General features: G+C 40.5%; 60 protein-coding genes and 2 other annotated features. All 60 genes read left to right on the forward strand.

Annotated elements, in window-relative coordinates; translation table 11 throughout:
- Positions 1–194: hypothetical protein (locus BR30_RS37860; RefSeq protein ID WP_035445556.1), on the forward strand; the 194-nt coding region annotated here is incomplete at its 5' end.
- A 457-nt stretch (positions 195–651) separates the two neighbouring features.
- The gene (locus tag BR30_RS0113575) at positions 652–1,113 is read left to right on the forward strand and encodes a CtsR family transcriptional regulator (RefSeq protein WP_026565491.1); all 462 of its coding nucleotides are present in this window, start codon (positions 652–654) and stop codon (positions 1,111–1,113) included.
- Between the two features lie 25 nt (positions 1,114–1,138).
- Positions 1,139–1,687, forward strand: coding sequence for a protein-arginine kinase activator protein McsA (locus tag BR30_RS0113580; RefSeq protein ID WP_026565492.1), 549 nt, complete (start codon positions 1,139–1,141; stop codon positions 1,685–1,687).
- A gap of 1 nt (position 1,688) precedes the next feature.
- Positions 1,689–2,759 (forward strand): protein-arginine kinase McsB, encoded by a 1,071-nt coding sequence (locus tag BR30_RS0113585; RefSeq protein WP_026565493.1) that lies wholly within the window; start codon positions 1,689–1,691, stop codon positions 2,757–2,759.
- 17 nt (positions 2,760–2,776) lie between these two features.
- Positions 2,777–5,218 carry an ATP-dependent protease ATP-binding subunit ClpC gene (clpC, locus tag BR30_RS0113590; protein WP_026565494.1) on the forward strand — a complete coding sequence of 814 codons (2,442 nt, stop codon included), beginning with the start codon at positions 2,777–2,779 and terminating at the stop codon, positions 5,216–5,218.
- Positions 5,219–5,602: 384 nt separating this feature from the next.
- The gene (radA, locus tag BR30_RS0113595) at positions 5,603–6,985 is read left to right on the forward strand and encodes a DNA repair protein RadA (RefSeq protein WP_026565495.1); all 1,383 of its coding nucleotides are present in this window, start codon (positions 5,603–5,605) and stop codon (positions 6,983–6,985) included.
- A gap of 3 nt (positions 6,986–6,988) precedes the next feature.
- Positions 6,989–8,062, forward strand: coding sequence for a DNA integrity scanning diadenylate cyclase DisA (gene disA / locus BR30_RS0113600; RefSeq protein WP_026565496.1), 1,074 nt, complete (start codon positions 6,989–6,991; stop codon positions 8,060–8,062).
- 191 nt (positions 8,063–8,253) lie between these two features.
- Positions 8,254–9,342 carry a PIN/TRAM domain-containing protein gene (locus tag BR30_RS0113605; RefSeq protein WP_026565497.1) on the forward strand — a complete coding sequence of 363 codons (1,089 nt, stop codon included), beginning with the start codon at positions 8,254–8,256 and terminating at the stop codon, positions 9,340–9,342.
- A 25-nt stretch (positions 9,343–9,367) separates the two neighbouring features.
- Entirely contained in the window at positions 9,368–10,054 is a 687-nt protein-coding gene (ispD, locus tag BR30_RS0113610) for a 2-C-methyl-D-erythritol 4-phosphate cytidylyltransferase (RefSeq protein WP_026565498.1), read from the forward strand.
- Entirely contained in the window at positions 10,054–10,536 is a 483-nt protein-coding gene (ispF, locus tag BR30_RS0113615) for a 2-C-methyl-D-erythritol 2,4-cyclodiphosphate synthase (protein ID WP_026565499.1), read from the forward strand. The genes ispD and ispF overlap by 1 nt, the downstream gene beginning before the upstream one ends.
- A 76-nt stretch (positions 10,537–10,612) precedes the next feature.
- Positions 10,613–12,070, forward strand: coding sequence for a glutamate--tRNA ligase (gltX, locus tag BR30_RS0113620; protein ID WP_026565500.1), 1,458 nt, complete (start codon positions 10,613–10,615; stop codon positions 12,068–12,070).
- Positions 12,071–12,116: 46 nt separating this feature from the next.
- Positions 12,117–12,366 (forward strand) — a binding site (T-box leader).
- Positions 12,367–12,428: 62 nt separating this feature from the next.
- Complete coding sequence (gene cysE, locus BR30_RS0113625) at positions 12,429–13,097, forward strand: serine O-acetyltransferase (RefSeq protein WP_026565501.1); 669 nt, start codon at positions 12,429–12,431, stop codon at positions 13,095–13,097.
- Positions 13,078–14,475, forward strand: coding sequence for a cysteine--tRNA ligase (cysS, locus tag BR30_RS0113630; RefSeq protein WP_026565502.1), 1,398 nt, complete (start codon positions 13,078–13,080; stop codon positions 14,473–14,475). The genes cysE and cysS overlap by 20 nt, the downstream gene beginning before the upstream one ends.
- Before the next feature lie 3 nt (positions 14,476–14,478).
- The gene (locus tag BR30_RS0113635) at positions 14,479–14,898 is read left to right on the forward strand and encodes a Mini-ribonuclease 3 (protein WP_026565503.1); all 420 of its coding nucleotides are present in this window, start codon (positions 14,479–14,481) and stop codon (positions 14,896–14,898) included.
- A 1-nt stretch (position 14,899) separates the two neighbouring features.
- On the forward strand, positions 14,900–15,643 hold the full coding sequence (rlmB, locus tag BR30_RS0113640; protein ID WP_026565504.1) for a 23S rRNA (guanosine(2251)-2'-O)-methyltransferase RlmB: 744 nt from the start codon (positions 14,900–14,902) through the stop codon (positions 15,641–15,643).
- Positions 15,644–15,646: 3 nt separating this feature from the next.
- Positions 15,647–16,156, forward strand: a complete 510-nt coding sequence (locus BR30_RS0113645; protein ID WP_026565505.1) for an NYN domain-containing protein — start codon at positions 15,647–15,649, stop codon at positions 16,154–16,156.
- A gap of 42 nt (positions 16,157–16,198) precedes the next feature.
- On the forward strand, positions 16,199–16,876 hold the full coding sequence (gene sigH, locus BR30_RS0113650; protein WP_197032333.1) for an RNA polymerase sporulation sigma factor SigH: 678 nt from the start codon (positions 16,199–16,201) through the stop codon (positions 16,874–16,876).
- 112 nt (positions 16,877–16,988) lie between these two features.
- Positions 16,989–17,135, forward strand: a complete 147-nt coding sequence (gene rpmG, locus BR30_RS35900; protein WP_081825446.1) for a 50S ribosomal protein L33 — start codon at positions 16,989–16,991, stop codon at positions 17,133–17,135.
- Positions 17,136–17,180: 45 nt separating this feature from the next.
- Positions 17,181–17,363, forward strand: a complete 183-nt coding sequence (gene secE, locus BR30_RS0113655) for a preprotein translocase subunit SecE (protein ID WP_026565507.1) — start codon at positions 17,181–17,183, stop codon at positions 17,361–17,363.
- Between the two features lie 136 nt (positions 17,364–17,499).
- Positions 17,500–18,033: a transcription termination/antitermination protein NusG gene (gene nusG / locus BR30_RS0113660; protein ID WP_026565508.1), complete on the forward strand. Its 534-nt coding sequence runs from the start codon at positions 17,500–17,502 to the stop codon at positions 18,031–18,033.
- A gap of 179 nt (positions 18,034–18,212) precedes the next feature.
- Entirely contained in the window at positions 18,213–18,638 is a 426-nt protein-coding gene (gene rplK / locus BR30_RS0113665) for a 50S ribosomal protein L11 (protein WP_026565509.1), read from the forward strand.
- Between the two features lie 159 nt (positions 18,639–18,797).
- Entirely contained in the window at positions 18,798–19,496 is a 699-nt protein-coding gene (gene rplA, locus BR30_RS0113670; RefSeq protein WP_026565510.1) for a 50S ribosomal protein L1, read from the forward strand.
- A gap of 53 nt (positions 19,497–19,549) precedes the next feature.
- Positions 19,550–19,694 (forward strand) — a sequence feature (ribosomal protein L10 leader region).
- A gap of 33 nt (positions 19,695–19,727) precedes the next feature.
- Entirely contained in the window at positions 19,728–20,228 is a 501-nt protein-coding gene (rplJ, locus tag BR30_RS0113675) for a 50S ribosomal protein L10 (RefSeq protein WP_026565511.1), read from the forward strand.
- Between the two features lie 78 nt (positions 20,229–20,306).
- Positions 20,307–20,669, forward strand: a complete 363-nt coding sequence (rplL, locus tag BR30_RS0113680) for a 50S ribosomal protein L7/L12 (RefSeq protein WP_026565512.1) — start codon at positions 20,307–20,309, stop codon at positions 20,667–20,669.
- A gap of 118 nt (positions 20,670–20,787) precedes the next feature.
- A complete protein-coding gene (locus BR30_RS0113685) occupies positions 20,788–21,390 on the forward strand; it encodes a class I SAM-dependent methyltransferase (RefSeq protein WP_026565513.1) in 603 nt (200 codons plus the stop codon).
- Between the two features lie 253 nt (positions 21,391–21,643).
- Complete coding sequence (gene rpoB / locus BR30_RS0113690) at positions 21,644–25,201, forward strand: DNA-directed RNA polymerase subunit beta (protein WP_026565514.1); 3,558 nt, start codon at positions 21,644–21,646, stop codon at positions 25,199–25,201.
- 91 nt (positions 25,202–25,292) lie between these two features.
- Positions 25,293–28,892, forward strand: a complete 3,600-nt coding sequence (gene rpoC, locus BR30_RS0113695; RefSeq protein WP_026565515.1) for a DNA-directed RNA polymerase subunit beta' — start codon at positions 25,293–25,295, stop codon at positions 28,890–28,892.
- A 133-nt stretch (positions 28,893–29,025) separates the two neighbouring features.
- Positions 29,026–29,274, forward strand: coding sequence for a 50S ribosomal protein L7ae-like protein (locus BR30_RS0113700; protein ID WP_026565516.1), 249 nt, complete (start codon positions 29,026–29,028; stop codon positions 29,272–29,274).
- A gap of 101 nt (positions 29,275–29,375) precedes the next feature.
- The gene (gene rpsL / locus BR30_RS0113705) at positions 29,376–29,798 is read left to right on the forward strand and encodes a 30S ribosomal protein S12 (RefSeq protein ID WP_026565517.1); all 423 of its coding nucleotides are present in this window, start codon (positions 29,376–29,378) and stop codon (positions 29,796–29,798) included.
- Positions 29,799–29,839: 41 nt separating this feature from the next.
- Positions 29,840–30,310, forward strand: a complete 471-nt coding sequence (rpsG, locus tag BR30_RS0113710) for a 30S ribosomal protein S7 (protein WP_026565518.1) — start codon at positions 29,840–29,842, stop codon at positions 30,308–30,310.
- Between the two features lie 48 nt (positions 30,311–30,358).
- Complete coding sequence (fusA, locus tag BR30_RS0113715) at positions 30,359–32,440, forward strand: elongation factor G (protein WP_026565519.1); 2,082 nt, start codon at positions 30,359–30,361, stop codon at positions 32,438–32,440.
- Positions 32,441–32,571: 131 nt separating this feature from the next.
- Positions 32,572–33,759: an elongation factor Tu gene (tuf, locus tag BR30_RS0113720; protein ID WP_026565520.1), complete on the forward strand. Its 1,188-nt coding sequence runs from the start codon at positions 32,572–32,574 to the stop codon at positions 33,757–33,759.
- 28 nt (positions 33,760–33,787) lie between these two features.
- Positions 33,788–33,937, forward strand: a complete 150-nt coding sequence (locus BR30_RS37865; RefSeq protein ID WP_155928603.1) for a hypothetical protein — start codon at positions 33,788–33,790, stop codon at positions 33,935–33,937.
- A 493-nt stretch (positions 33,938–34,430) separates the two neighbouring features.
- Complete coding sequence (gene rpsJ / locus BR30_RS0113725) at positions 34,431–34,739, forward strand: 30S ribosomal protein S10 (protein WP_026565521.1); 309 nt, start codon at positions 34,431–34,433, stop codon at positions 34,737–34,739.
- Between the two features lie 39 nt (positions 34,740–34,778).
- Positions 34,779–35,405 (forward strand): 50S ribosomal protein L3, encoded by a 627-nt coding sequence (gene rplC / locus BR30_RS0113730; RefSeq protein WP_026565522.1) that lies wholly within the window; start codon positions 34,779–34,781, stop codon positions 35,403–35,405.
- A gap of 28 nt (positions 35,406–35,433) precedes the next feature.
- On the forward strand, positions 35,434–36,057 hold the full coding sequence (gene rplD / locus BR30_RS0113735) for a 50S ribosomal protein L4 (RefSeq protein WP_026565523.1): 624 nt from the start codon (positions 35,434–35,436) through the stop codon (positions 36,055–36,057).
- The gene (gene rplW / locus BR30_RS0113740; protein ID WP_026565524.1) at positions 36,054–36,341 is read left to right on the forward strand and encodes a 50S ribosomal protein L23; all 288 of its coding nucleotides are present in this window, start codon (positions 36,054–36,056) and stop codon (positions 36,339–36,341) included. The genes rplD and rplW overlap by 4 nt, the downstream gene beginning before the upstream one ends.
- A 29-nt stretch (positions 36,342–36,370) precedes the next feature.
- Positions 36,371–37,201, forward strand: a complete 831-nt coding sequence (gene rplB, locus BR30_RS0113745; protein WP_026565525.1) for a 50S ribosomal protein L2 — start codon at positions 36,371–36,373, stop codon at positions 37,199–37,201.
- A 60-nt stretch (positions 37,202–37,261) separates the two neighbouring features.
- Positions 37,262–37,540, forward strand: coding sequence for a 30S ribosomal protein S19 (gene rpsS / locus BR30_RS0113750; RefSeq protein ID WP_026565526.1), 279 nt, complete (start codon positions 37,262–37,264; stop codon positions 37,538–37,540).
- Between the two features lie 17 nt (positions 37,541–37,557).
- On the forward strand, positions 37,558–37,899 hold the full coding sequence (gene rplV, locus BR30_RS0113755; RefSeq protein WP_026565527.1) for a 50S ribosomal protein L22: 342 nt from the start codon (positions 37,558–37,560) through the stop codon (positions 37,897–37,899).
- Between the two features lie 3 nt (positions 37,900–37,902).
- Positions 37,903–38,559: a 30S ribosomal protein S3 gene (gene rpsC, locus BR30_RS0113760; protein WP_026565528.1), complete on the forward strand. Its 657-nt coding sequence runs from the start codon at positions 37,903–37,905 to the stop codon at positions 38,557–38,559.
- A gap of 1 nt (position 38,560) precedes the next feature.
- Positions 38,561–38,995, forward strand: a complete 435-nt coding sequence (gene rplP, locus BR30_RS0113765) for a 50S ribosomal protein L16 (RefSeq protein ID WP_026565529.1) — start codon at positions 38,561–38,563, stop codon at positions 38,993–38,995.
- Positions 38,985–39,185, forward strand: coding sequence for a 50S ribosomal protein L29 (gene rpmC / locus BR30_RS0113770; RefSeq protein ID WP_026565530.1), 201 nt, complete (start codon positions 38,985–38,987; stop codon positions 39,183–39,185). The genes rplP and rpmC overlap by 11 nt, the downstream gene beginning before the upstream one ends.
- Positions 39,186–39,207: 22 nt before the next feature.
- Positions 39,208–39,471 (forward strand): 30S ribosomal protein S17, encoded by a 264-nt coding sequence (gene rpsQ, locus BR30_RS0113775; RefSeq protein WP_026565531.1) that lies wholly within the window; start codon positions 39,208–39,210, stop codon positions 39,469–39,471.
- Between the two features lie 40 nt (positions 39,472–39,511).
- Complete coding sequence (gene rplN / locus BR30_RS0113780) at positions 39,512–39,880, forward strand: 50S ribosomal protein L14 (RefSeq protein WP_026565532.1); 369 nt, start codon at positions 39,512–39,514, stop codon at positions 39,878–39,880.
- Positions 39,881–39,916: 36 nt separating this feature from the next.
- Positions 39,917–40,225 (forward strand): 50S ribosomal protein L24, encoded by a 309-nt coding sequence (gene rplX, locus BR30_RS0113785; protein WP_026565533.1) that lies wholly within the window; start codon positions 39,917–39,919, stop codon positions 40,223–40,225.
- Positions 40,226–40,253: 28 nt separating this feature from the next.
- Positions 40,254–40,793 carry a 50S ribosomal protein L5 gene (rplE, locus tag BR30_RS0113790; RefSeq protein WP_026565534.1) on the forward strand — a complete coding sequence of 180 codons (540 nt, stop codon included), beginning with the start codon at positions 40,254–40,256 and terminating at the stop codon, positions 40,791–40,793.
- A gap of 24 nt (positions 40,794–40,817) precedes the next feature.
- The gene (rpsN, locus tag BR30_RS0113795) at positions 40,818–41,003 is read left to right on the forward strand and encodes a 30S ribosomal protein S14 (RefSeq protein ID WP_007085277.1); all 186 of its coding nucleotides are present in this window, start codon (positions 40,818–40,820) and stop codon (positions 41,001–41,003) included.
- Between the two features lie 30 nt (positions 41,004–41,033).
- A complete protein-coding gene (gene rpsH / locus BR30_RS0113800) occupies positions 41,034–41,432 on the forward strand; it encodes a 30S ribosomal protein S8 (protein WP_026565535.1) in 399 nt (132 codons plus the stop codon).
- Positions 41,433–41,463: 31 nt separating this feature from the next.
- Positions 41,464–42,000: a 50S ribosomal protein L6 gene (gene rplF / locus BR30_RS0113805; RefSeq protein WP_026565536.1), complete on the forward strand. Its 537-nt coding sequence runs from the start codon at positions 41,464–41,466 to the stop codon at positions 41,998–42,000.
- Positions 42,001–42,032: 32 nt separating this feature from the next.
- Entirely contained in the window at positions 42,033–42,395 is a 363-nt protein-coding gene (gene rplR, locus BR30_RS0113810; RefSeq protein WP_026565537.1) for a 50S ribosomal protein L18, read from the forward strand.
- 24 nt (positions 42,396–42,419) lie between these two features.
- The gene (gene rpsE, locus BR30_RS0113815; RefSeq protein ID WP_026565538.1) at positions 42,420–42,932 is read left to right on the forward strand and encodes a 30S ribosomal protein S5; all 513 of its coding nucleotides are present in this window, start codon (positions 42,420–42,422) and stop codon (positions 42,930–42,932) included.
- 1 nt (position 42,933) lies between these two features.
- Positions 42,934–43,116 (forward strand): 50S ribosomal protein L30, encoded by a 183-nt coding sequence (gene rpmD / locus BR30_RS0113820; protein ID WP_026565539.1) that lies wholly within the window; start codon positions 42,934–42,936, stop codon positions 43,114–43,116.
- 32 nt (positions 43,117–43,148) lie between these two features.
- Entirely contained in the window at positions 43,149–43,589 is a 441-nt protein-coding gene (rplO, locus tag BR30_RS0113825; RefSeq protein WP_026565540.1) for a 50S ribosomal protein L15, read from the forward strand.
- Entirely contained in the window at positions 43,589–44,884 is a 1,296-nt protein-coding gene (gene secY, locus BR30_RS0113830; protein ID WP_026565541.1) for a preprotein translocase subunit SecY, read from the forward strand. The genes rplO and secY overlap by 1 nt, the downstream gene beginning before the upstream one ends.
- 57 nt (positions 44,885–44,941) lie before the next feature.
- Complete coding sequence (locus BR30_RS0113835) at positions 44,942–45,592, forward strand: adenylate kinase (protein ID WP_026565542.1); 651 nt, start codon at positions 44,942–44,944, stop codon at positions 45,590–45,592.
- A gap of 275 nt (positions 45,593–45,867) precedes the next feature.
- Complete coding sequence (gene infA, locus BR30_RS0113840) at positions 45,868–46,086, forward strand: translation initiation factor IF-1 (protein WP_007085268.1); 219 nt, start codon at positions 45,868–45,870, stop codon at positions 46,084–46,086.
- Between the two features lie 38 nt (positions 46,087–46,124).
- A complete protein-coding gene (gene rpmJ / locus BR30_RS0113845) occupies positions 46,125–46,238 on the forward strand; it encodes a 50S ribosomal protein L36 (protein ID WP_000868344.1) in 114 nt (37 codons plus the stop codon).
- Positions 46,239–46,262: 24 nt separating this feature from the next.
- Positions 46,263–46,628, forward strand: coding sequence for a 30S ribosomal protein S13 (gene rpsM / locus BR30_RS0113850; RefSeq protein WP_026565543.1), 366 nt, complete (start codon positions 46,263–46,265; stop codon positions 46,626–46,628).
- 21 nt (positions 46,629–46,649) lie between these two features.
- Complete coding sequence (gene rpsK / locus BR30_RS0113855) at positions 46,650–47,039, forward strand: 30S ribosomal protein S11 (RefSeq protein WP_024027886.1); 390 nt, start codon at positions 46,650–46,652, stop codon at positions 47,037–47,039.
- Positions 47,040–47,196 lie beyond the last annotated feature (157 nt).

The following is a 47,196-nucleotide window of genomic DNA, read 5'->3' on the forward strand; positions in this document are numbered from 1 at the left end:
CTATCGGAGGGGTTCCGAAGGACAAAACACTCCAAGTGAGCACGCAAAATGTCTATCGGAGGCACTCCGAAGGACAAAACTCTCCAAATGAACAGGCAAATGTCTATCGGAAGGGTTCTGAAGGACAAAACTCTCCAAATGAACAGCCAAAATGTCTATCGGAGGGGTTCCGAAGGACAAAACTCTCCAAATGAACAGGCAAAATGTCTATCGGAAGGGCTCCGAAGGACAAAAAGGATCGAGGGGTAACTAAAGAACATCCGTTTTTACCGAAATTGAAATCGTAGAAAACCTATGGAGAGTCACTATGGTTTATTTTTGGAGTTTTGGTACATCAAGAATCTCGGAAACATGAAGAGGCTCCCCTCAATCCCCGCCAGCTGTAAAATTCACCGATATCTGCCTAATTTATCAAGACGTTCAACTCCTGCCCCTAGTACCGTATAACGTGAATTAAGGACAACCTAAATAGGTTGTTTTCCTATATTCACAATTATCTACTCCCCATCACCACAATACTTTTTAACGAAACCTACGTTTCACAATGGCGAGATTTGGAGAAAATCATTAGTAGTGAATCGTTGCATCTACATAAAAAATTCAGTATAATTTAGTCAAATATAGTCAAAGTCAGAGAATGGGGGTGGGAAGATGAGAAACATCTCTGATATTATCGAAAAATATCTCAAACAAGTATTGGAATTAAGTGAAAGAGACCTTGTTGAAATCAAACGAAGTGAAATCGCAGACAAATTTCAATGTGTTCCATCACAAATCAATTATGTAATCAATACTCGTTTTACCATCGAAAGAGGATACATTGTAGAAAGTAAACGGGGCGGAGGTGGGTATATACGGATCATGAAGGTCCAGTCCCATGATCTTGCTCATTTAATTGAACAGTCCCTCGCGCTTATTCAAAGCAGGATTAGTCAAACCAGTGCCGAGGATGTCATTTTCAGACTCGTTCAAGAAGAAATTGTCTCACAGCGGGAAGCGAAAATTATGCTCAGTGTAATTGACCGATCCGTCCTTTATATTGATCTTCCATACCGAGACGAATTAAGAGCGAGAATGCTAAAAGCAATGCTTACATCTTTAAAATATAAATAAATTTTTTCGCTTGAGAGGTGAAAGTATGATTTGCCAGGAATGCAACCAAAGACCTGCAGCCCTTCACTTTACGAAAATCATTAATGGGGAAAAGACGGAAGTCAATCTGTGTGAAAAATGTGCGCAGGAAAAGGGAGAAATGTTTATTTTTAATGGGGAATCAGGATTCGCTTTTAATAATTTGTTAGCAGGATTATTAAATATAGACCCTGCTTTTCAAAAACCAAGTCAAAGCCCGTTTCATCAGGAGGAAATACTGCAATGTGATTCTTGTTCAATGACATTTCCGCAGTTTTTAAAAGTGGGCCGCTTTGGATGTTCCCATTGTTATGAAGTATTTAAAGAACAATTGAAACCCGTATTACGGCGACTTCATAGTGGAAACTGGACACATAATGGAAAAATACCAAAGAGAATTGGCGGCGGTATCCATCTCCGTAAGCAAATAGATGAATTAAAAGGGACTCTAAAAGAATCCATTGCCAATGAAGAATTTGAAAAGGCTGCTGAGATTCGGGATGAAATACGTCAGTTAGAGAGAAAACTTGTAGCCAGCCAAGAGGGAGGGGAATAACATGTCGCTTGAACGGTTTTTAAATCAAGCTGTCAGCTCCTGGATGAGTGAGGAAGGACCTGATTCAGATATTGTCCTCAGTTCCCGCATTCGTTTGGCTCGTAACTTTGATGCATATAAATTTCCAACACTTTTTTCACACGAAGAAGCAAAGATAATTATTGAAAAAATGGAGGAAATATTAAATCAGTCAGACATTCAAAAGTTTGGCCAAATGGAATTGTTGAAAATTAATGAACTTCAGCCTCTGCAAAAAAGGGTTTTGGTAGAAAAACATTTAATCAGTCCAAATCTAGCAGAGGATTCACCACATGGTGCTGTTTTATTAACCGAAAATGAAGAAGTTAGTATTATGATTAATGAAGAGGATCATATTCGTATTCAATGCTTGTTTCCTGGATTGCAATTATCTGAAGCTTTAGATGCTGCTGATGAAATTGATGATTGGCTAGAAAGTAATATTCAATATGCATTTGATGAGAAGCATGGTTATTTAACCAGTTGTCCTACAAATGTTGGAACAGGTCTTCGTGCTTCGGTCATGATGCATTTGCCAGGATTAATCTTAACACAGCAAATTAATCGAATTATTCCCGCAATCAATCAATTAGGTCTAGTTGTTAGAGGAATTTATGGTGAAGGTAGCGAAGCATTAGGTAATATATTTCAAATTTCTAATCAAATTACCCTTGGAAAATCGGAAGAGGACATTTGCCGGGATCTCAAGGGAGTTGTTAGCCAGTTAATTTCACAAGAAAGGTCAGCACGTGAAGCATTACGGAAAACTTCAAACATACAATTAGAAGACAGGGTGTTCCGTTCACTGGGTGTGTTATCTAATAGCCGAATCATTGAATCAAAAGAAGCAGCAAGATGTTTATCCGATGTTCGGCTTGGAATAGATATGGGTTTTATTGAAAAAATGCCAAAGACGATATTAAATGAATTAATGATCCTGACCCAGCCAGGTTTCCTGCAACAATATGCTGGCGGTTCATTAAGACCACATGAAAGAGATATCCGACGGGCAGCATTAATTAGGGAACGAATAAAAATGGAGCAAGAAAAATAGGTGAGGAGGAAGAGAATATGATGTTCGGCCGTTTTACTGAAAGAGCGCAGAAAGTTCTAGCACTAGCACAGGAGGAAGCGATTCGTCTTGGACATAACAATATTGGAACAGAGCACATTTTATTAGGTTTAACTCGTGAAGGAGAAGGGATTGCAGCAAAAGCTCTTTATGGGCTTGGCTTAGGTTCTGAAAAAATCCAAAAAGAAGTAGAAAACTTAATTGGCAAAGGACAGGAAGCTTCTCAAACTATTCACTATACTCCAAGGGCTAAAAAGGTCATCGAATTATCGATGGATGAGGCACGCAAGTTAGGACATTCCTATGTAGGCACTGAGCATATTCTTCTTGGCTTAATCCGTGAAGGGGAAGGGGTTGCCGCACGAGTCCTTAATAATCTTGGTGTAAGCCTAAATAAGGCAAGACAGCAAGTACTTCAACTATTAGGAAGCAATGAGTCAGGCGGGCATCAAGGCGGTGCATCTGCCAGTGCGAACACACCAACACTTGACAGCCTTGCACGCGATTTAACTTCGATCGCACGTGAGGGCAGTCTAGACCCGGTAATTGGACGCGGAAAAGAAATTCAACGTGTTATTGAGGTTTTAAGCCGTCGGACAAAAAACAACCCTGTATTAATTGGGGAGCCGGGTGTCGGTAAAACTGCGATTGCAGAAGGTCTTGCCCAGCAAATTGTAAATAACGAAGTGCCTGAAATCCTTCGTGATAAACGGGTAATGACTCTCGATATGGGAACAGTGGTAGCTGGAACGAAATATCGAGGAGAATTCGAAGATCGTTTGAAAAAGGTTATGGATGAAATTCGCCAAGCAGGGAATATTATTCTTTTCATTGATGAGTTGCATACCTTAATTGGTGCTGGCGGCGCGGAAGGGGCGATTGATGCGTCTAATATCTTAAAGCCATCTCTTGCGCGCGGTGAACTCCAATGTATTGGAGCAACTACCCTTGATGAATATCGTAAATATATCGAAAAAGATGCTGCGTTAGAACGACGCTTCCAGCCAATTCGTGTCGATGAACCGACACTTGAAGAATCAATTCAAATCTTAGAAGGGCTGCGCGACCGTTATGAGGCACATCACCGTGTTTCGATTACAGATGAAGCGATTCAAGCGGCAGTAAAACTTTCGGACCGCTATATCTCAGACCGCTTCCTGCCGGATAAAGCGATTGATTTAATCGATGAAGCGGGTTCTAAGGTACGTCTTCGTTCCTTTACCACTCCTCCAAATTTAAAAGAATTAGAAGTGAAATTGGAAGAAGTGCGAAAGGAAAAAGATTCTGCTGTTCAGAGTCAAGAGTTTGAAAAGGCTGCTTCTTTAAGAGATACAGAACAGCGGTTACGTGAACAACTTGAAGAGACAAAGAAGAATTGGAAAGAAAAACAAGGGAAAGAAAATAATGAAGTAACCGTCGAAGATATCGCAAGTGTTGTTTCTAGTTGGACCGGGGTTCCTGTTTCCAAACTGGCGGAAACAGAGATGGCGAAGTTGCTAAATTTAGAAGAAATTCTTCATTCTCGTGTAATTGGTCAGGAAGAAGCGGTAAAAGCCGTATCGAAGGCTGTCCGTCGTGCTCGTGCAGGATTAAAGGATCCAAAACGACCAATTGGTTCTTTTGTCTTCCTTGGACCAACAGGTGTAGGGAAAACCGAATTAGCACGAGCACTTGCTGAAGCGATGTTTGGTGACGAGGATGCGATGATTCGGATTGATATGTCCGAGTATATGGAGAAACACTCGACCTCTCGTCTGGTTGGATCACCGCCGGGATATGTGGGCTATGAGGAAGGCGGCCAATTAACAGAAAAGGTTCGCAGAAAGCCGTATTCCGTTGTGTTATTAGATGAAATTGAAAAGGCACATCCAGATGTATTTAATATCCTGCTGCAAGTCCTTGAGGACGGCCGATTAACTGATTCTAAAGGCAGAACAGTTGACTTCCGTAATACTGTCCTCATTATGACATCCAATGTTGGTGCTGAAGCACTTAAACGGAACAAGTATGTCGGCTTTAATATTCAGGATGGCGAACAAGACTATAAAGATATGAAAGGGAAAGTGATGGGAGAATTAAAGAAAGCTTTCCGTCCTGAATTCCTTAACCGTATTGATGAGATTATTGTTTTCCATGCGTTAGAGCGGAAGCATCTTGAAGAAATTGTGACTTTATTATCAGAGCAGTTAATTAAACGCTTAAAAGAGCAGCATATTTCTTTAGAATTAACAGCTGCGGCAAAGGAGAAAATTTCTCAGGAAGGCTATGATCCTGAATATGGCGCGCGACCATTACGCCGTGCGATTCAAAAGCATATTGAAGACAGACTTTCGGAAGAACTATTAAAGGGGACATTATTAACAGGGCAGCTTGCGATTATTGATGTTGATAATGGAGAATTTATTGTTCGAATGGCTGAGAAAACCAGTTTAGTAAAATAGAGCTAGGTCGTAATATCTATGAAGAGGTACACGTAAATAAAGTTAAATCGTGTACCTCTTTTTCTATCAATTTTTTCAAATGAAAAAATAAAAAAGGTGTGGTAACCTGTAAATAGTTAGCAAAATCTGGCTCCTGCACCCAGCGTATTTCGCTATCTGGTGCGTGTGCCTTTTTTCAGAGTTAAATTAGTATAACTTTTTGAACTTAGATAACTGTCCGGCTCCAGCGCCCAGCGGCTAGTGTACTTCGCCATTTTCCCTACGATAAGTCAACATCGGATCACTTACGCTCTCCGTGTTTCCTTTATCTCGGTCAAAGGGCTCCAGTCCATACGCCGCTAAACGGGCGCTTGCGCCTTTTTATGTAGAAAGGGTAGAAGGATAATGGCAAAACGAAAGACGAAGTTTATGTGTCAGGCGTGTGGATATGAATCGCCCAAGTGGATGGGAAAATGTCCTGGCTGCGGTGAATGGAATAAGATGGTGGAAGAAGTTGAAGTAACTGGTACCGCGAGAAGGGGGGCATTTGCCCATTCTCAAGGCGGATCAGGCCTGTTATCCAAACCTATGCCGATCAATTCAATTGAAATGGAAAATGAACCACGGATTCTAACGGATTTAAACGAATTAAACCGTGTCCTTGGCGGTGGCGTGGTTAAGGGCTCTTTAGTGCTGATAGGCGGAGACCCTGGAATTGGGAAGTCAACGCTTCTTTTGCAGGTTTCTTCACAACTTGCGAATAAAGGAAATCAGGTTTTATACATATCTGGTGAGGAATCGTTACGACAAACTAAGCTTCGTGCGGAACGATTAGGTATATCTTCTGAAAATCTCCTCGTTTATTCTGAAACGAATCTTGAAGAAATCAACCGGACCATCGATAGTACCAATCCTAGCTTTGTCATCATTGATTCGATCCAGACGGTCTTTCACCCAGATGTAACAAGTGCACCGGGAAGTGTCTCACAGGTTCGTGAGTGTACCTCGGAATTAATGAGAATTGGGAAAACGAAGGGGATTGCGATCTTTATTGTTGGACACGTAACAAAAGAAGGGTCAATTGCTGGTCCAAGGCTGTTAGAGCATATGGTGGATACGGTTCTCTATTTTGAAGGAGAAAGACACCATACCTATCGGATTCTGCGTGCAGTCAAAAACCGCTTTGGTTCAACTAATGAAATGGGTATTTTTGAAATGAAGGAATTGGGCCTCGAAGAAGTAGCCAATCCTTCTGAGATATTTTTAGAAGAGCGCTCACGGGGCGCAGCTGGCTCTACGGTGGTTGCATCGATGGAAGGGACAAGACCAGTTCTTGTGGAGATTCAGGCCTTAATTTCCCCTACCAGTTTTGGGAATCCAAGAAGAATGGCCACTGGAATTGACCATAACCGTGTGCCGCTTCTGATGGCGGTATTAGAAAAGCGAGTTGGGATGCTTCTCCAGAACCAAGATGCCTATTTAAAAGTTGCTGGTGGTGTGAAATTGGATGAGCCTGCTATTGATTTGGCTGTTGCTGTCAGTATTGCTTCGAGCTTTAGGGATAAACCGACAAGGCCGACGGACTGCGTAATTGGGGAAGTGGGTTTAACAGGGGAAGTAAGAAGAGTATCAAGAATTGAACAGCGTGTTCAAGAAGCGGCCAAGCTTGGTTTTGAACGAGTCATTCTGCCGGCTAATAATCTTGGCGGCTGGAAGGGACCTAAAGGAGTCGAACTCATTGGGGTATCGAATGTAAGTGAAGCATTGAAAGCAGCGTTGGGAGGGTAGCAGATGGAGAATAAAAAGTTAGGTGAGCATACCGTAAGTGAGATATTACAGTTCCTTGCCCCTGGTACACCCATTCGTGAGGGAATCGACAATGTCCTCCGCGCCAATACAGGAGGCCTTATTGTCATTGGTTTTAACGAAAAAGTAAAAAGTATCGTTGATGGCGGCTTTGAAATTAATTGTTCTTTTTCGCCAAGCTTTTTATATGAATTGGCCAAAATGGACGGTGCAATTATCCTTAATGAATTAGGAAATAAAATTCTGTTTGCCAATGCCCAGCTGGCTCCTGACTCCGATATTCCCTCTACAGAAACAGGAATGCGGCACCGGACAGCTGAAAGGACGGCGAAACAAACAAAAGCTTTAGTCATTGCCATCTCCCAAAGGAGAAATGTAATTACTCTGTATCAAGGGAACTTCCGCTATGCCTTAAAAGATATTGCGGTTATTTTAACAAAGGCCAACCAAGCCATTCAGACGCTTGAAAAGTATAAGACAGTCCTAGAACAAAGTATTACCAATTTGAGTATTCTAGAGTTTGAAGAGTCGGTCACCTATAACGACTTTTTACTGGTTTTGCACCGGTTTGAAATGGTCTTAAAGATTAAAAACGAACTGTTAACCTATTTACATGAATTAGGGACTGAAGGGCGTCTTATTCGTTTACAACTGAATGAAATCTTAACCGACCTGGAAGAGGAAACGATGCTCATTATCAAAGATTATGCCTTTGATAGAGACATCAAAGCCAGAGATGTTTTAGGACGGATGCAATCTATGACTTCAAATGGAACGATAGAAGATATGGCGTTATTAAAATTAATGGGATATCTGGGCTATGTCCATCTTGAGGAAAATAAAAGTCCACGCGGCTATCGGATTCTAAATAAAATTCCAAGACTTCCATCGATCATAATTGAAAATCTAATTAGCAGTTTTGGGGAACTTGCCAAGATCATCGCAGCATCTGTAGAGGAACTCGATGAAGTAGAAGGAATTGGGGAAGTTCGTGCTAAAAAGATTAAGGAAGGCTTTAAATTAATTAAAGAACGGTTATACACCGATCGTCACCTTTAAAACCATTAAATAAAAGTAAAAAAAATCCAATTGTTTGACATGAGAATTTTCCAATGCTACCCTATGGAGAAATCATCTATCAATAATTCACGGTAACTACTCTTTAACAAGAATCTTTAAGTGAAAAATAATCAGTAAATTAAGGTTTCATTTTTATGAATATGTTTATAATGAGTAGAGGAGGTGAAGGAATGTTAAAACGTATTGTTCAGGCTTGCTTCCTCATTATAGGTGGTACGCTTGGTATTTTGTTATTACCGGAATTGTTCAATTTACTTCATATCAATGACATTCCCTTAATTAACAACTCGTATATCACTGCTGTTTTAGGTGCTATTATTTTTTATCTTATTACCTTTTGGGCAGTAGATTATGTTTTTAACTTTGTTAAATGGACTGAAGATTCATTAGTCAAAATCCCTGTAACCGATGTCCTTTTTGGTAGTGTAGGTCTAATATTCGGGTTGTTGGTGGCCTTTTTAATTGGCTTTGCTTTAAATGCGGTACAGGTGCCAATTTTAAATGCTGTCGTGCCCATCATACTGACCATTTTATTTGGTTATCTTGGCTTTCAGGTGGGTTTTAAGAAAAGGGATGAGCTCCTAGGTTTATTTGGAAACCGCAGTAATAAGAAAAAATCAAGTGATGATGAGAGTGAAAAGGAAGCGAAACAATCTTTAAAAATACTAGATACTAGTGTGATCATTGATGGACGTATTGCAGATATTTGTCAGACAGGATTTTTAGAGGGTACGATTGTTATTCCACAGTTTGTCCTCGAGGAATTGCAGCATATTGCTGATTCATCCGATGTATTAAAACGAAATCGCGGCCGCAGAGGTCTAGATATTTTAAATCGAATTCAAAAGGAACTTGCCATTAAAGTCGAAATCTATGAAGGTGATTTTGAGGAAATTAGTGAAGTGGATTCAAAACTTGTTAAACTGGCAAAAATCACAAATGGAATCTTAGTCACAAATGATTTTAATCTGAATAAAGTCTGCGAATTGCAGAATGTTTCGGTGTTAAACATCAATGATTTAGCGAATGCCGTCAAACCTGTTGTTCTTCCAGGTGAAGAATTAACGGTACAGGTGATTAAGGATGGCAAGGAATATCATCAGGGCGTTGCTTACTTAGATGACGGAACTATGATCGTTGTCGAGGAAGGAAGAGAATATATTGGGAAACGAATTGAGGTTCTCGTCACAAGTGTTCTCCAAACATCGGCCGGAAGAATGATATTTGCCAAACCAAAGCTATTAGAAAAGGCACTTTAGATAATGAATAGAGTGGGGTTTTCATATGACTTACCAAGTCATTCTCCCGGCAGCGGGCCAGGGAAAAAGAATGGGAGCAGGGAAAAATAAGCTTCTATTAGAGCTTAATAGTGTACCTGTACTAATCCATACATTAAAGGTGTTTGAACAGGATAATGCCTGCAGCAAAATTATTGTAGCAATTCATCCGCAAGATGAAGGGGAATTTAAAGCCTTATTTACCAAGTATAATGTTGCCAAGTCAATCCACTTAGTGCCTGGTGGTAAGGAACGACAGGATAGTATTTTTAATGCGCTGAAAACAGTGGAAACAGACGGGATCATTCTTGTTCATGATGCGGCACGTCCTTTTATCAGTAAAGAACATATTTACCGTTTGGCAAAAATGGCTGAGGATACAGGGGCCGCCATTTTAGGAATACCGGCAAAGGACACCATCAAAAAGGTTCAAGATGGTTTGGTGGTTGAAACTGTCGAACGTTCAAGCTTGTGGGCGGTCCAAACCCCACAAGCTTTTCGCATTTCTCTTCTGAAGGAGGCCTATGAGAAAGCAGAAAAGGATTCTTACCTAGGAACAGATGATGCTAGTCTAGTGGAGAGACTCGGCCATCCTATTGCGATGGTAGAAGGCGACTACGATAATATCAAATTAACAACACCAGAAGATATTTATTTTGCGGAAGCGATACTGGAAAAAAGGAGTTTTTCATAATGTTTCGAATTGGTCAAGGGTTTGATGTGCATCAACTAACGGAAGGGCGTCCGTTGATTATAGGTGGAATTAACATACCTTATGAAATGGGATTATTGGGTCATTCAGATGCTGATGTTTTATTACATACGGTTTCTGATGCTTGCCTTGGTGCGATTGGGGAAGGGGATATTGGCAAACACTTTCCTGATACCGATCCCAATTTTAAAGATGCAGACTCCGCAAAGTTAATGGAGCATGTGTGGCAATTGGTGAAAAATAAGGGGTACGAGCTGGTTAATGCTGATTGTACAATCATAGCTCAGAAGCCGAAAATGGCACCCTATATTGAGCAAATGCGCGTGAGAATTGCTGAGTTACTAGAGGCAGCACCTGAGCAAATCAATGTGAAGGCAACCACCACAGAGAAGTTGGGCTTCACAGGCAGAGGGGAAGGAATCGCCTCTCAAGCCGTTGTTTTATTAAGAAAGGTTCATGAATAGTCTTTCTTGTAATCATAGACAATGATAAAATAATCAGTTGAAACCATTAATTATTAACCATGGAGGCATTATAGTTATGTCAAATGAAGTTCGTGTAAGATATGCTCCAAGTCCAACGGGGCATTTACATATTGGAAACGCCCGTACGGCATTATTTAATTACTTATTTGCACGTAATCAGGGCGGTAAATTTATCATTCGTATTGAAGATACGGATAAAAAACGGAATATTGCTGGTGGAGAAGAAAGCCAGTTAAAATATTTAAAATGGCTTGGCATGGATTGGGATGAAAGTGTGGATGTCGGCGGCGAATACGGCCCATACCGCCAATCCGAACGAAATGATATTTATGAAACATACTATAACCAATTATTAGCTGAAGGCCATGCTTATAAGTGTTATTGTACAGAAGCCGAAATTGAAGCAGAGCGGGAAGCTCAGACCGAAAGGGGCGAAACGCCGCATTATTCGGGTAAATGCCGCCATTTAACCGATGAACAACGCCGTGAATTAGAAAGCGAAGGCCGTCAGCCAAGCATTCGGATTATCGTACCTGAAGGGAAAACCTTTACGTTTGATGATATGGTAAAGGGCAGCGTTTCCTTTGAATCCGAAGGGATGGGCGACTGGGTCATTATTAAAAAAGATGGCACCCCAACCTATAACTTTGCGGTTACGATTGATGATTATTTAATGAAAATCTCTCACGTGCTCCGTGGCGATGATCATATTTCTAACACACCTAAACAACTCATGGTCTATGAAGCATTAGGCTGGGAGCCGCCAATTTTTGGCCATATGACATTGATTGTCAATGAAAGCCGTAAAAAGTTAAGTAAGCGCGATGAATCAATCATCCAGTTTATTGAACAATATGAAGAGTTAGGGTATCTCCCAGAAGCGTTATTTAACTTTATTACGCTCCTCGGCTGGTCGCCGGCAGGTGAAGAAGAAATGTACTCTAAGAACGAGTTTATTGATATATTTGATGCGAATCGCTTATCTAAATCCCCCGCATTATTTGATAAGCAGAAACTGCTGTGGATGAATAACCAATACATGAAAAAGATTGAGATTGATCGTGCAGTTGAACTGACTTTACCGCACTTAGTGAAAGCTGGCCGCTTAAGTGAAAGTCAAACGGATGAACAGTATCAATGGGTTCAAGGGCTTATCGAACTCCTGCAGGAAAAAATGAGCTTTGGTGCCGAAATCGTGGAATTATCGGACATGTTCTTTAAAGAGGAAGTAGACTTCGAAGAAGATGCGAAGGAAATTCTAGCAGGCGAAACAGTTCCGGAAGTGTTAAAGGCATTTTCACATGAACTGGATCAGTTAGAACATTTCCGGGCTGACGGAATAAAGGCTGCAATGAAGGCAGTCCAAAAGTCGACCGGTCAAAAGGGGAAAAACCTATTTATGCCAATTCGTGCTGCAGTAACAGGCCAAACACACGGGCCAGACCTGCCACAGGCAATTGAACTTTTAGGTAAAAATAAAGTTCAAACAAGAATTAATAAAATTATTAGTTAACATTAAAGACGAAATGTAATATAGTAGAATAAACAATTAGATAGTTACTAAAGTGTAGAAGAGGATAAGTAAAAAAAGGATGCTTCAAAGAGAAAACCACCACCGGCTGAAAGTGGTTTAAGCCTCTCGTTTTTTGAAATGCACCTCTGAGCCCTGTTTCGAAAAGAGTCAACTCTAAGTAGAGATGGGCGGAACCGATCCGTTAACAGGTAGAGTGAGACCAAGTTTTGAGCTATTGTTACCATCCGAGCTTTCCGGTCTAATCAGAGTGGAACCGCGCGTTAAGCGCCTCTGTCGTGTTGACAGAGGCGTTTTTTATTTAGTTTTTTATTTACCAAACAATAGGGGGAAAATGGTAATGTTCAGAAAGTTGAGGGAGGATGTAGAGGTTGTTTTCGAACAAGATCCAGCGGCAAGGAGCCATTTAGAAGTCATCTTAACCTATTCAGGCTTGCATGCCATTTGGTCACATCGACTCGCACATGCACTCTTTAATCGGAAATTATTTTTTCTAGCCAGGGTTATTTCGCAAATAAGCCGATTCTTTACCGGTATTGAGATCCATCCCGGAGCAAAAATAGGCAGAAAATTTTTTATTGACCATGGTATGGGTGTTGTTATTGGGGAAACATGTGAAATTGGGGATAATGTAACTATATATCAAGGAGTAACACTTGGTGGAACGGGGAAAGAAAAAGGGAAACGGCATCCGACGATTAAGGACAATGTCCTGATTTCTACGGGGGCTAAGGTACTTGGATCAATCACAGTTGGAGAAAATTCCAAAATTGGCGGCGGCTCGGTAGTATTGAAAGAGGTTCCTCCTAACTCAACAGTAGTAGGAATTCCAGGAAGAGTAGTCATGCAGGATGGAAGAAAAATTACAAAAGACTTAGACCATTGTGACTTGCCAGACCCTGTTGCCGACCGCTTAAGAGAAATGCAAAACGACTTGGATAAGTTAATGTATGAACTCGAAGAATTAAAAGGAGAAAGGATAAAAGTCAATGGCCATTCAACTTTATAATACACTTACACGTAAAAAAGAAACTTTCGTACCCCTTGAAGAGGGAAAGGTCAAAATGTATGTTTGCGGTCCGACTGTCTATAATTATATTCATATTGGTAATGCCCGTCCGGCCATCGTTTTTGATACGGTCCGACGCTATTTAGAATACCGCGGCTATGATGTTAAATATGTTTCAAATTTTACCGATGTAGATGATAAATTAATCCGAGCAGCCAATCAATTAGGAGAAGACGTGCCAGCTATTGCTGACCGATTTATCAATGCCTATTTTGAAGATGTGTCTGCATTAGGCTGCCAAAAAGCGGATGTTCATCCACGGGTAATGGAAAACATGGACATCATCATTGAATTTATTAGTGAATTAATTGAAAAAGGTTTCGCTTATGAATCAGCTGGAGATGTGTATTTCCGGACAAGAAAATTCGATGGCTATGGTAAACTGTCGCATCAATCGATTGATGATCTTCAGGTAGGAGCAAGAATTGAAGTCGGTGATAGGAAACAAGATGACCTAGATTTTGCCCTTTGGAAAGCGGCGAAGGAAGGGGAAATCTTCTGGGAAAGCCCATGGGGACTTGGTCGTCCGGGATGGCATATTGAGTGCTCGGCAATGGCGAAAAAGTATCTGGGGGAAACGATTGATATTCATGCGGGTGGTCAGGATTTAACTTTCCCGCATCATGAAAATGAAATTGCCCAGTCAGAAGCACTATCAGGAAAATTATTTTCCCGCTACTGGATGCACAACGGCTATATCAATATTGACAATGAAAAAATGTCGAAGTCGCTAGGAAATTTTGTATTAGTTCATGACATTATCAAGAAACACAATCCACAAGTGTTACGCTTTTTCATGTTATCGGTTCATTATCGCAATCCGATTAATTACAGTGAAGAATTACTGGAAAGTACGAAAGCAGCATTTGAACGCTTGATTACCTCCTATCAAAATTTAAAGCATCGTAAAGAAGCAAGCACGGATTTAACCGATAATAATCAAGAATGGCTTGAAAAAATTGCTAACTCACAAGAACAGTTTATTGAAGCAATGGATGATGATTTCAACACAGCGAAAGCTATTTCTATCTTATTTGACCTCTCGAAACTGGCGAATTATTATCTATTAGAAAAAAATACAGCAGTATCGGTAATCGATGCTTTTACCAAACAGTTTGAAGACTTATTCCATGTATTAGGACTGACGATTGAAAAAGAAGAAATGCTGGATGAAGAAATTGATGCATTAATTGAAAAGCGAATTCAGGCTCGAAAGGACCGCAATTTCCAATTGTCTGACCAAATTAGAGATCAGCTTAAAGAAATGAATATTATATTAGAAGATACCCCGCAAGGTACAAGGTGGAAAAGAGGCTAATTCATGCTTGAATATGAAAATACCGTCGATGCCAAACAATTGAATAGTCTCGCCCTGGCCTATATGGGTGACGCCATTTATGAAACGTATGTACGGCGCCACCTCCTATATAGCGGGAAGGTAAGACCCAATCATTTACACCGGACGGGAACAACTTACGTTTCAGCAAAGGCACAGTGCAAAATTCTTTTTCAAATGATGGATGATCATCTTCTCGACGAGGAAGAATTAGCGGTGATTATGCGCGGTCGAAATGCAAAGTCAGGCTCTGTTCCTAAAAATACAGATGTCCAAACCTATCATTACAGTACAGCGTTCGAAGCGTTGATGGGTTATTTATATTTATCGGGTAAAATAGAGCGAATGGAAGAGTTGATTAATCTGGCATTTAAATATGTGGATGAAAGAAAGGAGGAACGCTAGGATGGAACAAGAATATATTGTTGGCAAAAATCCAGTTATTGAAGCGCTGAAATCAGAAAGGGATATTAATAAAATCTTAATTGCTGAAGGATCACAGCGCGGCCAAATGCAGCAAATTACGCAGTTAGCAAAGGAAGCACATGTAATTGTTCAGTTTGTGCCAAAGAAAAAAATTGACCAAATTTCCGGTGAAAACCATCAAGGAGTTCTGGCCTATGTTGCCGCATATCAATATGCGGAAATCGATGACTTGTTTGCTGCTGCCGAGAAGAAAAATGAAACACCTTTCTTTTTATTGCTTGATGAGATTGAAGATCCTCATAATCTCGGTTCGATCATGAGAACGGCGGATTCTGTGGGGGCACATGGCATCATTATTCCGAAACGACGGGCCGTGGGTTTAACCGCAACAGTAGCCAAAGCCTCAACAGGTGCAATTGAGTATATTCCAGTCGTACGTGTGACAAATATGGCGAGAACAATCGATGAATTAAAGGAACGGGGCATTTGGATTGCTGGAACAGATGCCAAAGGAAAAGATGACTACCGCAGGTTAGATGGGACCCTGCCGCTCGGCTTGGTCATTGGCAGTGAAGGAAAAGGAATGGGTAGACTAATCCGCGATAAGTGTGATTTTCTTATTCACCTGCCAATGGTCGGAAAAGTTACTTCGTTAAATGCTTCTGTTGCAGCATCTTTACTCATGTATGAGGTATATCGAAAACGAAACCCGCTTGAGGGGTAACATATGGATATCCTGCTTGTCGACGGATATAACATTATTGGAGCCTGGCCGGAACTAAGGGCGTTAAAAGATCGGGATCTGCCAGCAGCAAGGGATCGTCTTGTTGAGAGAATGGCGGAATATCAAGCCTATTCCGGATATCGTGTGATTGTTGTCTTTGATGCCTATTATGTGCAAGGAACAGAGAAGAAATATAAAAACCATCAAGTAGAAGTCATCTTTACTAAAGAAAATGAAACAGCAGATGAGCGGATAGAAAAAATGGCAATTAGTCTAAGTAATCGGAGAACGCAAATACATGTCGCCACCTCCGATTTTACAGAGCAATGGGCTATCTTTGGACAAGGGGCATTAAGGAAATCCGCTCGGGAGCTGCTCATTGAAATGTCCTCCATTGAAAGGGGCATCGAACAGAAAGTGAAGAAGATTCAAGAAAAAAAACCTGTCTCGAAAATAAACATGAGTGATGAAATGGCTGAAATTTTTGAAAAGTGGCGCCGGGGTCAAAAGTGAGCGTGGACACTGAAAAAAATGTCATGTATACTATTACTAACTATGCTTGTTCGGTGGAGGGGATCTACTTTGAGTACGGACTTCGGAACAAAGGTCAACCAGCAGTTTCTCATAATGGAAGATGAAGAAATTGTTTATTTGGTACACCACGGAGATAGTGAAGCATTGGATTATTTAATCCACAAGTATCGTAATTTTGTACGTGCAAAAGCAAGGTCCTATTTTTTAATTGGCGCTGATAAAGAAGATATTGTCCAAGAAGGGATGATTGGACTGTACAAAGCCATTCGTGACTTCAGAGAGGACAAACTGACCTCCTTTAAGGCATTTGCCGAGCTGTGCATTACTCGTCAAATTATAACAGCCATTAAAACCGCAACTCGTCAAAAGCATATTCCGTTAAATTCTTATGTTTCTTTGGACAAGCCGATTTATGATGAGGAGTCCGATCGAACATTAATGGATGTTTTGTCAGGGGCAAAGGTACTTGACCCTGAAGAGCTAATCATTAATCAAGAAGAATTTGACCATATTGAATTTAAAATGACTGAATTATTAAGCGACTTAGAAAGAAAAGTATTAGCCCTCTACTTAGATGGTCAATCCTATCAAGAAATTTCAGAAGAACTGAATCGACATGTGAAATCCATTGATAATGCCCTGCAGCGAGTGAAAAGAAAGTTGGAACGATATCTCGAACTTCGCGAATTTTCACTGTAATAACCTACCTTTATGGCATAAATTTGAACCGTTTTCAAGGGATATTGACAATAATTAGGGTACATGTTACATTTTTAAGGATATAATAGAAAATTGGGTAAAGGTGTCGAAGATGAGTAAAAAAGTTATCCTTGCATGTGCAGTTTGTGGTTCTCGAAACTATTCGACGATCAGCAAGCAGATACAAACAGAGCGATTAGAATTAAAAAAATTCTGCAAAACGTGCACCACCCATACCATTCATCGAGAAACAAAATAGTCATCCTATATTCTTATAGTTATTTTATTTTGGGGGTTACTTAACATGCAGCGCATTACGAAGTTCTTCAGTGATATATTCCGTGAGATGAGGAAAGTTAGCTGGCCAAAACGCGGAGAACTAACACGCTCGACGGTCACTGTATTAACGACCGTTGTATTTTTCGCAGCGTTCTTTGCAGTTCTTGATTTAGGGATTTCAAAATTGATTCGTTTAATTCTTGAATAATAAATCATCTTTCATGGTATAATGGTGATTAATAAAGGAATTTTTATCTAAAAGCCCGTATAACGGGTTTTTTATTTGTTTAAAAAATAGTCTATGACTAATAAATAGGGAGGGACGGACGTTCTAGTCCTCTTAAATGGAAAAAAATTGGTATGTATTACATACTTACTCGGGTTATGAAAACAAAGTAAAAGCAAATTTAGAAAAACGGGTCGAATCAATGGGGATGCAAGATAAGATTTTCCGAGTAGTTGTCCCTGAAGAAGAAGAGACCGAGCTAAAAAACGGCAAGAAAAAAGTAGTTAAGCGCAAAGTGTTCCCTGGTTATGTACTAGTGGAAATTGTTATGACAGATGATTCTTGGTATGTAGTGCGGAATACTCCTGGAGTAACAGGTTTTGTTGGTTCCTCAGGATCAGGTTCTAAACCGACTCCATTACTTCCAGAAGAAGTGGTCGTTATATTAAAACGAATGGGTGTTACCGAAACTCGTGTCGATGCTGATTATGAAATTGGCGAAACGGTTCGCGTCAAAGAAGGTCCATTTGCTAACTTCACAGGATCAGTGGAAGAGATGGATAAAGACAAGGCGAAGCTGAAAGTTCTTGTTAATATGTTCGGCCGTGATACCCCTGTAGAACTTGATTTTACTCAGATTGAAAAACTTTAATGTAAAAAAACTTGAAATCATTTTGAAAAAGTGGTAATATTTCATAGGTCAGTATGTCTCCATGTGAGACAAGACTTATGTCAAGTTCTTTATGATCAATAGATAAAGACAGATGCCTGAGTGGGAGGGTTCCTAAAAAACCCTATTACCACATCACGGACTTTAAGGAGGTGTGTCTCGTGGCTAAAAAAGTAATTAAAGTCGTTAAATTACAAATTCCTGCTGGGAAAGCAAACCCTGCGCCACCAGTTGGTCCTGCACTAGGTCAAGCCGGTGTTAACATCATGGGATTCTGTAAAGAATTTAACGCTCGTACAGCAGATCAAGCTGGTTTGATCATCCCTGTTGAAATCACGGTATTTGAAGACCGTTCATTTACATTTATTACGAAAACTCCTCCTGCTGCCGTTCTTTTGAAAGTAGCAGCTGGAATTCAGTCAGGTTCTGGTGAACCTAACCGTAATAAGGTAGCAACAGTTAAGCGTAATACAGTACGCGAGATTGCGGAACAGAAAATGCCTGACCTAAACGCAGCTAGCGTTGAAGCAGCAATGCGCATGGTTGAAGGTACTGCTCGCAGCATGGGTATCGTCATCGAAGACTAATCCATGTAACTGATTGTTTTTGTAAAATGAAGGGGTTGCGACGTTATAAACACTCGCAACCTTTTTCGTGGGCTAGCTGTGGCGCCTGTGCAAGGCGCCTCCGCTTTTGGCCGTGGGAGTTATTCAACGTTAAAACCACAATTCTAGGAGGAAATTAAAATGGCTAAAAAAGGTAAGAAGTATTTAGAAGCTTCCAAGCTTGTAGATCGCCTAAATGCATATCCAATTGCAGAAGCAATTGATCTTGCAAAAAAAACAAACTTCGCTAAATTTGATGCAACTCTTGAAGTAGCATTCCGTTTAGGTGTTGACCCTAAGAAAGCTGACCAACAAATCCGTGGTGCAGTAGTTCTTCCAAACGGAACTGGTAAAACGCAACGCGTTCTAGTTTTCGCTAAAGGGGAAAAAGTAAAAGAAGCAGAAGCAGCTGGCGCTGATTATGTAGGTGATTCTGAGTACATCAACAAAATCCAACAAGGTTGGTTTGAGTTTGATGTAATCGTAGCAACTCCTGACATGATGGGTGAAGTTGGTAAATTAGGTCGTGTATTAGGACCTAAAGGCTTAATGCCAAACCCTAAAACAGGTACAGTTACATTTGATGTAACTCGTGCGATCAATGAAATTAAAGCAGGTAAAGTTGAATACCGCGTTGACAAGTCTGGTAACATCCACGTGCCAATCGGTAAAGCTTCTTTCGAAAACGAAAAGCTTGTTGAAAACTTCAACACTATCTTTGAAACTATGCTAAAAGTGAAGCCTTCTGCTGCGAAAGGTACTTACATGAAGAACGTAACTGTTGCTTCTACAATGGGACCTGGCGTTAAAGTTGATCCTTCGTCAGTAGCTGTTAAATAAATTTTACCAATTGACAACTTAAAATAGATTTTATATAATCTATTTTGTTGTTTAAAATAATAACATTTGTACTGTAGACAGCAGGTGTGCTAAGTGCACTTAATTCCCTGCCGAGGTAATGCGATATAAATAGCTGAGTAATCAGTTGTTATCCTGCCTCCATGTCAACGTTCGATATGGAGGCGTTTATTTGCCTGGTATAAATGTAGAAATTCTACAGGAGGTGTAAAGATGAGCAGTGCAATCGAATTAAAGCAACAAATCGTTAGCGAAATTTCTGATAAATTAAAGAACAGCGTATCAACTGTTGTTGTTGATTACCGTGGTCTTTCTGTTTCAGAAGTAACTGAACTTCGTAAACAGCTTCGTGAAGCTGGTGTGGAATTCAAAGTTTACAAAAACTCAATGACACGCCGTGCGGCTGAAGCAGCTGGTCTTGCTGATTTAAACGCTGCATTAACAGGTCCAAACGCAATTGCGTTCAGTACTGAAGATGTAGTAGCACCAGCTAAAATCTTGAACGACTTTGCGAAAAAGCATGAAGCACTTGAACTTAAAGCAGGTGTAATTGAAGGAAACGTTGCAACAGCTGAAGAAATTAAAGCTCTTGCTGACCTACCGTCACGCGAAGGTTTACTATCTATGTTACTCAGCGTACTACAAGCTCCAATCCGCAACCTTGCTCTTGTTACAAAAGCAGTTGCAGAACAAAAAGAAGAACAAGGCGCATAAGTTAGTAGCCCAGCTAAGCTGGACAATCTAAAGCGTTAAACTAATAAATTCGAACGAAAACTAAGGAGGAAATTAATCATGACTAAAGAACAAATCATTGAAGCAGTTAAAACTATGACTGTTTTAGAACTTAACGATCTAGTAAAAGCAATCGAAGAAGAATTCGGCGTAACTGCTGCTGCTCCAGTAGCAATGGTTGGCGGCGCTGGTGCTGCTGCTGTTGAAGAGCAAACTGAATTTGATGTAATCCTAGCTAGCGCTGGCGATCAAAAAATCAAAGTTATCAAAGTTGTTCGTGAAATCACTGGTCTTGGACTTAAAGAAGCAAAAGATCTTGTTGACAACACTCCAAAAGCTGTTAAAGAAGGCGTTTCTAAAGAAGATGCTGAAGCAATCAAAGCTAAGCTTGATGAAGTTGGAGCAAACGTTGAAGTTAAGTAATAATCACAAAAACGAGCTCGCTGTATAAGCGGGCTTTTTTTGGCTTAATAGAATTCGGATTTTTAGTTTCTTTTCCTCGTCTATCTTCAATTATTAATCTTCCTCGGAGGTGAGTCAGTTGTCTGAACACTACTATTCTCGAACACAAAAGGTCGAAAGTGACCCGAAATTTTGGGACTTCACTTTAAAAAATAACCCTTTTCGTTTTAAAACGGACAACGGTGTGTTTTCAAAAAGAGAAGTAGATTTCGGCTCACGTTTATTAATTGAGTCTTTTGAAATGCCAAATACAGACGGATTCCTCCTGGATGTTGGCTGCGGCTATGGTCCAATTGGTTTGTCGCTTGCGAAATATTATCATGAACGTATGATACATATGGTTGATGTTAATGAGCGGGCTATTGAATTGGCAAAGGAAAATGCAGAAATAAATCGGATCCAGAATGTTAAAATCTATGAAAGTGATCGGCTGTTGAATGTGAATGAAAACACATTTGCAGCTATTTTAACAAATCCGCCAATCAGAGCAGGAAAGAAAACAGTTCATGACATTTTTGAACAAAGCTTTGATCATCTCGTGTCACAAGGGGAGCTCTGGGTTGTCATTCAAAAGAAACAAGGTGCATCATCCGCAATTGAAAAATTAAATAATTTATTTAACCACGTCGAAACTATTGACAAATCCAAAGGTTATTTTGTCATAAGAGCACAAAAAAGTTGACTTGAAAATGTCACTATGATAGCATTATAAAATGCCATCATAATAATTTCCGAATTATTCCTATAAATACTTGATTATCTTGTATAAAAAAGGGATATTAAGGAAATGATGACAAAATAATAGTCTAAATGTGAAAATGTGGTTTTTAACTAAAAAACCCTTTTTCTTTTTGTTTACTGGAAAAGAAGTAATTTTCTGTTCCATAAACGTTAATAGATTTTCATAATAACGCTTGATTTGAGGGGTGAATCAGTTGACAGGTCAACTAGTTCAGTATGGACGACACCGCCAACGAAGAAGTTACGCACGAATCAGTGAAGTTTTAGAATTACCAAATCTTATTGAAATCCAAACCTCTTCTTATCAATGGTTTCTTGATGAGGGATTGCGTGAAATGTTCCAGGATATTTCACCAATCGAGGACTTTACTGGTAACCTATCACTAGAATTTATTGATTACAGTCTTGGCGATCCAAAGTATTCAGTAGAGGAATCAAAAGAACGGGACGTTACATATTCTGCTCCATTGCGTGTAAAAGTACGTCTTGTTAACAAAGAAACAGGCGAAGTAAAAGATCAAGATGTATTTATGGGTGATTTTCCACTTATGACTGAAACAGGGACGTTTGTCATTAACGGGGCAGAACGTGTTATTGTTTCACAATTAGTACGCTCCCCGAGTGTTTACTATAGTGGGAAGTTCGATAAAAATGGAAAGAGGGGCTTTTCAGCTACCGTCATTCCGAACCGCGGCGCTTGGCTCGAATATGAAACAGACGCTAAAGATGTTGTTTATGTGAGAATAGATCGTACTCGGAAACTGCCCGTTACGGTTCTTTTGCGTGCACTTGGTTTCGGCTCTGATCAAGAAATCATTGAATTGATTGGGGATAACGAGTACATCCGTAATACACTTGAGAAAGACAATACGGAAGGTGTCGATAAGGCCCTTTTAGAGATTTATGAGCGCCTGCGTCCAGGTGAACCACCTACTGTTGAAAACGCAAAGAGCTTATTAGTGTCACGTTTCTTTGACCCTAAGCGCTATGACCTTGCCAATGTAGGCCGCTATAAAATTAATAAAAAGCTTCATATTAAAAATCGTTTATTCAACCAACGCTTAGCAGAGTCCCTTGCGGATCCTGAAACAGGTGAAATTATTGCCGAAAAAGGATTAATTCTAGATAGAAGAAACCTAGATAGAATTATCCCTGCTCTTGAAAAGAATATTAATTTCAAAGGCTTTAATCCTTATGGCGGTGTTGTAGCAGACGAAATCACACTTCAGGATATTAAGATATATGCTCCTGGTGATGAAAATGAAAAAGTAATTAATGTCTTAGGTAATGCCTATGTGGCAGAGCCAATTAAAAATATTACACCGGCTGATATCATTGCATCGATTAGCTACTTCTTCAATTTATTGCATGGAGTAGGCGATACGGATGATATCGATCACTTAGGTAACAGACGTCTTCGTTCTGTTGGTGAATTGCTTCAGAATCAATTCCGTATTGGATTATCCCGTATGGAGCGTGTCGTTCGTGAAAGGATGTCAATCCAAGACACAGCAACGATCACACCGCAGCAATTAATCAACATTCGTCCGGTGATTGCGTCTATTAAAGAGTTCTTTGGCAGTTCGCAATTATCACAGTTCATGGACCAAACCAACCCGCTTGCTGAATTAACGCACAAGCGTCGTCTCTCTGCATTAGGACCTGGTGGTTTAACTCGTGAACGTGCTGGGATGGAAGTTCGTGACGTTCACTATTCCCACTATGGCCGGATGTGTCCAATTGAAACACCTGAGGGTCCGAACATTGGTTTGATTAACTCTCTGTCATCATATGCGAAAGTTAACCGATTTGGCTTTATCGAAACACCATATCGTCGGGTTGACCCTGAAACTGGTAAGGTAACAGCTCGTATCGATTACTTAACTGCTGACGAAGAAGATAATTATGTAGTAGCCCAAGCAAACTCTCGCTTAGATGACGACGGTTCCTTCTTGGATGAGGAAATTGTTGCTCGTTTCCGTGGTGAGAATACAGTTGTTAATCGTGAACGCATTGACTATATGGATGTATCACCAAAGCAGGTTGTGTCTGCGGCCACAGCATGTATCCCGTTCCTTGAGAATGATGACTCCAACCGTGCCCTAATGGGTGCGAACATGCAGCGTCAAGCCGTTCCGCTTATGCAGCCAGAATCTCCACGAGTTGGAACAGGTATGGAATATGTATCTGGTAAAGACTCAGGTGCAGCGGTTATCTGTAAGCACGAAGGTATTGTTGAACACGTGGAAGCACGTGAGGTATGGGTGCGTCGTATTAATTTGGTGGATGGTCAAGAGGTTAAAGGAAATCTTGATAAATACCGCATGTTAAAATTCATCCGTTCCAACCAAGGAACATGTTATAACCAACGTCCAATTGTTGCAGTGGGTAACCGTGTAACCAGAGGTGAAATTCTTGCTGATGGTCCATCAATGGAATTAGGAGAATTAGCCCTAGGCCGTAACGTCCTTGTTGCCTTTATGACATGGGATGGTTATAACTATGAAGATGCGATTATTATGAATCAACGTCTTGTAAAAGACGATGTATACACATCGATTCATATTGAGGAATATGAGTCAGAATCCCGTGATACCAAACTAGGGCCTGAAGAAATTACACGTGATATTCCAAACGTTGGGGAAGATGCTCTTCGTAACTTGGATGAGCGCGGTATCATTCGTACTGGTGCTGAGGTGAAAGATGGGGACCTGTTAGTTGGTAAAGTAACTCCAAAAGGGGTTACAGAATTAACGGCAGAAGAACGTCTTTTACATGCAATCTTCGGTGAAAAAGCTCGTGAAGTTCGTGATACTTCCCTTCGTGTGCCACATGGCGGCGGCGGGATTGTCCTTGATGTTAAAGTCTTTAATCGTGAAGATGGCGATGAACTACCACCAGGTGTGAATCAACTTGTCCGCGTCTACATCGTTCAGAAACGGAAGATTTCTGAAGGTGATAAAATGGCGGGACGTCACGGTAACAAAGGGGTTATCTCAAGAATTTTACCGGAAGAAGATATGCCATATTTACCAGATGGCACACCAGTCGATATCATGTTAAATCCACTAGGGGTACCATCACGGATGAACATTGGACAGGTGCTGGAACTCCATCTTGGAATGGCAGCCCGTTACCTAGGTATTCATGTTGCGTCTCCAGTATTTGACGGAGCTCGTGAAGAAGATGTTTGGGGAACAATTGAAGAAGCAGGTATGGCTCGTGATGCGAAAACTGTCCTTTATGATGGCCGATCTGGAGAACCATTTGATAACCGTGTGTCTGTAGGTGTCATGTATATGATTAAACTTGCACACATGGTTGATGATAAACTCCACGCCCGGTCAACTGGACCATACTCATTAGTAACGCAGCAGCCATTGGGCGGTAAAGCTCAATTCGGTGGTCAGCGCTTTGGTGAGATGGAGGTTTGGGCACTTGAAGCATACGGTGCAGCATATACACTTCAAGAAATCCTTACGGTTAAATCCGATGACGTAGTTGGTCGTGTAAAAACGTACGAAGCGATTGTCAAAGGTGAAAACGTTCCGGAACCAGGTGTTCCAGAATCATTCAAAGTATTAATTAAAGAACTTCAGAGTCTAGGAATGGATGTAAAAATTCTTTCAGGTGACGAAGAAGAAATTGAAATGCGCGATACGGAAGATGACGATGACTTACAACAAGTCGACACGTTAAACATTGTTCCTGAGCAAGCATTAGAATCAGAAAAAGTTGGTTCAAAAGAGTAATTATATAAATTAGTTGGAGCGCAACCATGCGCTCCCGCTTTTGTACGCAATAAGGGTAAAACCTGGAGATATCAAAAGGGAGGTAGGCCCCTTGCTGGATGTTAATAATTTTGAGTTTATGAAGATTGGTCTTGCTTCACCGGATAAAATCCGTTCATGGTCCTTCGGAGAAGTCAAAAAACCAGAAACGATTAACTATCGTACATTAAAGCCTGAAAAGGACGGCTTATTCTGCGAGCGGATTTTTGGTCCCACGAAGGATTGGGAATGTCATTGTGGAAAGTATAAGCGTGTCCGTTATAAAGGTGTCGTTTGTGATCGCTGTGGTGTGGAAGTCACACGAGCAAAAGTTCGTCGTGAACGTATGGGGCATATTGAGCTTGCTGCGCCAGTTTCACATATATGGTACTTTAAAGGAATCCCAAGCCGAATGGGACTTGTATTAGACATGTCTCCAAGAGCTTTGGAGGAAATTATCTACTTTGCTTCCTATGTAGTGACGGAATCAGGAGACACAGCTCTTGATAAGAAGCAGCTATTATCTGAAAAAGAATATCGTGCATATCGTGAAAAGTACGGAAACAAATTCCAAGCTGCCATGGGTGCAGAAGCAATTAAAAAACTTCTTTTCGATATCGATTTAGACAAGGAAGTAGATGGATTAAAAGAAGAATTAAGAAGCGCACAAGGTCAGCGTCGTACGCGTGCGATTAAACGTCTTGAAGTGTTAGAAGCATTCCGTGGATCTGGAAATGAGCCATCTTGGATGATTCTTGATGTTCTTCCTGTAATTCCTCCAGAACTTCGTCCAATGGTTCAATTGGACGGCGGGAGATTTGCAACATCTGACTTAAACGATTTATACCGCCGTGTTATTAACCGTAATAACCGCTTAAAGCGTTTATTAGATTTAGGGGCTCCAAGCATTATTGTTCAGAATGAAAAACGTATGCTTCAAGAAGCTGTCGATGCCTTGATTGATAACGGCCGCCGTGGACGTCCTGTTACAGGGCCGGGTAACCGTCCGTTGAAATCACTTTCTCATATGTTAAAAGGTAAACAAGGCCGTTTCCGTCAAAACTTGCTTGGTAAGCGTGTTGACTATTCAGGGCGTTCGGTTATCGTTGTAGGGCCAAACTTGAAAATGTTCCAATGTGGACTTCCGAAAGAAATGGCACTAGAACTATTTAAACCTTTCGTTATGAAGGAATTGGTTGAAAAAGGGTTAGCACATAACATTAAATCTGCAAAACGCAAAATAGAAAGAGTATCTCCAGACGTTTGGGATGTACTCGAAGATGTCATTAAAGAGCATCCAGTATTACTAAACCGTGCCCCTACACTTCATAGACTTGGGATTCAAGCATTTGAACCAACTCTTGTTGAAGGCCGGGCCATCCGTCTGCATCCACTTGTATGTACTGCATACAATGCCGATTTTGACGGTGACCAAATGGCGGTTCACGTACCGTTATCATCAGAAGCCCAAGCAGAAGCAAGACTATTAATGCTTGCAGCACAAAATATCTTAAACCCTAAAGATGGTAAGCCAGTTGTTACTCCTTCCCAAGATATGGTTTTAGGTAACTATTACTTAACTCTGGAAAGAGAAGGCGCAGTCGGCGAGGGTATGATTTTTAAAGATACAAGCGAAGCAATTCTCGCGTATCAAAATGGCTATGTTCATTTGCATACACGTGTAGCAGTGCATGCCGGTTCATTAGGAAATGAAACTTTCACAGAAGAACAAAATAATAAGCTATTAATCACAACAGTTGGTAAGCTTATTTTCAATGAAATTCTGCCGAAATCATTCCCATATATCAATGAACCGACTAGACAGAATCTAGAAGTTGAAACACCTGTAAAATATTTCGTTGAAAAAGGCGAAGATATTCAGGCGAAAATTCAGTCCATGCCATTGATTGATCCGTTTAAAAAGAAAATCCTTGGAAATATCATTGCTGAAGTATTTAAACGTTTCAAGATTACAGAAACGTCCAAAATGCTTGACCGCATGAAGGATTTAGGTTTTAGACATTCAACTAAAGCAGGTCTTACTGTTGGTGTAGCTGACATTGTCGTACTTCCTGAGAAGCAGGAAATTCTTCATGAAGCGCAAGGTAAAGTAGATAGCGTTATGAAGCAATTCAGACGTGGTCTTATTACCGAAGATGAGCGTTACGACCGCGTAATTGCTATCTGGAGTGCTGCAAAAGATACCATTCAAGGGAAACTAATGCAATCGTTGAATAAATCGAATCCAATCTTTATGATGAGTGATTCCGGAGCCCGTGGTAACGCATCTAACTTTACGCAGCTTGCTGGTATGCGTGGACTGATGGCCAACCCGGCTGGACGTATCATTGAGTTACCAATTAAATCAAGTTTCCGTGAAGGGTTAACTGTATTAGAGTACTTTATCTCGACACACGGTGCCCGTAAAGGTCTTGCTGATACAGCGCTTAAGACGGCTGACTCTGGTTACTTAACACGCCGACTAGTTGACGTGGCACAGGATGTCATTGTTCGTGAAGACGACTGTGGAACCGACCGCGGCTTTACAATTAGTGCCTTAAAAGACGGTAATGAGACAATTGAGGGATTAGATGAGCGTCTGATTGGTCGTTATGCACGTAAGGCGATCAAACATCCTGAAACAGGTGAAGTTTTTGTACCTGAAAATGGTTTGATTACCGAAGATTTAGCAGAAGCAATTGTGAATGCTGGAATTGAGACAGTAAAAATTCGTTCTGCATTTACATGTAACACTCGTCATGGTGTTTGTAAAAAATGCTATGGTCGAAATCTGGCAACAGGTCAAGAAGTTGAAGTTGGTGAAGCGGTTGGTATTATTGCTGCCCAATCTATCGGTGAGCCAGGTACTCAGTTAACAATGCGTACATTCCATACTGGTGGGGTTGCGGGAGACGATATTACACAAGGTTTACCACGTATCCAGGAAATTTTTGAAGCGCGTAACCCTAAAGGTCAAGCGGTTATTTCAGAAATTGATGGTGTTGTCGTTGGTATTAATGAGGGTCGTGATCGCCAGCATGAAATCGTTGTTCAAGGTGAAGTTGAATCTAGAACATACAATGCACCATATACTGCCCGCTTAAAAGTGGCTGTAAATGATAATGTAGCTCGTGGGGAAGAATTAACGGAAGGTTCTATTGATCCGAAAGAATTAATTAGAGTTAAAGACGTTACTTCTGTCCAAGAGTACTTATTGCGTGAAGTTCAAAAAGTATATCGTATGCAAGGGGTAGAAATTGGTGATAAGCACGTGGAAGTAATGGTTCGTCAAATGTTACGTAAAGTACGTGTTGGTGATGCGGGTGAAACAGATGTACTACCAGGTACACTTTTGGATATTCACCAGTTTACTGATGCAAACGAAAAGGCATTGATAGCAGGAAAAATGCCGGCAACAGGACGTCCTGTCTTACTTGGTATTACCAAAGCGTCGCTTGAAACTGATTCATTCCTATCTGCTGCATCCTTCCAAGAAACCACAAGGGTTCTTACAGATGCTGCAATTAAAGGCAAACGCGATGAATTACTTGGCTTAAAAGAAAATGTTATCATTGGAAAGCTTGTACCAGCTGGAACAGGAATGCAGCGTTACCGCAAAGCAGAGCCTGTCCTTCGCGATACAACTTCTGAAGAAACAGTGACAATTGATTAATGGAGATAAGGAATCTGCCCCCGCAGATTCCTTATTTTAAGAAAATATTAAATGTCGTGTTGACATCCTTTTATTAAGATGTTACTATATCAAAGGTGCTCCTATTCACCTGATACTTTGGAGGATATGAATGATGTCTTATGAAAAAGTATTACAGGCACAAAAGTTCGTTATAGGAACAAAACAAACAGTAAAGGCACTAAAAGAAGGTAATGTGAGAGAGTTGGTCATAGCTAGCGACGCTGATCCAAAGTTAACGTCTAAGGTTGTTGATGAGGCTCTTGAAATAAATGTTCCTATCCTTTATGTGGACTCGATGAAAAAACTCGGAAAAGCATGTGGGATTGAAGTTGGTGCTTCAACTGTTGCAATTATCAGCTAAAAGCGTTTTTGTAGATAGAAAGTCTGCAAAAACTTTGTTTTTGCGAAAAAATGAACCACCTGGATGTGTGGGCTTACAAATAATGAAGGGAGGAAACACAAATGCCTACTATTAACCAATTAGTGCGCAAGCCTCGTCAATCTAAAGAGGAAAAGTCAAAATCACCTGCGCTAAACAAAGGTTATAACAGCTTCAAAAAATCACAAACAAATGTATCTTCACCACAAAAACGCGGTGTGTGTACTCGTGTTGGTACAATGACTCCGAAGAAACCAAACTCAGCGTTACGTAAATATGCACGTGTACGTTTGACTAATGGTATTGAGGTGACAGCATACATTCCTGGTATTGGACACAATCTTCAAGAGCACAGCGTTGTTCTTATCCGTGGAGGACGTGTAAAGGATTTACCAGGGGTACGTTATCACATCGTACGTGGAGCACTTGATACAGCTGGTGTAAACAACCGTATGCAAGGACGTTCTAAATACGGTACAAAGAGACCAAAAGCAGCTAAGAAATAAAAACAACTTAAATAGAAGCTTCTTTGAAAGGAGGAAATATAATGCCACGTAAAGGTCCTGTAGCAAAAAGAGACGTGTTACCAGATCCACTTTACAACTCTAAATTAGTTACTCGTTTAATCAACAAGATGATGGTTGACGGTAAAAGAGGTAAGTCACAAGAAATTCTTTACTCTGCGTTCGATACAATTCGCGAACGTACTGGAAAAGAACCGATGGAAGTTTTTGAAGCAGCGCTTAAAAACATCATGCCTGTACTTGAAGTTAGAGCTCGCCGTGTAGGTGGTGCTAACTACCAAGTTCCAGTTGAGGTGCGTCCTGACCGCCGTTCAACTCTAGGTCTTCGTTGGTTAGTGAACTATTCACGTAACCGTGGAGAAAAAACGATGGAAGAGCGTTTAGCTAATGAAATCATGGATGCAGCAAACAACACAGGTGCATCTGTTAAAAAGCGTGAAGATACACACAAAATGGCAGAAGCAAACAAAGCGTTTGCTCACTATCGTTGGTAATCTAACCTTCAATATAAAAACTTTCAAACTAGGAAGGAGAAAGACCCAATGGCAAGAGAGTTCTCCTTAGCAAACACTCGTAATATCGGTATCATGGCTCACATTGATGCCGGTAAAACGACTACCACTGAGCGTGTCCTTTATTACACTGGTCGTATTCATAAGATCGGTGAAACTCATGAAGGTGCTTCTCAGATGGACTGGATGGAGCAAGAACAAGAGCGCGGAATTACAATCACTTCCGCAGCAACGACTGCACAATGGCATGGCCATCGTGTAAACATCATTGATACACCAGGACACGTAGACTTCACTGTTGAAGTTGAACGTTCACTTCGTGTACTTGATGGTGCAGTAGCAGTACTTGATGCACAATCAGGTGTTGAGCCTCAAACTGAAACAGTTTGGCGCCAAGCAACTACTTACGGTGTACCACGTGTCGTATTCGTAAACAAGATGGACAAAATTGGAGCTGACTTCCTATATTCTGTAGGAACGATCCATGACCGTCTTCAAGCGAATGCACATCCAATTCAGTTACCAATAGGTGCTGAAGATGAGTTTGAAGCAATCATTGACCTTGTGGAAATGAATGCAGTATTTTACGGAAATGACTTAGGTACTGATATCGAAGTACGTGAGATTCCAGAAGAATACATGGCTCAAGCTGAAGAATACCGTGAAAAGTTAGTCGAAGCAGTAGCTGAGTTAGATGAAGAATTAATGGAAAAATACCTTGGTGGAGAAGAAATCACTAAAGAAGAGCTAAAAGCAGCGATTCGTAAAGGTACTGTTAATGTAGAATTCTATCCAGTAATCTGTGGATCAGCATTCAAAAACAAAGGTGTTCAGCTAATGCTTGATGCAGTTATTGACTACCTTCCATCTCCATTAGATGTACCTGCAATCAAAGGTCACGCTATTGATGATGAAGATGAAGTTATTGAGCGTCATTCAAGCGATGAAGAGCCATTCTCTGCTCTTGCATTTAAAGTTATGACTGACCCTTATGTTGGTAAATTAACGTTCTTCCGCGTTTACTCTGGTACTCTAGAGTCTGGATCATATGTCCAAAACTCTACAAAAGGCAAGCGTGAGCGTATCGGACGTATCCTGCAAATGCATGCAAACAGCCGTCAAGAAATCTCAAAGGTTTTTGCCGGTGATATTGCTGCTGCTGTAGGTTTGAAAGATACAACTACTGGTGATACTCTATGTGACGAGAAAAACCTTGTTATCTTAGAGTCTATGCAATTCCCTGAACCAGTAATCCAACTTTCAGTTGAACCAAAATCAAAAGCAGACCAAGACAAGATGACAACTGCACTACAAAAGCTTCAAGAAGAAGATCCAACATTCCGTGCACACACTGACCAGGAAACTGGACAGGTTATCATCGCTGGTATGGGTGAACTTCACCTTGATATCATCGTTGACCGTATGCGTCGTGAATTTAAAGTTGAAGCTAATGTAGGTGCGCCTCAGGTTGCGTACCGCGAAACTTTCCGTGCATCTGCACAAGTTGAAGGTAAATTCGCACGTCAATCTGGTGGTCGTGGACAATACGGACACGTTTGGATCGAATTCTCTCCTAACGAAGAAGGTAAAGGATTCGAATTCGAAAACGGTATTGTCGGTGGTGTTGTTCCTCGTGAATACATCGCTCCAGTTCAAGCTGGTCTTGAAGATGCTCTACAACGTGGTGTTCTTGCTGGATATCCACTAGTTGATATTAAAGCAAGACTATTTGACGGATCATACCATGATGTTGACTCCTCTGAAATGGCGTTTAAAATTGCCGCATCTATGGCACTTAAAAATGCTGCTTCTAAGTGTAGTCCTGTTATCCTTGAACCGATGATGAGAGTAGAAGTAGTTATCCCAGAAGAATATCTTGGAGATATCATGGGACAAATCACTGCTCGCCGTGGTCGTGTTGAAGGTATGGAAGCACGTGGTAATGCACAGGTAGTTCGTTCAATGGTTCCACTTTCAGAAATGTTTGGTTATGCAACTGCACTTCGTTCTAGTACTCAAGGACGTGGAGTATTCTCCATGCACTTCGATCACTACGAAGAAGTACCAAAATCAGTTTCTGAAGAAATCATCAAAAAAAATAAAGGTGAATAATTGATTTTCATCTTTTGATAAAGTATAACTACTATGTAAGAAGTGGAAGTCGTGGGCTTGGGACAACCTTACTCACGGCTTACATAAAATAATAATAATTAAATTTTTATAATTTAGAGGAGGATTTCCTAATGGGTAAAGCTAAATTCGACCGTTCTAAGCCACACGTTAACATTGGTACAATTGGACACGTTGACCATGGTAAAACAACTTTAACAGCTGCAATCACTTCTGTACTTGCTAAAACAGGTAAAGCAGAAGCACGTGCATACGATCAAATCGATGGTGCACCAGAAGAAAAAGAACGTGGTATCACAATCTCTACTGCACACGTTGAGTATGAAACTGATAACCGTCACTATGCACACGTTGACTGCCCAGGACACGCTGACTATGTTAAAAACATGATCACTGGTGCTGCGCAAATGGACGGCGGTATCCTTGTAGTATCTGCAACTGATGGCCCAATGCCACAAACTCGTGAACACATTCTTCTTTCACGTCAAGTAGGTGTACCTTACCTTGTTGTATTCATGAACAAGTGTGACATGGTTGACGATGAAGAGCTTCTTGAATTAGTAGAAATGGAAATTCGTGATCTATTATCAGAATACGACTTCCCTGGTGATGACACTCCAGTTATCAAAGGTTCTGCTCTTAAAGCATTAGAAGGCGAAGCTGCGTGGGAAGAAAAAATCAATGAACTTATGTCTGCTGTTGATGAGTGGATTCCAACACCAACACGTGACACTGACAAACCTTTCATGATGCCTGTTGAGGATGTATTCTCAATCACTGGTCGTGGAACAGTTGCTACTGGACGTGTTGAGCGTGGAGTAGTTAAAGTTGGGGACGTAGTTGAAATCGTAGGTTTCACTGAAGAGCCAAAATCTACTACTGTAACAGGTGTAGAAATGTTCCGTAAACTTCTTGATTTCGCTGAAGCTGGTGACAACATCGGTGCCCTTCTTCGTGGTGTAGCACGTGAAGATATCGAACGTGGTCAAGTATTGGCTAAACCAAAGTCAATCACTCCACACACAAAGTTCAAAGCACAAGTTTACGTTTTATCAAAAGAAGAAGGTGGACGTCACACTCCATTCTTCTCAAACTACCGTCCACAATTCTATTTCCGTACTTCTGATATCACTGGTATTTGTATGCTTCCAGAAGGTACTGAAATGGTTATGCCTGGCGACCACATCGAAATGATCGTTGAACTTATCGCTCCAATCGCTATCGAAGAAGGAACTAAGTTCTCAATTCGTGAAGGTGGACGTACAGTAGGTTCAGGTTCAATCACTACAATCACTGAGTAATTTGAAACTACAGCTCCTAAGGTGCTGAGTGGATAATGATCAAAGATATGAAAGCAGATGGATGACGATCCATCTGCTTTTTTGTGTTGTTATTGAATACGCACGTAGTATTTGGCATACGGTTCTTAAGTCATTTTTCTCGAAGGAGACAAAAGAAGCCGATATGAATCCTCTATAATTGCTATAAGTTACAAAAAACTACTGTTGATGTTATTTAGAAGAGTTTATAAAGACTGATAGAAGCCAAAAATTTATGATGAGGTAGATAAGATGGGTCTATAAGAACCGTAAGAGGCAATAAAACTTCAAACAGGTCGATAAACAGTTGTAATATTACTAAAAATCCGTGTTTCTTCTATATATTAACATTCGAAATTATCTTATAACTACACATCAATTTGTATATTTCTGGAGATTGATAATAACTGTTGAAAAAGTGAATATCAGCCGCTATAATAGAAAAAGTGTTCGAAACAGAAACATAAAGAAAAAAATCGTAATAAGTGTTGCGTTTGCTTTATGTTTTATGTATAATAGACAATGTTGGTCTTTGACTGCGATGATGTGAAAGGTTGCTGACACACCCGGCCGCTTTGCCATGGCGAGTGTGTGAGGGAAATTTTCACTGAGAATGTCTATTTAGAAAATAGGCGAATAAAGGAGGGAAAATAATGGCAAAACAAAAAATTCGTATCCGTTTAAAAGCGTATGATCACAGAATCCTTGATCAATCTGCAGAAAAAATCGTTGAAACAGCAAAACGTTCAGGTGCGGCAGTTTCTGGTCCAATCCCGTTACCAACTGAAAAAACTGTTTACACAATTCTTCGTGCGGTTCATAAGTACAAAGATTCACGTGAGCAATTCGAACAACGGACACATAAGCGTCTAATCGACATCGTTAACCCAACTCCACAAACTGTTGATGCGTTGATGCGTTTAGATTTACCATCTGGTGTTGATATCGAAATTAAACTTTAATCAAAATAAATCATAAATAAAATAGGAGGTGTGACTTAAATGACCAAAGGAATCTTAGGAAGAAAGATTGGTATGACTCAAGTATTTGCTAGTAATGGTAACTTAATTCCTGTAACTGTAGTTGAGGTAGCTCCAAACGTAGTACTTCAAAAGAAATCAGTTGAAAGTGACGGTTATGTTGCAGTTCAAGTTGGTTTTGAAGACAAACGTGAAAAGTTAGCTAACAAACCAGAAAAAGGCCATGTTGCTAAAGCTAATACTGCTCCTAAGCGCTTCGTTCGCGAATTCCGCGGGGATGACTTAGCAAGCTATGAAGTTGGTCAAGAAGTCAAAGTTGATATTTTCGCTGCAGGAGATATCGTAGATGTAACAGGAATCTCAAAGGGTAAAGGTTTCCAAGGTGTAATCAAACGCCACGGACAATCACGCGGCCCAATGGCTCACGGTTCTCGTTATCACCGTCGTCCAGGTTCAATGGGACCTGTTGCTCCAAACCGCGTTTTCAAAGGTAAATTATTACCAGGACGTATGGGTGGAGAACAAATCACTGTACAAAACCTTGAAATCGTTAAGGTTGACACAGAGCGTAACTTACTTTTAATCAAAGGTAACGTACCAGGCGCTAAAAAAGCTCTATTAAAAATTAAAGGTGCAATTAAAGCATAGTCACCCTTTTAGAAAGGAGGAACAAAGAATGCCTAAAGTAGCATTATTAAACCAAACTGGATCTCAAGTTGGAGATATCGAACTTAATGATTCTGTATTTGGTATTGAGCCTAACCAACACGTATTATTCGAAGCGATTGTTATGCAAAGAGCTTCATTACGTCAAGGAACTCATAAAACTAAAATTCGTTCTGAAGTACGCGGCGGTGGTCGTAAGCCATGGCGTCAAAAAGGAACTGGACGCGCTCGTCAAGGGTCTATCCGTTCTCCACAATGGCGCGGAGGTGGTACTGTTTTCGGTCCAACACCACGCAGCTACGCATACAAATTACCGAAAAAGGTTCGTCGTTTAGCGATTAAATCTGCGCTTTCTTCTAAAGTGTTAGAAGAGAACATCTTAGTGTTAGATTTATTAACTTTCGATGCTCCTAAAACAAAAGAATTCAAGACTGTATTAAGTGGTCTTTCTGTAGAGAAAAAAGCGTTAATCGTTACTGCGGATCTTGATGAAAATGTAGCATTATCTGCACGCAACATTCCTGGTGTTACAGTAGTAACTGCTGACGGAATTAACGTATTAGATGTTGTTAATCATGAGAAATTAATCATGACTAAAGCAGCGGTTGAAAAAGTAGAGGAGGTGCTTGCATAATGGATGCACGCGATATCATTAAGCGCCCCGTTATCACTGAACGTTCTACTGACCTAATGGGTGAGAAAAAATATACTTTTGAAGTAGATGTTAAAGCTAACAAAACACAAGTTAAAGATGCTATCGAAGAAATCTTTAGCGTAGATGTTGAGAAAGTAAACATCATGAACTACAAAGGTAAATTCAAGCGTATGGGAAAATTCGGTGGTTACACAAACAAACGTCGTAAAGCTATTGTAAAATTAACTGCTGATAGCAAAGAAATCGAATTCTTTGAAGCATAAGAACCTATCAAGAAGAGGAGGGAAATAAAATGGCGATTAAAAAGTACAAACCTACCTCCAATGGTCGTCGCGGAATGACTACTTCTGATTTCGCAGAAATCACAACTAGTACTCCAGAAAAATCTCTTTTAGCTCCAATCAAGAGAAAAGGCGGCCGTAATAACCAAGGTAAGTTAACTGTTCGTCATCAAGGTGGCGGTCACAAACGTCAATATCGTTTAATTGACTTTAAACGTAACAAAGATGGCATTCCAGGACGCGTTGCTACAATTGAGTATGATCCAAACCGTTCTGCAAATATCGCATTAATCAATTACGTGGATGGAGAAAAGCGTTATATCTTAGCTCCTAAAAATCTAGTAGTTGGAATGGAAGTAATGTCTGGCGCTGAGGCAGATATTAAAGTAGGTAACGCACTTCCATTAGCAAACATTCCTGTTGGTACAGTAGTACACAACATCGAATTAAAACCAGGAAAAGGCGGCCAGTTAGTTCGTTCTGCTGGAACAAGCGCTCAAGTACTAGGTAAAGAAGGTAAATACGTATTAGTACGTTTAAATTCTGGTGAAGTTCGTATGATTCTTGCTGAATGCCGCGCTACAGTTGGTCAAGTAGGTAATGAACAACACGAATTAATCAACATTGGTAAAGCAGGTCGTTCTCGTTGGTTAGGCAAGCGCCCAACTGTTCGTGGATCTGTAATGAACCCTAACGATCACCCACACGGTGGTGGTGAAGGACGTTCACCAATCGGACGTAAATCACCAATGTCTCCATGGGGTAAACCAACTCTTGGATACAAAACTCGTAAAAAGAAGAACAAATCAGATAAATTTATCGTACGTCGTCGTAAAAAATAACGTGATATTCCTACGGTTCAAAGAAAGAACCGTAGAACAGTCACGAAGGGAGGTTCCTTCATGGGTCGCAGCTTAAAAAAAGGACCATTCGTTGATGATCATTTAATGGTTAAGGTAGAAAAGTTGAACGAGACTGAAAGCAAACAAGTTATTAAAACTTGGTCACGTCGTTCTACAATATTCCCGCAATTTATTGGCCATACTATCGCAGTATATGATGGTCGTAAACACGTACCTGTATATGTTACTGAAGACATGGTAGGACACAAGCTTGGAGAGTTTGCTCCAACTCGTGCATACAAGGGTCATGGTAATGATGACAAGAAAACAAGACGTTAAGAGAGGAGGGCATCCAAATGCAAGCTAAAGCTGTTGCAAGAACAGTTCGTATTGCTCCTCGTAAAGCACGTTTAGTCGTTGATTTAATCCGAGGTAAGCAAATTGGTGAAGCTGTGGCGATTTTAAATCTCACTCCTAAGGCTGCTTCTCCAATCGTAGAAAAAGTATTAAAATCAGCTATGGCAAACGCTGAGCACAACTATGAAATGGACGTTAACAATCTAGTTGTAGCACAAGCATTCGTTGACGAAGGACCAACCTTAAAACGTTTCCGTCCTCGCGCTATGGGCCGTGCAAGCCAGATCAACAAACGCACTAGCCACATCACAATCGTATTATCAGAAAAGAAGGAGGGATAAGCTGTGGGTCAAAAAGTAAATCCTGTCGGTTTGCGTATTGGAATCATCCGTGATTGGGAATCTAAATGGTACGCAGGCAAAGACTTCGCTACTCTTTTACACGAAGACCTTAAAATTCGTGAATACATCACGAAGCGTTTAAAAGATGCTTCTGTTTCTAAAGTAGAAATCGAACGTGCTGCAAACCGTGTAAACGTAACAGTGCATACAGCTAAGCCTGGTATGGTTATTGGTAAAGGCGGTACTGAAGTTGAAGCACTTCGTAAAGCATTAAATCAATTAACTGGTAAACGAGTTCACATCAACATCCTTGAAATCAAGAGAGCTGACGTTGATGCGAAATTAGTTGCTGAAAATATTGCTCGTCAATTAGAAAATCGTGTATCTTTCCGTCGTGCACAAAAGCAAGCAATTCAACGTGCTATGCGCGCTGGTTCAAAAGGTATCAAAACACAAGTATCTGGTCGTCTTGGCGGTGCAGATATCGCTCGTGCTGAACATTACAGCGAAGGAACTGTTCCACTTCATACACTTCGTGCTGATATCGACTATGCTACTGCTGAAGCCGATACTACTTATGGTAAGCTTGGCGTAAAAGTATGGATCTATAAGGGAGAAGTCCTTCCTACTAAGAAGAAATCTGTGGAAGGAGGCAAATAATATGTTATTGCCAAAACGCGTAAAATATCGCCGTCAACATCGTGGTAACATGCGTGGTAACGCAAAAGGCGGTACAGAAGTGACATTCGGTGAATTCGGCCTACAAGCTTTAGAAGCTTCATGGATTACGAACCGCCAAATCGAGGCAGCACGTATTGCGATGACACGTTACATGAAACGTGGCGGTAAAGTTTGGATCAAAATTTTCCCTCACAAGCCTTACACTGCTAAACCTCTAGAAGTACGGATGGGTTCCGGTAAAGGGGCACCAGAAGGCTGGGTAGCTGTTGTTAAGCCTGGAAAAATCATGTTCGAAATCGCTGGCGTTTCTGAAGAAATTGCTCGTGAAGCACTTCGACTTGCAATGCACAAACTTCCTGTTAAGTGTAAGTTTGTAAAACGAGAAGAAATTGGTGGTGAATCAAATGAAAGCTAATGAACTTCGTGACCTAACCACTGCTGAAATTGAACAAAAAGTAAAATCTTTAAAAGAAGAGCTTTTCAACCTTCGCTTTCAATTGGCGACAGGACAACTTGAAAACACTGCTCGCATTCGTGAAGTACGCAAAGCGATCGCTCGTATGAAAACAGTTGTTCGTGAAAGAGAAATCAACGTTAACAAGTGATTATTGAAGGGAGGTTCACACAATGAGTGAACGTAACCAACGTAAAGTTTACACAGGACGCGTTGTTTCTGACAAGATGGATAAAACTGTAACTGTTCTTGTTGAAACACAAAAAATGCATCCTTTATATGGTAAACGCGTTAAGTACTCTAAGAAGTATAAAGCTCATGATGAGCAAAACGAAGCGAAAATCGGCGATGTAGTTCGTATCATGGAAACTCGTCCGCTTTCAGCTACAAAGCGTTTCCGTTTAATTGAAATTGTAGAAAAAGCAGTTATTATTTAATTGTTCGGATTAAGCTTCATTCCGAAGGGAGGTTACACACATGATTCAACAAGAATCACGTTTAAAAGTTGCTGACAACTCTGGTGCTCGTGAGGTGCTAACGATTAAAGTTCTTGGTGGTTCAGGCCGTAAGTTTGCTGGTATCGGTGACGTTATCGTCTGTACAGTAAAACAAGCAACACCAGGTGGCGTTGTTAAAAAAGGTGACGTTGTTAAAGCAGTTATTGTTCGTACAAAGAGCGGTGCTCGTCGTCCAGACGGTTCATACATTCGTTTTGATGAAAACGCATGTGTAATTATCAAAGATGATAAGAGCCCACGTGGAACACGTATCTTCGGACCTGTTGCCCGTGAACTTCGCGACAACAACTTTATGAAAATTGTTTCTCTTGCTCCAGAAGTATTATAATTTTAAAATCAATTGCCTTTAAGGAGGTGCGCACAGATGCATGTAAAAAAAGGTGATCAAGTAAAAGTCATCTCTGGCAAGGATAAAGGCAAAACAGGTGTAATCCTAGCTGCTTATCCTAAAGATAGCCGTGTACTAGTTGAAGGTATAAACATTGTGAAAAAACACTCTAAACCTTCTCAAGTGAATCCACAAGGCGGAATTATCAGCTTTGAGGCTCCTATCCATGTATCAAACGTTATGCCTATCGATCCTAAAACTGGTAACCCAACTCGTGTAGGTTCCACAACGGTTGATGGCAAGAAAGTACGCGTAGCAAAATCCGGTGAAGTTTTAGATAAATAGTTTAAAATTTAGAAGGGAGGTACAATAAGTGAACCGCCTAAAAGAAAAATTTGTAAAAGAAGTTACTCCTGCTCTTATGAGCAAGTTCAATTATAAATCAGTTATGGAAGTTCCTAAACTTGAGAAAATCGTCGTGAATATGGGCGTTGGTGACGCAGTTGCAAACGCAAAAGCACTCGATAACGCGGTTGAAGAACTTTCAACAATCACAGGTCAAAAACCTGTCGTTACACGTGCGAAAAAATCTATCGCTGGCTTCCGTCTTCGTGAAGGTATGCCGATCGGTGCTAAGGTTACCCTTCGCGGTGAACGCATGTACGAATTCTTGGATAAATTAGTTTCCGTTTCATTACCTCGTGTACGTGACTTCCGTGGTATCTCTAAAAAAGCATTCGACGGTCGTGGTAACTACACTCTAGGTGTTAAAGAACAATTAATCTTCCCTGAAATTGATTACGATAAAGTAAGCAAAGTTCGTGGTATGGATATCGTTATCGTAACAACTGCAAAAACTGATGAAGAATCTCGTGAACTTTTAACTCAATTTGGAATGCCATTCCAAAAGTAATCCTTAAATAAGGGAGGCGAAAACGTGGCTAAAAAGTCAATGATTGCGAAACAACAACGCACGCCTAAATTCAAAGTACAAGAGTATACACGCTGCGAACGTTGTGGTCGTCCACACTCTGTATATCGTAAATTTAAGCTTTGCCGTATTTGTTTCCGTGAATTAGCATACAAAGGACAAATTCCTGGTGTCAAAAAAGCTAGCTGGTAAAACCCCAAGTCTGGGAAGGAGGTAAAAATAATGGTCATGACAGATCCAATTGCTGATTTGCTAACTCGCATTCGTAATGCGAATATGGTGCGTCACGAAAAGTTAGAAGTGCCTGCTTCTAATATGAAAAAAGAAATTGCTGAAATTTTAAAGCGCGAAGGTTTCGTACGTGACGTCGAATTTATCGAAGACAACAAACAAGGTATCATCCGTATCTTCTTAAAATACGGTGCTAGTAACGAACGTGTTATTACTGGTCTTAAGCGCATAAGCAAGCCTGGACTTAGAGTTTACGCAAAATCAACTGAGGTACCACGCGTTCTTAACGGTCTTGGTATCGCATTAGTATCAACATCACAAGGTGTTATTACAGATAAAGAAGCTCGTGCAAAACAAATCGGCGGAGAAGTATTAGCTTACGTTTGGTAATTGAGCTTTTGAATGAATGGAGGTGCACTAAATGTCTCGCGTAGGAAAAAAACCAATTGTTATTCCAGCAGGAGTAACAGTTACTTTAAATAACAATACTGTTACAGTTAAAGGACCTAAAGGTGAACTTACTCGTACATTCCACACTGATATCACCATCACTGTGGAAGAGAATCTTGTAACAATCACTCGTCCTTCTGATGCGAAAGAACACCGCGCATTACATGGAACTACTCGTGCCGTGCTTGCGAACATGGTTGAAGGTGTATCTACTGGCTTCACTAGAGGCCTAGAGTTAATCGGGGTTGGATACCGTGCGCAAAAGCAAGGTAACAAACTTGTATTAAACGTTGGATACTCTCATCCAGTTGAGATCGAAGCTGAAGAGGGACTTGAAATCGAAGTTCCTGCAAACACAAAAATCGTTATCAAAGGTACTGACAAAGAACGTGTTGGTGCATTAGCAGCGAATATTCGCGGAGTTCGTCCTCCAGAGCCGTATAAAGGCAAAGGAATTCGTTACGAAGGTGAATTTGTTCGTCGTAAAGAGGGTAAAACCGGTAAGTAATGCCGCATAGGTAAACGAAAGGAGTGACGTAAATGATTACGAAGCAAGATAAAAACGCTACTCGCAAGAAAAGACACGCTCGTGTTCGTGCGAAACTTAGCGGTACTTCTGCTCGTCCACGTCTAAATGTGTTTCGTTCTAACAAACATATTTATGCTCAAGTAATTGATGATATTAACGGAGTAACTTTAGCAAGTGCTTCTACTTTAGATAAAGACTTTGGTTTAGAATCTACAAACAACGTTGAGGCTGCACAAAAGGTCGGAGAATTAGTCGCTAAACGTGCTGTAGATAAAGGTATCTCTTCTATTGTCTTTGACCGTGGCGGATACCTATACCATGGACGTATTCAAGCATTAGCTGATGCTGCCCGTGAAAACGGCTTACAATTCTAATAGACAAAGGAGGGACACAAAAAGATGCGTCGTATTGATCCAAACAAACTTGAACTAGAAGAACGCGTAGTCACGGTTAACCGTGTTGCGAAAGTTGTTAAAGGTGGACGTCGTTTCCGCTTCACAGCCCTTGTTGTTGTAGGCGATAAAAACGGCCACGTTGGTTTCGGTACTGGTAAAGCTCAAGAAGTACCTGATGCTATTCGTAAAGCCATCGAAGATGCAAAGAAAAACTTAGTCGAAGTACCAATGGTTGGAACAACCATTCCTCACCAAGTAATTGGACGTTTTGGTGCTGGTGAAATCCTTCTAAAACCTGCTTCTGAAGGTACAGGAGTTATCGCTGGTGGACCAGTTCGTGCCGTACTAGAATTAGGCGGAGTTGCTGACATTCTTTCTAAATCATTAGGAACTAACACTCCAATTAACATGGTACGTGCTACAATTGACGGTTTAAAACAATTAAAACGTGCTGAAGACGTAGCAAAACTACGTGGTAAATCAGTAGAAGAACTGTTAGGATACGGGGGGAAATAAAATGGCGAATAAACTATCAGTTACCCTCACTCGCAGCTTGATTGGCCGTCCTGGCGATCAACGTGAAACAGTTAAAGCTCTTGGACTACGTAAATTAAATCAAACAGTTGAGCACCCAGATAACGCTGCTATTCGCGGTATGATTACCAAAGTTGCTCACCTTGTTACAGTAAAAGAACAATAATTGATTGTTTTCTTTCATAAGGAGGTGCCAATATGAAACTTCATGAATTAAAGCCTGCTGAAGGTTCTCGTAAAGAGCGCAAGCGTTTAGGACGTGGTATCGGATCTGGTCAAGGTAAAACTGCTGGTAAAGGTCACAAAGGTCAAAATGCTCGTTCTGGTGGCGGTGTACGTCTAGGTTTTGAAGGTGGTCAAACACCTTTATACCGTCGTTTACCAAAACGTGGATTTACAAACATCAGCCGTAAGGAATATGCAATTGTAAATCTTGACGCTTTAAATCGCTTTGTTGAAGGTACAGAAGTTACTCCAGAACTTCTTATCGAATCAGGCGTAGTAAGTAACGAAAAAGCAGGAATCAAGGTTCTTGCAAAAGGGACACTAGAGAAAAAGTTGACTGTAAAAGCTCACAAATTCTCCTCTGCTGCTAAGGAAGCTATCGAAGCTGCTGGTGGAAACACTGAGGTGATCTAATGTTCCAGACATTCTCCAATTTTATGCGCGTGGGTGAGATAAGACGTAAGATCATATTCACCCTTTTAATGTTAGTCGTATTTCGATTAGGTACATTTATCCCAGTACCCAATGTTAATGCTGATGTACTAGCTAACCAAGATAAGCTAAGTGTTTTCGGTATATTAAATACTTTTGGCGGTGGAGCATTAAAACAATTCTCCATCTTTGCAATGGGTATCATGCCGTACATTACAGCTTCGATTATTATTCAACTCCTTCAAATGGACGTTGTACCGAAATTTACAGAATGGTCTAAGCAAGGTGAATCAGGTCGTCGTAAGATTGCCCAATTTACTCGTTATTTTACTGTCGTTCTTGGATTTATCCAAGCATTAGGTATGTCCTACGGTTTTAATAACTTAGCTAGCGGCCAGTTGATTGAAAATCCTGGAATTGGTACTTATTTATTGATTGCGGTTGTTTTAACAGCTGGTACATCATTTTTAATGTGGTTAGGGGAACAGATTACCGAAAAAGGTGTTGGTAATGGAATTTCTATTATCATCTTTGCCGGGATCGTGGCTGGAATGCCATCCACTATTAATCAAATCTATGTGCAACAATTTGAGAATGCAGGGGAAGCATTATTCTTACGTATTGTTACGGTAATTCTAATCGCACTAGCGGTTGTTGCTATCGTAGTTGGTGTTATCTTTATCCAACAAGCAAATCGTAAGATACCTATTCAATATGCAAAACGCGTAGTAGCTGGTCGTAATCCAGTTGGAGGACAATCCACTCACATGCCATTAAAAGTTAATGCTGCGGGTGTTATTCCAGTTATCTTTGCCGTTTCATTTATTGTAACGCCTAGAACGGTTGCGTCATTCTTCCCAACGAATGATGTAACACTTTGGATTACTAAAGTATTTGATTATACTCATCCAATCGGGATGACTTTATATGCGGCATTAATTATCGCGTTCACTTATTTCTATGCTTTTATTCAAGTTAACCCTGAACAAGCAGCGGAGAACTTACAAAAGCAAAGCGGCTATATTCCTGGAATTCGTCCAGGAAAGAGTACGCAAGAATACCTAACGCGCGTCTTATACCGTTTAACTTTTGTCGGTGCACTCTTCCTTGCAGTTATTGCGGTATTGCCGATGTTATTTATTTCAATAGCTAACCTTCCGCAATCAGCTCAAATCGGTGGAACAAGTTTGTTAATCGTCGTCGGTGTTGCACTTGATACGATGAAACAACTTGAAGCACAATTAGTTAAACGTCATTATAAAGGATTTATTAAGTAAAGGTTTTAGGGGCCAAAGCTCCCTAAAACCCATTTAAAGCACGAGGGGGGAACACGTGTGAATTTAGTATTAATGGGGCTTCCAGGTGCCGGTAAAGGTACTCAAGCTGAAAGAATCGTCGAGCAATACGGCATCCCTCATATCTCTACTGGCGATATGTTCCGTGCAGCGATGAAAGAAGGAACAGAACTAGGTTTACAAGCGAAATCATTCATGGATAAAGGCGAACTTGTTCCTGATGAAGTAACAATCGGCATTGTTCGTGAGCGTTTAAGCAAGGATGATTGTCAAAAAGGTTTTCTTTTAGATGGCTTCCCTAGAACTGTACCTCAAGCAGAGGCGTTGGAAAATCTATTAGTTGATTTAAATAAAAAAATCAATTATGTATTTAATATTAATGTTGATAAAGAATTATTAATGGCTCGTTTGACTGGACGTCGTATCTGTAAAGAATGTGGATCTACTTATCATTTAGAGTTTAATCCTCCTAAACAAGAGGGTGTATGCGATCGCTGCGGCGGGGAGTTATACCAAAGAGCGGATGATAATTCAGAAACTGTTCAAAATCGTTTAGACGTAAATATCAAACAACAAGAACCATTGTTAACTTTTTATGAAACTAAAGGATATCTTCGTACAATCGATGGTCAGCAGGATATTAACAAGGTATTCGCTGATATCGAGCAATTACTTGGGGAATTACATTAATGACCATAAGTAAATCCGTACGAACGACTCTCGACCATCTCTTCACTAAGATTCAAAAGTATGTGAAAGCAAATAGCTTTTCTATTGTACGGAGTATGTAGGACCGAGAGTTGGGCAAGACTTACATGAGGAATTAATTTATTCCTAATTATGTAGAATTTACTTGCGGACAGAAGAAGAACAATATGTTAATATTATAAGGTTGCTATTTGTGTACGAATAAGAAGAGTTGTATTGTATTTACAATTTTTGAATTGAGAAGGGAGACGAGATCGATGGCGAAAGATGATGTAATTGAAATTGAAGGTAAAGTCATTGAAACATTGCCAAATGCAATGTTCAAGGTAGAATTAGAAAATGGTCATACCGTGCTAGCGCATGTTTCTGGTAAAATACGAATGCATTTCATTCGGATCCTTCCGGGTGACAAAGTGACTGTTGAGCTTTCTCCATATGACTTAACACGCGGAAGAATTACTTACCGCTTTAAATAATGCTTGCACTCCGTACTACTAAGGAGGTTAGGATAATAATGAAAGTAAGACCATCTGTTAAACCGATCTGCGAAAAGTGTAAAGTTATCCGTAGACGCGGCAAAGTTATGGTTATCTGTGAAAACCCTAAACATAAACAAAAACAAGGTTAATTTTGAAGGAGGTGCGCATTTTCTATGGCACGTATTGCTGGTGTAGATATTCCACGTGAAAAACGTGTAGTTATCTCTTTAACATACATTTATGGAATTGGTAAAAACACTGCACAAAAAGTATTAGCAGAAGCTGGTGTTTCTGAAGATACACGTGTACGTGATTTAACAGAAGACGAATTAAACAAAATCCGTGACATCATCGACAAGTTAAAAGTTGAAGGTGACCTTCGCCGTGAAATTTCTCTTAACATTAAGCGTTTAATGGAAATCGGCTGCTACCGCGGATTACGTCATCGTCGTGGTTTACCAGTTCGTGGACAAAATACGAAAAACAACGCTCGTACTCGCAAAGGTCCTCGTAAGACTGTAGCGAACAAGAAGAAGTAATCGGCAAAGGAGGTAATTTAAATGGCACGTAAAACAAATACACGTAAACGTCGTGTTAAAAAGAATATTGAATCTGGTATTGCTCATATTCGTTCAACTTTTAACAATACGATTGTAACTATTACTGATGTTCATGGTAATGCAATTTCATGGTCAAGTGCAGGTGCGCTTGGATTTAGAGGTTCTCGTAAATCTACACCATTTGCGGCACAAATGGCGGCTGAAACAGCAGCTAAGACTTCTATTGAACATGGTATGAAAACTCTTGAAGTTACTGTTAAAGGACCTGGTGCAGGCCGTGAAGCTGCAATCCGTGCTCTTCAAGCTGCTGGTCTTGAAGTAACTGCTATCAAAGACGTAACACCTGTTCCTCATAATGGATGCCGTCCACCAAAACGTCGTCGTGTTTAATTTTTCTGTATAGATTCTGTATCATATGTCTATAATGGGATATGATATTAATTTTTTGCACTCTTACAGAAGATTTATTCCAGTTGTTGTGCACAAAACGGGAACGTATACATGGGGACTTTAATTAGTATACAAGCTAATTTGAAGTTTCGACGTT

The organism is Bacillus sp. UNC41MFS5 (assembly GCF_000686805.1).

Excerpts from the sequence above, each read along its gene's own strand:
- BR30_RS0113575 (WP_026565491.1), top strand. The coding sequence starts at position 652 with ATGAGAAACATCTCTGATATTATCGAAAAATATCTCAAACAAGTATTG.
- BR30_RS0113580 (WP_026565492.1), top strand. The coding sequence starts at position 1,139 with ATGATTTGCCAGGAATGCAACCAAAGACCTGCAGCCCTTCACTTTACG.
- BR30_RS0113585 (WP_026565493.1), top strand. The coding sequence starts at position 1,689 with ATGTCGCTTGAACGGTTTTTAAATCAAGCTGTCAGCTCCTGGATGAGT.
- clpC (WP_026565494.1), top strand. The coding sequence starts at position 2,777 with ATGATGTTCGGCCGTTTTACTGAAAGAGCGCAGAAAGTTCTAGCACTA.
- radA (WP_026565495.1), top strand. The coding sequence starts at position 5,603 with ATGGCAAAACGAAAGACGAAGTTTATGTGTCAGGCGTGTGGATATGAA.
- disA (WP_026565496.1), top strand. The coding sequence starts at position 6,989 with ATGGAGAATAAAAAGTTAGGTGAGCATACCGTAAGTGAGATATTACAG.
- BR30_RS0113605 (WP_026565497.1), top strand. The coding sequence starts at position 8,254 with ATGTTAAAACGTATTGTTCAGGCTTGCTTCCTCATTATAGGTGGTACG.
- ispD (WP_026565498.1), top strand. The coding sequence starts at position 9,368 with ATGACTTACCAAGTCATTCTCCCGGCAGCGGGCCAGGGAAAAAGAATG.
- ispF (WP_026565499.1), top strand. The coding sequence starts at position 10,054 with ATGTTTCGAATTGGTCAAGGGTTTGATGTGCATCAACTAACGGAAGGG.
- gltX (WP_026565500.1), top strand. The coding sequence starts at position 10,613 with ATGTCAAATGAAGTTCGTGTAAGATATGCTCCAAGTCCAACGGGGCAT.
- cysE (WP_026565501.1), top strand. The coding sequence starts at position 12,429 with ATGTTCAGAAAGTTGAGGGAGGATGTAGAGGTTGTTTTCGAACAAGAT.
- cysS (WP_026565502.1), top strand. The coding sequence starts at position 13,078 with ATGGCCATTCAACTTTATAATACACTTACACGTAAAAAAGAAACTTTC.
- BR30_RS0113635 (WP_026565503.1), top strand. The coding sequence starts at position 14,479 with ATGCTTGAATATGAAAATACCGTCGATGCCAAACAATTGAATAGTCTC.
- rlmB (WP_026565504.1), top strand. The coding sequence starts at position 14,900 with ATGGAACAAGAATATATTGTTGGCAAAAATCCAGTTATTGAAGCGCTG.
- BR30_RS0113645 (WP_026565505.1), top strand. The coding sequence starts at position 15,647 with ATGGATATCCTGCTTGTCGACGGATATAACATTATTGGAGCCTGGCCG.
- sigH (WP_197032333.1), top strand. The coding sequence starts at position 16,199 with ATGCTTGTTCGGTGGAGGGGATCTACTTTGAGTACGGACTTCGGAACA.
- rpmG (WP_081825446.1), top strand. The coding sequence starts at position 16,989 with ATGAGTAAAAAAGTTATCCTTGCATGTGCAGTTTGTGGTTCTCGAAAC.
- secE (WP_026565507.1), top strand. The coding sequence starts at position 17,181 with ATGCAGCGCATTACGAAGTTCTTCAGTGATATATTCCGTGAGATGAGG.
- nusG (WP_026565508.1), top strand. The coding sequence starts at position 17,500 with ATGGAAAAAAATTGGTATGTATTACATACTTACTCGGGTTATGAAAAC.
- rplA (WP_026565510.1), top strand. The coding sequence starts at position 18,798 with ATGGCTAAAAAAGGTAAGAAGTATTTAGAAGCTTCCAAGCTTGTAGAT.
- rplJ (WP_026565511.1), top strand. The coding sequence starts at position 19,728 with ATGAGCAGTGCAATCGAATTAAAGCAACAAATCGTTAGCGAAATTTCT.
- rplL (WP_026565512.1), top strand. The coding sequence starts at position 20,307 with ATGACTAAAGAACAAATCATTGAAGCAGTTAAAACTATGACTGTTTTA.
- BR30_RS0113700 (WP_026565516.1), top strand. The coding sequence starts at position 29,026 with ATGTCTTATGAAAAAGTATTACAGGCACAAAAGTTCGTTATAGGAACA.
- rpsL (WP_026565517.1), top strand. The coding sequence starts at position 29,376 with ATGCCTACTATTAACCAATTAGTGCGCAAGCCTCGTCAATCTAAAGAG.
- rpsG (WP_026565518.1), top strand. The coding sequence starts at position 29,840 with ATGCCACGTAAAGGTCCTGTAGCAAAAAGAGACGTGTTACCAGATCCA.
- fusA (WP_026565519.1), top strand. The coding sequence starts at position 30,359 with ATGGCAAGAGAGTTCTCCTTAGCAAACACTCGTAATATCGGTATCATG.
- tuf (WP_026565520.1), top strand. The coding sequence starts at position 32,572 with ATGGGTAAAGCTAAATTCGACCGTTCTAAGCCACACGTTAACATTGGT.
- rpsJ (WP_026565521.1), top strand. The coding sequence starts at position 34,431 with ATGGCAAAACAAAAAATTCGTATCCGTTTAAAAGCGTATGATCACAGA.
- rplC (WP_026565522.1), top strand. The coding sequence starts at position 34,779 with ATGACCAAAGGAATCTTAGGAAGAAAGATTGGTATGACTCAAGTATTT.
- rplD (WP_026565523.1), top strand. The coding sequence starts at position 35,434 with ATGCCTAAAGTAGCATTATTAAACCAAACTGGATCTCAAGTTGGAGAT.
- rplB (WP_026565525.1), top strand. The coding sequence starts at position 36,371 with ATGGCGATTAAAAAGTACAAACCTACCTCCAATGGTCGTCGCGGAATG.
- rpsS (WP_026565526.1), top strand. The coding sequence starts at position 37,262 with ATGGGTCGCAGCTTAAAAAAAGGACCATTCGTTGATGATCATTTAATG.
- rplV (WP_026565527.1), top strand. The coding sequence starts at position 37,558 with ATGCAAGCTAAAGCTGTTGCAAGAACAGTTCGTATTGCTCCTCGTAAA.
- rplP (WP_026565529.1), top strand. The coding sequence starts at position 38,561 with ATGTTATTGCCAAAACGCGTAAAATATCGCCGTCAACATCGTGGTAAC.
- rpmC (WP_026565530.1), top strand. The coding sequence starts at position 38,985 with ATGAAAGCTAATGAACTTCGTGACCTAACCACTGCTGAAATTGAACAA.
- rpsQ (WP_026565531.1), top strand. The coding sequence starts at position 39,208 with ATGAGTGAACGTAACCAACGTAAAGTTTACACAGGACGCGTTGTTTCT.
- rplN (WP_026565532.1), top strand. The coding sequence starts at position 39,512 with ATGATTCAACAAGAATCACGTTTAAAAGTTGCTGACAACTCTGGTGCT.
- rplX (WP_026565533.1), top strand. The coding sequence starts at position 39,917 with ATGCATGTAAAAAAAGGTGATCAAGTAAAAGTCATCTCTGGCAAGGAT.
- rpsH (WP_026565535.1), top strand. The coding sequence starts at position 41,034 with ATGGTCATGACAGATCCAATTGCTGATTTGCTAACTCGCATTCGTAAT.
- rplF (WP_026565536.1), top strand. The coding sequence starts at position 41,464 with ATGTCTCGCGTAGGAAAAAAACCAATTGTTATTCCAGCAGGAGTAACA.
- rplR (WP_026565537.1), top strand. The coding sequence starts at position 42,033 with ATGATTACGAAGCAAGATAAAAACGCTACTCGCAAGAAAAGACACGCT.
- rpsE (WP_026565538.1), top strand. The coding sequence starts at position 42,420 with ATGCGTCGTATTGATCCAAACAAACTTGAACTAGAAGAACGCGTAGTC.
- rpmD (WP_026565539.1), top strand. The coding sequence starts at position 42,934 with ATGGCGAATAAACTATCAGTTACCCTCACTCGCAGCTTGATTGGCCGT.
- rplO (WP_026565540.1), top strand. The coding sequence starts at position 43,149 with ATGAAACTTCATGAATTAAAGCCTGCTGAAGGTTCTCGTAAAGAGCGC.
- secY (WP_026565541.1), top strand. The coding sequence starts at position 43,589 with ATGTTCCAGACATTCTCCAATTTTATGCGCGTGGGTGAGATAAGACGT.
- infA (WP_007085268.1), top strand. The coding sequence starts at position 45,868 with ATGGCGAAAGATGATGTAATTGAAATTGAAGGTAAAGTCATTGAAACA.
- rpmJ (WP_000868344.1), top strand. The coding sequence starts at position 46,125 with ATGAAAGTAAGACCATCTGTTAAACCGATCTGCGAAAAGTGTAAAGTT.
- rpsM (WP_026565543.1), top strand. The coding sequence starts at position 46,263 with ATGGCACGTATTGCTGGTGTAGATATTCCACGTGAAAAACGTGTAGTT.
- rpsK (WP_024027886.1), top strand. The coding sequence starts at position 46,650 with ATGGCACGTAAAACAAATACACGTAAACGTCGTGTTAAAAAGAATATT.